The organism is Acinetobacter endophylla, from assembly GCF_053543775.1.
Window position 1 is genome coordinate 1 of the sequence record NZ_JBLVOM010000314.1, and the last position, 43,379, is coordinate 43,379.

General features: G+C 39.6%; 43 protein-coding genes. 14 read left to right on the forward strand and 29 right to left on the reverse strand.

The window, feature by feature from the left end:
- Positions 1-237: IS1 family transposase (locus ACNPNW_RS17245; protein ID WP_448766626.1), on the forward strand; the 237-nt coding region annotated here is incomplete at its 5' end.
- Positions 238-387: 150 nt separating this feature from the next.
- The gene (locus ACNPNW_RS17250; protein ID WP_448767232.1) at positions 388-1,266 is read left to right on the forward strand and encodes an EamA family transporter; all 879 of its coding nucleotides are present in this window, start codon (positions 388-390) and stop codon (positions 1,264-1,266) included.
- Positions 1,267-1,677: 411 nt separating this feature from the next.
- Here the strand turns inward: ACNPNW_RS17250 and ACNPNW_RS17255 are convergent, their stop codons facing one another.
- From ACNPNW_RS17255 to truB, 3 genes are all read right to left on the reverse strand, one after another.
- Positions 1,678-2,145: a hemerythrin domain-containing protein gene (locus tag ACNPNW_RS17255; RefSeq protein ID WP_448767233.1), complete on the reverse strand. Its 468-nt coding sequence runs from the start codon at positions 2,143-2,145 to the stop codon at positions 1,678-1,680.
- Positions 2,146-2,279: 134 nt separating this feature from the next.
- Complete coding sequence (locus ACNPNW_RS17260) at positions 2,280-3,044, reverse strand: sulfite exporter TauE/SafE family protein (RefSeq protein WP_448767234.1); 765 nt, start codon at positions 3,042-3,044, stop codon at positions 2,280-2,282.
- Positions 3,045-3,056: 12 nt separating this feature from the next.
- A complete protein-coding gene (gene truB, locus ACNPNW_RS17265; protein ID WP_448767235.1) occupies positions 3,057-3,962 on the reverse strand; it encodes a tRNA pseudouridine(55) synthase TruB in 906 nt (301 codons plus the stop codon).
- 186 nt (positions 3,963-4,148) lie between these two features.
- Between truB and ACNPNW_RS17270 the strand changes: the two genes are divergently transcribed.
- The 4 genes from ACNPNW_RS17270 to ACNPNW_RS17285 all read left to right on the forward strand — a co-directional run bounded on the left by ACNPNW_RS17270 (position 4,149) and on the right by ACNPNW_RS17285 (position 8,736).
- Positions 4,149-5,177 carry a lipase secretion chaperone gene (locus ACNPNW_RS17270; protein ID WP_448767236.1) on the forward strand — a complete coding sequence of 343 codons (1,029 nt, stop codon included), beginning with the start codon at positions 4,149-4,151 and terminating at the stop codon, positions 5,175-5,177.
- Positions 5,178-5,567: 390 nt separating this feature from the next.
- A complete protein-coding gene (locus ACNPNW_RS17275; RefSeq protein ID WP_005248304.1) occupies positions 5,568-6,578 on the forward strand; it encodes an esterase/lipase family protein in 1,011 nt (336 codons plus the stop codon).
- A gap of 83 nt (positions 6,579-6,661) precedes the next feature.
- Complete coding sequence (locus ACNPNW_RS17280) at positions 6,662-7,633, forward strand: esterase/lipase family protein (RefSeq protein WP_448767237.1); 972 nt, start codon at positions 6,662-6,664, stop codon at positions 7,631-7,633.
- A 134-nt stretch (positions 7,634-7,767) separates the two neighbouring features.
- Complete coding sequence (locus tag ACNPNW_RS17285; RefSeq protein ID WP_448767238.1) at positions 7,768-8,736, forward strand: esterase/lipase family protein; 969 nt, start codon at positions 7,768-7,770, stop codon at positions 8,734-8,736.
- 522 nt (positions 8,737-9,258) lie between these two features.
- Here the strand turns inward: ACNPNW_RS17285 and rplS are convergent.
- The 12 genes from rplS to ispH form a co-directional block, all read right to left on the reverse strand.
- Positions 9,259-9,633: a 50S ribosomal protein L19 gene (gene rplS, locus ACNPNW_RS17290; protein WP_005101283.1), complete on the reverse strand. Its 375-nt coding sequence runs from the start codon at positions 9,631-9,633 to the stop codon at positions 9,259-9,261.
- A 185-nt stretch (positions 9,634-9,818) separates the two neighbouring features.
- On the reverse strand, positions 9,819-10,553 hold the full coding sequence (gene trmD / locus ACNPNW_RS17295; protein ID WP_448767239.1) for a tRNA (guanosine(37)-N1)-methyltransferase TrmD: 735 nt from the start codon (positions 10,551-10,553) through the stop codon (positions 9,819-9,821).
- A gap of 28 nt (positions 10,554-10,581) precedes the next feature.
- Positions 10,582-11,130 carry a ribosome maturation factor RimM gene (gene rimM, locus ACNPNW_RS17300; protein WP_004281200.1) on the reverse strand — a complete coding sequence of 183 codons (549 nt, stop codon included), beginning with the start codon at positions 11,128-11,130 and terminating at the stop codon, positions 10,582-10,584.
- Between the two features lie 30 nt (positions 11,131-11,160).
- Complete coding sequence (gene rpsP / locus ACNPNW_RS17305) at positions 11,161-11,418, reverse strand: 30S ribosomal protein S16 (protein WP_004281198.1); 258 nt, start codon at positions 11,416-11,418, stop codon at positions 11,161-11,163.
- A 142-nt stretch (positions 11,419-11,560) separates the two neighbouring features.
- Positions 11,561-12,022 carry a type IV pilin protein gene (locus tag ACNPNW_RS17310; protein WP_448767240.1) on the reverse strand — a complete coding sequence of 154 codons (462 nt, stop codon included), beginning with the start codon at positions 12,020-12,022 and terminating at the stop codon, positions 11,561-11,563.
- Entirely contained in the window at positions 12,016-12,468 is a 453-nt protein-coding gene (locus ACNPNW_RS17315) for a type IV pilin protein (RefSeq protein WP_179997171.1), read from the reverse strand. The genes ACNPNW_RS17310 and ACNPNW_RS17315 overlap by 7 nt, the downstream gene beginning before the upstream one ends.
- Positions 12,469-12,479: 11 nt before the next feature.
- Complete coding sequence (locus ACNPNW_RS17320) at positions 12,480-16,709, reverse strand: pilus assembly protein (RefSeq protein WP_448767241.1); 4,230 nt, start codon at positions 16,707-16,709, stop codon at positions 12,480-12,482.
- 15 nt (positions 16,710-16,724) lie between these two features.
- Positions 16,725-17,495, reverse strand: coding sequence for a pilus assembly PilX family protein (locus ACNPNW_RS17325; RefSeq protein ID WP_448767286.1), 771 nt, complete (start codon positions 17,493-17,495; stop codon positions 16,725-16,727).
- Positions 17,495-18,694, reverse strand: a complete 1,200-nt coding sequence (locus tag ACNPNW_RS17330) for a PilW family protein (RefSeq protein WP_044109079.1) — start codon at positions 18,692-18,694, stop codon at positions 17,495-17,497. The genes ACNPNW_RS17325 and ACNPNW_RS17330 overlap by 1 nt, the downstream gene beginning before the upstream one ends.
- Before the next feature lie 44 nt (positions 18,695-18,738).
- A complete protein-coding gene (gene pilV / locus ACNPNW_RS17335; RefSeq protein WP_044109061.1) occupies positions 18,739-19,242 on the reverse strand; it encodes a type IV pilus modification protein PilV in 504 nt (167 codons plus the stop codon).
- Positions 19,242-19,682, reverse strand: a complete 441-nt coding sequence (locus tag ACNPNW_RS17340) for a GspH/FimT family pseudopilin (RefSeq protein ID WP_448767242.1) — start codon at positions 19,680-19,682, stop codon at positions 19,242-19,244. Before ACNPNW_RS17340 ends, pilV begins: the two co-directional genes overlap by 1 nt.
- 162 nt (positions 19,683-19,844) lie before the next feature.
- The gene (gene ispH / locus ACNPNW_RS17345) at positions 19,845-20,795 is read right to left on the reverse strand and encodes a 4-hydroxy-3-methylbut-2-enyl diphosphate reductase (RefSeq protein WP_448767243.1); all 951 of its coding nucleotides are present in this window, start codon (positions 20,793-20,795) and stop codon (positions 19,845-19,847) included.
- A gap of 133 nt (positions 20,796-20,928) precedes the next feature.
- Here ispH and gmk point away from each other — a divergent pair, with 133 nt between their 5' ends.
- The 5 genes from gmk to ACNPNW_RS17370 all read left to right on the forward strand — a co-directional run bounded on the left by gmk (position 20,929) and on the right by ACNPNW_RS17370 (position 25,102).
- Entirely contained in the window at positions 20,929-21,552 is a 624-nt protein-coding gene (gene gmk / locus ACNPNW_RS17350; RefSeq protein WP_253172633.1) for a guanylate kinase, read from the forward strand.
- Positions 21,553-21,628: 76 nt separating this feature from the next.
- Positions 21,629-21,910: a DNA-directed RNA polymerase subunit omega gene (gene rpoZ, locus ACNPNW_RS17355; protein ID WP_004281186.1), complete on the forward strand. Its 282-nt coding sequence runs from the start codon at positions 21,629-21,631 to the stop codon at positions 21,908-21,910.
- 214 nt (positions 21,911-22,124) lie between these two features.
- Positions 22,125-24,230: a RelA/SpoT family protein gene (locus ACNPNW_RS17360; protein WP_005101314.1), complete on the forward strand. Its 2,106-nt coding sequence runs from the start codon at positions 22,125-22,127 to the stop codon at positions 24,228-24,230.
- Positions 24,231-24,305: 75 nt separating this feature from the next.
- A complete protein-coding gene (gene ridA / locus ACNPNW_RS17365) occupies positions 24,306-24,689 on the forward strand; it encodes a deaminase RidA (protein ID WP_004281184.1) in 384 nt (127 codons plus the stop codon).
- Between the two features lie 218 nt (positions 24,690-24,907).
- Positions 24,908-25,102 carry a bacterioferritin-associated ferredoxin gene (locus ACNPNW_RS17370; protein ID WP_004644972.1) on the forward strand — a complete coding sequence of 65 codons (195 nt, stop codon included), beginning with the start codon at positions 24,908-24,910 and terminating at the stop codon, positions 25,100-25,102.
- A gap of 160 nt (positions 25,103-25,262) precedes the next feature.
- Here the strand turns inward: ACNPNW_RS17370 and ACNPNW_RS17375 are convergent, their stop codons facing one another.
- A complete protein-coding gene (locus ACNPNW_RS17375; RefSeq protein WP_004281181.1) occupies positions 25,263-26,324 on the reverse strand; it encodes an RNA-guided endonuclease InsQ/TnpB family protein in 1,062 nt (353 codons plus the stop codon).
- A gap of 231 nt (positions 26,325-26,555) precedes the next feature.
- Here ACNPNW_RS17375 and bfr point away from each other — a divergent pair, with 231 nt between their 5' ends.
- Complete coding sequence (gene bfr, locus ACNPNW_RS17380; protein ID WP_005263858.1) at positions 26,556-27,020, forward strand: heteropolymeric bacterioferritin subunit Bfr; 465 nt, start codon at positions 26,556-26,558, stop codon at positions 27,018-27,020.
- A 398-nt stretch (positions 27,021-27,418) separates the two neighbouring features.
- Here the strand turns inward: bfr and ACNPNW_RS17385 are convergent, their stop codons facing one another.
- On the reverse strand, positions 27,419-29,053 hold the full coding sequence (locus tag ACNPNW_RS17385) for a PglL family O-oligosaccharyltransferase (RefSeq protein WP_448767244.1): 1,635 nt from the start codon (positions 29,051-29,053) through the stop codon (positions 27,419-27,421).
- A gap of 124 nt (positions 29,054-29,177) precedes the next feature.
- Between ACNPNW_RS17385 and ACNPNW_RS17390 the strand changes: the two genes are divergently transcribed.
- Complete coding sequence (locus tag ACNPNW_RS17390) at positions 29,178-30,311, forward strand: glycosyltransferase family 4 protein (protein WP_448767245.1); 1,134 nt, start codon at positions 29,178-29,180, stop codon at positions 30,309-30,311.
- Positions 30,312-30,319: 8 nt separating this feature from the next.
- Positions 30,320-31,378 carry a glycosyltransferase gene (locus ACNPNW_RS17395; RefSeq protein ID WP_448767246.1) on the forward strand — a complete coding sequence of 353 codons (1,059 nt, stop codon included), beginning with the start codon at positions 30,320-30,322 and terminating at the stop codon, positions 31,376-31,378.
- Here ACNPNW_RS17395 and ACNPNW_RS17400 read toward each other — a convergent pair.
- The 12 genes from ACNPNW_RS17400 to ACNPNW_RS17455 all read right to left on the reverse strand — a co-directional run.
- Positions 31,367-32,272: a glycosyltransferase family 32 protein gene (locus tag ACNPNW_RS17400; RefSeq protein WP_448767247.1), complete on the reverse strand. Its 906-nt coding sequence runs from the start codon at positions 32,270-32,272 to the stop codon at positions 31,367-31,369. The genes ACNPNW_RS17395 and ACNPNW_RS17400 overlap by 12 nt on opposite strands.
- A gap of 16 nt (positions 32,273-32,288) precedes the next feature.
- Positions 32,289-33,563 carry a glycosyltransferase family 4 protein gene (locus ACNPNW_RS17405; protein WP_448767248.1) on the reverse strand — a complete coding sequence of 425 codons (1,275 nt, stop codon included), beginning with the start codon at positions 33,561-33,563 and terminating at the stop codon, positions 32,289-32,291.
- 28 nt (positions 33,564-33,591) lie between these two features.
- The gene (locus tag ACNPNW_RS17410; RefSeq protein ID WP_448767249.1) at positions 33,592-34,242 is read right to left on the reverse strand and encodes a LicD family protein; all 651 of its coding nucleotides are present in this window, start codon (positions 34,240-34,242) and stop codon (positions 33,592-33,594) included.
- Positions 34,232-34,885, reverse strand: a complete 654-nt coding sequence (locus tag ACNPNW_RS17415) for a class I SAM-dependent methyltransferase (RefSeq protein ID WP_448767250.1) — start codon at positions 34,883-34,885, stop codon at positions 34,232-34,234. Before ACNPNW_RS17415 ends, ACNPNW_RS17410 begins: the two co-directional genes overlap by 11 nt.
- A 29-nt stretch (positions 34,886-34,914) precedes the next feature.
- Positions 34,915-36,624 (reverse strand): ABC transporter ATP-binding protein, encoded by a 1,710-nt coding sequence (locus ACNPNW_RS17420; RefSeq protein ID WP_448767251.1) that lies wholly within the window; start codon positions 36,622-36,624, stop codon positions 34,915-34,917.
- Positions 36,625-36,632: 8 nt separating this feature from the next.
- Positions 36,633-37,481 (reverse strand): glycosyltransferase family 2 protein, encoded by an 849-nt coding sequence (locus ACNPNW_RS17425; protein ID WP_448767252.1) that lies wholly within the window; start codon positions 37,479-37,481, stop codon positions 36,633-36,635.
- Positions 37,482-37,491: 10 nt separating this feature from the next.
- Positions 37,492-39,441: a tetratricopeptide repeat protein gene (locus ACNPNW_RS17430; RefSeq protein WP_448767253.1), complete on the reverse strand. Its 1,950-nt coding sequence runs from the start codon at positions 39,439-39,441 to the stop codon at positions 37,492-37,494.
- A 36-nt stretch (positions 39,442-39,477) separates the two neighbouring features.
- The gene (locus tag ACNPNW_RS17435) at positions 39,478-39,903 is read right to left on the reverse strand and encodes a pilin (protein WP_448767254.1); all 426 of its coding nucleotides are present in this window, start codon (positions 39,901-39,903) and stop codon (positions 39,478-39,480) included.
- Between the two features lie 210 nt (positions 39,904-40,113).
- Complete coding sequence (locus ACNPNW_RS17440) at positions 40,114-40,674, reverse strand: TPM domain-containing protein (RefSeq protein WP_448767255.1); 561 nt, start codon at positions 40,672-40,674, stop codon at positions 40,114-40,116.
- Positions 40,668-41,711, reverse strand: a complete 1,044-nt coding sequence (locus tag ACNPNW_RS17445; protein ID WP_448767256.1) for a TPM domain-containing protein — start codon at positions 41,709-41,711, stop codon at positions 40,668-40,670. The genes ACNPNW_RS17440 and ACNPNW_RS17445 overlap by 7 nt, the downstream gene beginning before the upstream one ends.
- Positions 41,712-41,740: 29 nt before the next feature.
- Positions 41,741-42,331, reverse strand: coding sequence for a LemA family protein (locus tag ACNPNW_RS17450; RefSeq protein WP_448767257.1), 591 nt, complete (start codon positions 42,329-42,331; stop codon positions 41,741-41,743).
- 181 nt (positions 42,332-42,512) lie between these two features.
- The coding region (locus ACNPNW_RS17455; RefSeq protein WP_448767258.1) for an FAD-dependent oxidoreductase at positions 42,513-43,379 on the reverse strand (867 nt) is incomplete at its 5' end.

The following is a 43,379-nucleotide window of genomic DNA, read 5'->3' on the forward strand; positions in this document are numbered from 1 at the left end:
GGTATTCACTACACCCGAATTGCAAGTGATCATTGGGACAGTTTCATCACTGCTTTTAAAAACTGCAAGCAAAGTATTGGTAAGTTTTTTACTGTAGGAATTGAAGGTAATAATTGCAAAATAAGGCATCGAATAAGGCGTGGTTTTAGAAGAAGTTGTAATTTCTCCAAAAAGCTTGAAAACCATTTTAAAGCCTTCGACTTAACCTTCTTTTACATCAATAATGGCTTCATTTAATGTCAGCATACTTTTTAAAACACCACCCAAAATTTAAGTTCGCCTCGGCAAAATATTTCCTTGCCCTACTCATTAAAAATTAACCAGTTTGCTATAATTTCACTTTCCCCTATTTCTCATTTTCACCCATTCTGGGTAGAAGCTGCTTCCATGCCAAACGCCCAACTCCTTGCCGTATTGTTCATGGTCTTATCCATGACCTCCTACCAGATCAGTGCATCTTTTGCCAAACAGCTGTTTAGTGTGCTGGATCCGGTCACTGTGACCATTTTAAGGCTGTGCTTTGCAGCAATGATTGTTGGGGTAATGTTTCGTTCCTGGAAAATCATTCAGCGGTTGCCTTTTTTGAAATGGCGGGATTTACTCTGCTATAGCGCCGCTTTAGGGGTCATGAATATTTTATTCTATCTGTCTCTGGGAAGATTACCGCAGGGAATTGCAGTCGGTCTGGAGTTTATTGGTCCTTTGGGTCTGGCCCTGCTCTCGATCAAACATCGTAGTGATTATATTTGGGTATTGATGGCCATTTTAGGCATTGCGTTAATGGTGCCATGGGGACAGGCCAATAGTAGTAATTTCGACCTTCTGGGCGCCGCCTGTGCTTTAGGTGCGGGTTTATGTTGGGCACTGTATATTTTCTTCGGGCAACGTGTAGTGCAGCAAAATATCGGCATGCATGCACTGACTATTGCGATCAGTATTTCAGCCTTATGCCTGTTACCAATCGGACTGTATAACAATGCTCCTGCCTTGATAGACACCCAGTATTGGGGCAAGGCAATTACTATTGCTGTACTGGCAACAGCCATTCCTTATGCTCTGGATTTAAAGGCACTTCAGCATTTGAATAAAACCAGCTATGGCACCCTGTCCAGCCTGTCTCCGGCTTTGGCTGCACTGGCCGGTTTTGTACTATTAGGCGAAAAAATTACGCTTCTTCAGGCCGTGGCACTGATCTGTATCATGCTAGCATCAGTCGGCGTGACTGTACGTGCCGCCCGTCAAGGATCGGGAGAAAAGAATACCTAAAAGGCTTATTGGAATTTGAACAACTAAATATATCTCATCATTAATCTCTTCACTTTATCCCTTTGATATAACTAAAAAAAATAGATGAATGGATAAAAATCCCATATCTCCAGATAAAAAGATGATCAGATGCCCTAGTTGCAATAAAGAGATTTTTGATACGCGAGTGTGGCAAGGATGCCACATGTTACCCATCACGACAGGACGTCGTGTATGGGTAACAAAAGACTTTTGCCTACTTTGGGTCTTTCCAAAGTAGGGAGATTGCCTACACAAAAGCATTTAAATTTTTAAGAAATGAGGCTGTACAATCATCTTCTTAAGCTAAACATGCATAACGATTAACTCAAACATCTAATTTGAGTTATAAGTTATGGAAAAGTAGCTAATCAAATGTCATCTTTTCGATGTTTAGTTTTGTACCAGCATATCTTTTTTCATGTCTTTATAACGCTGGTATTCATTCTTGTACTGCACTGCTAAAGCGCTCTTCTGCTTTTCATCCAGAATTTTACCGGCTTGCTGGAAGAAACCATGTTCCTCTTCTTTTAAGTGATGATGCACCTTTTCGGAAAGTTTTTTGGCCATGGCAATCCAGCCCGGATTACTCAATTCAGTTGCAGTTAATTCCTCGATCATTTCATCCATTTCATGATGTTCGGCCAAGGCATGACGTGTAATATTCAGACCCGAATCGGTCATCATCAAGGGGATATAAAAATAACGGTCTTCCGCAGCCTCATGCGCAAATAATTCATTTTTGAGTTGCTTGAACAGCTCGCGGCGTTCTGGTGTATCCCCGGAAGTCTGTAATAGTTTTTCTGCAAGATCACGCTGAATCTCATGACTCTCTCTTAATGCTTCAAAAATAGTCGTCATTCCGATATTTCTCCGATTGTTTTATTTTTCATATCATTGATTCTAGGAGATTTTCAGAACAGGTTCAGACGCAGTTTATACAGTGATTTGTTAAGAAATTTTAATATCGAGAATGATTTACATCGGGTTTATATCTATATAAACATCTGGTAGGCCATCCGGCAAATCAGCAGACTGACCAGAATCAGAAATAAAATCCGGATAAGGCCACTGCCATATTTAAATGCCAAACGGACCCCGACCAAGGAACCACAAATATTGGCCACCGCCATCATTGCCCCGACCATAAACAGCACATTGCCACTGGGAATAAAAAAGCTTAAGGCGGCCAGGTTGGTGGTGAAATTGGCAATTTTCGATAAGGCCGATGCATGCAGGAAGTCGACGCTTAAATAGCGAATAAAAAAGAAAATAAAAAAACTGCCGGTGCCCGGACCAAAGATACCATCATAAAAGCCTATCGCCAGACTGCCCAAAGTGGCCAGAATCAGCATTTTCCGATTCAGTTTTTGTTCGGTATGCACCTGGCCAAACTGTTTTTTCATTAAGGTATAGATTGTGATCACGATCAACATGACCAGCACAAAAGGCTTAAGGATCTCGACTGGAATTAGCGTAACACTGGCTGCACCCATAAAAGAACTGACAAAACTGCACAGTGCAATCACGCCCAAGAGCAGCCACGGCAGTTTTACCTGACGCAGATAGGAAAATGCCGCAGAAGCGGTGCCACAAATGGACGCGAGTTTATTGGTGCCAAAGACCGTAGCAGGCTGTAAATGCGGTAAACTCCCCATAATTGCCGGGATCTGGATCAGACCACCACCGCCTACGGCAGCATCAATCGCCCCTGCAAAAAATGCAAAGACAACCAGACTGATGATGATCTCAATTTCCATATATTGACTCGATTAGAGGTTCAGAACGCGTTTGGGTACCAGACGTTTTTTGTCAGTAATTTCAGCCAGACCCAGACATTTTTCACCATCAAAAACCAGCACCTGTTCAGCTGCTTCATGTTCGATATTGCTTTCCATGCCACGGCTAAAATATTCTGCACGACCTTCGGGTACCTGCACTTTTGGAAAATGATCAACCGGTGCATAGGCCGGCAACAACAGTGCATCACGCTCTGCTTCGCTCAGGCTTTCCAGATATTCAATGGTATAACTCGGGATCAAATCGAAATGACCGGTTTTGATGCGGTGCAGATAAGTTAGATGGCCATAAGTTCCCAGTGCTTTGGCAATATCTTCCCCCAAAACCCGGATATAAGTTCCTTTAGAACAGGTAATATCCAGCGTGATACTGTTCTCCGTAAAGGATAAAAGCTCAATCGCTAAAATTGTAATTGGACGTGCTTCACGTTCAATCTCGATACTTTTGCGCGCCAGTTCGTATAAAGGACGGCCTTCTTTTTTCAAGGCAGAATACATCGGCGGCACTTGCTGGATATCCCCGATAAACTGTGCCAATGTGTCCTGAATCAAGGCTTCCGAGAGTTCAGGAACTGCTTTTTCCAGAAGCACCTCGCCTTCCACATCACCCGTGGTGGTGCTATGTCCCAAAAATACGGTCGTCTGATAACGCTTGACCGAATCTAATAAATAATGCGAAAACTTGGTCGCCTCCCCCAAACACACGGGCAATAAACCGGATGCCAGCGGATCCAGCGCACCAGTATGGCCGGCTTTTTGTGCACGGTACAACCAGCGGACTCTTTGCAATGCAGCATTGGAACTGATGCCCAAAGGCTTATTGAGCAGGAAGACACCACTGAGATGACGACGCTGAATTTTAGGAGATGATGCTTTCATGGCAAAAAATCAGACATTTTATAAATTGGCGCCATGGTAAAACCCTGCGAGAGGATTTACAACTTTTCTATAGTCTCTAATGATTTTTATGGCATATTGAGCCGGCTTGAACATCTAAAAGCTTTAATATCTAAAAGCTTGAATATCTAAAAATAATGAAATAACGAGAAAATAGGTGCATAGGATATGCAGAAATATAAAATATGGATCATTCTGGCGTTGCTGGTGCTATGTATCCTCACACTGATCTTATGGCTGTCCCCAAAAGAAAATACCCAGGCAGATACCGGGACAAAAATGCCTTTAACTGAAACTCAGGCAGAGCAAACCGCATTCTTGGTCAATGGCCCTGCCAATGCAGCTTTCCCCAGTGCCAGCCAGCAAGATACCGAAATTAATTGTCAAATGCAGTTAGATACCAGCAACCGTCTGCTCGTGAATGAACAGACCCGCAACTGTTTTGAATATTTTATTACCCAGTTTGGTGAAAAAAATCTGCAGCAGATCCAGCAGGATTTTAAAGCCTATATTCGCCAGAATCATAAAGAACCGGCACTCTCGCAAATTCTGGATTTATGGGATCGTTATATCCAGTACCGTCAGAGTTTGGGCCAGCTCACTGCACCGGCCGGGCTGAATCAGGAAGATCCTGCCTATTATCGCAGTATCTATAACAGTACCCAGAATTTGCGCCAGCAATACTTTTCCAAGTATGAAATTGAGGGCTTGTTCGGCACAGAAGATGCCTATCATGAATATACCCTGGACCGGATGAGCATACTGGCAGACAAAAGCTTAACGGAAACTGAAAAAGCCCAAAAGCTCAAAGCACTGTTTCAGCAACTCCCGCAGGACTGGCAGGAAAATCTGGAACAACTGAATAAACTGGAAGACCTGCGCAAACTCACCGCTGATATTAAAGCCCGTGGCGGTTCCAGCGATGAAATCCGGCAAATGCGGATTAATCTGGTCGGTGCTGAAGCGACACAGCGTCTGGAACAACTGGATGTGCAACGCAGCGACTGGAAAAACCGGGTGACTGGCTATTTAGATGAACGGGATCAGATTACCCAGTCCGGCATGTCCGATACTGCAAAGCAGCAAGCGATTGCCCAGCTTCGCAGCAAACATTTTAATACACCGCAAGAACAGCTGCGGGTAGAAACCTTTGAACAGGTTCATGATCAGGGAGCCAAGCTGCCCTTTGCTGACTAAGCCTAAAAGCCATCACCTGTTGATGGCTTTTTTATAAATGCCCTTTTGATAACTTTATATTTTTTCTCAAAATGATCTTTTATAGTTGTTTCCAAATATTTCGTATTTACACAAAATAACTTAGAAAAATTATAATGATTTCAAAGACTTTTTATTTAAATACATCTGCAAATAAAACGCATACTTACAATGTAAATTCCTCCTGTCCTGCATGTCCCCAAATGACATGGTTTTAGACCTCTGAAATGAAAAAATACCGCTTCTTCAAAAGAAAAATTGCTCAGCCACTGAAGGCCTAAACTGTATTTTCATAGTCTGATTTGTGGCTTGCGACACTATACAAAAAGCAATGATTGCTTGAATAACGATAAAATTTAAAAAGGGACAGCTATGTATACTTTCAGCAAGACAGCCCAGTTACTGACTGTGGCTTTAGCGACTACTCTGGGATTCAGTTTTTCTGCACAGACTCAGGCTGCAGCGAGTGCAACACAAGTCATCGAAAAGAGCCGGTCTGACTATGCCAAGACCAAATATCCGATCCTGATGGTACATGGCTGGCTAGGCTGGTCACGCATTGGCACCGATAGTATCGGGCTGGATTACTGGTATCAGATTCTGCCGGATATGGCACGTAATGGTTCAACCGTGTTTGCTGCACAATTATCGCCGGCAAATACAACGATGCATCGCGGAGAACAACTAATCCATCAGGTTGAAGAGGTTCTGGCAATTACCGGAAAGCAAAAACTGAACTTGATTGGCCATTCCCATGGTGGACCAACAGTGCTGTATGTTGCAGCGACCCAGCCGCAGTATATCGCCTCTATTACCGGCGTTGCAGGAACCTACCATGGCTCCAAAGTGGCAGATGATATTCAGAACAATAGCCTGACGCGTACCGCCTTTAACATTTTAGGTGATTATATTATTGGTCCATTGATTGCACTGGGTCAGTTTAAGCCTGAACTGGAAATTGATTTTGATGCTTCCATGAAATCCCTGAGCCAGACCGGTTCAAATACTTTTAATGCCACAGTGGCACAGCAGGTGGTCAAAGATGGCGTATTGGCTTCTACAGAAAACTGCAATAAAAATTTAAAACAGAAAGATAGTAAAGGCATTCATTATTATTCATGGACGGGTGTGGCCCAAGCCACCAATGCCCTGGATATTGATACGATCCTGATGCAGCTCGGCCCTTTATCTTATGGCAGTAAAGACAATGATGGCATGGTTTCACGTTGTAGTGCGTTCATGGGCAAGGTGATTCATGACCAGTACAAACTCAATCATACGGACCTGGCCAATATGATGTTTGGTCTGAAAGGCGTGTTTGCACCAGATCCGGTCGCCCTCTACCGCCAGCATGCCAACCGACTCAAATTAGAAGGTTTATAACCCAGAGTGCCTATATTTCAGTTGAGATATAGGCTTTTTTTCTGGTTCTTTTTATTTAACCTATCATTGTTCTGGAAGCTGCAATGAAAAAAATAATCTATCACTTGAACCTTTTACTGTTAGTTTCCATATGGACTGGCCCTGTGCAAGCCGCGGCATTACAGCAATACAAAAGCAATTTTGTCCTCTCGAATTATGCCAGGACAAAATACCCGATGGTCTTTGTGCATGGTTTTGGTCTGGGTTTTAACCGGATTGGAACGGAGAGCATCGGTCTGGATTACTGGTATCAGATTCCCCAAGACCTGAGCCGGCATGGTGCATGGGTATTTTCTGCCGAATTGTCTGCTGTTGCATCCAATGAACTGCGTGGCGAACAGCTCTTGATGCAAATTGATGAAGTACTGGCACTGACAGGTCATAAGAAAGTCAATCTGATTGGGCATAGCCAAGGTGGCCCAACGATTCAATATATTGAGGGCATTACGCCGCATAAAGCTGCCTCTTTAACCGCCATTGCAGGCGCTATGCAAGGCACACCGGTTTTTGTCAATGCCGGCCAGACACCCCTCCTTGAGCCCTTTATTCAGGCCATCGGTACGATTCTGGGCCACAGCATGAATCTGGTCACGGGTAACCAGTATCCGGTCAGTATGATCGAGGCACTGGAAGCTATGAACCCAGAGGCGATTCAGGCTTTCAATATGAAATATGGCTCCTCTGCCATTCCCCAAAACTGTCAGACCCAAGGCAGCAAACTTACATCCAATGGAATTTACCACTATTCCTGGATGGGCAACCGGCAGGCAACCAATTCCTTGGATGCGATAGAGTCTACAGTCGTGACTTTAGGTAGCAGTTTCCTGAAAGGAGAAGCCAATGATGGTGCTCTACCGCTGTATAGCGGACGCTATGGCCAAATCATCCGTCAGGACTATGCCCATAACCACTTTGATGAAGTAAACCAGTTTTTTGGCATTTTGGGTCCTTTCGCGCAGGATCCGGTCGCACTCTATCGCCAACATGCCAACCGGCTCAAACTACAAGGCTTATAAATCGCTCATCTTTATAAATAGATCATCTTTATTAATTAAAAAAACTTAGGAAACTGAGTCCCTGCTACAGAGCGGAACTTTAGGCAACCGGATGAGGATCATCCTGTTAAAACAATAAAAGTGAGGAAAATATAATGAAATTCGGAGCATTAATCACCGGCCTACTGCTGGCGGGTACATGCCTCAGCACCCAGGCATCCACCCAAGCCAGTCAGATCACAGCAAAAGCCAGTTCACAATATGCTAAGACCCAATATCCGATTGTGTTCGCACATGGTATGGCGGGTTTCATCCGGGTCGGTACCGACCAGTTTGGACTGGATTACTGGTATCAGATTTTACCGGATCTGGCACGTAATGGCGGCAATGTCTGGGCAACACGTGTCTCACCTTTTAACTCATCGGAAATTCGGGGTGAACAGCTTTTAGAGCAAGTCAATGAAATTCTGGCGATTACCGGCACATCTAAAGTCAATCTGATTGGTCATTCGCATGGTGGCCCGACCATTCGTTATGTCGCAGGTGCGAGACCTGACCTGGTTGCTTCCCTGACTTCAGTCGGTGCTCCGCATAAAGGCTCTCCGATGGCAGACCTGATCCTTCAGGCAGAAGGCACACCGATACAAGGGCCTTTAGTCGGTGGCATCAACCTGGTGTCCAAGGCCATCACCTGGGCACAAGGGCTGGATCCGAACAGTTTCCCGCATGATTCTCTAGCCGGTGGTCGCAGCCTGACCTTGGCAGGATCCGCTCAATTCAACCAGAAATATCCGCTCGGTATGCCAACCACCGCCTGCGGTGAAGGTAAGGAAAAAGAAGGTGATATTCGTCATTATTCATTCACTGGTGTAGGTCAAGTCACCAACCCGCTCGATCCTGATTCAGCATTGAAAGTTACAGCTTTACTCATTGATGGTGGCAAGGAAAATGATGGTCTGGTCTCCCGCTGTAGTGCCAAATTCGGTAAAACAATTCGGGATAACTACAACTGGAACCATCTGGATGAAGTGAACCAGTTACTCGGGTTAAAAAATATCTTTGCTCCAGACCCAGTCGATGTTTATCGCCAGCATGCCAACCGCTTAAAACTGCAAGGTTTATAGAGCTACACAAGCCTCTATTCATCCAGAGGCTTTTTCTATCTTATTTTTCTCCAAATTTTTTCTTGAAATTTACTTGTTAATCATGATTAAACTGCATATAAAATATTCATCAAATATAAAAAGAACTGTGAAATAAAATAAATGCAGATACCTTCTATAGAAATCAAAAACAGATTTAAAAGAACCTGCCCCTGTTGCAAACGAAAAGTGATTAATCCTTTTCAATTTAAAAAATATGAGCCTTATTATTGTCCCTCTTGTCATCGACATATTATCGCAAATGTATGGATCAGTATTTTACTGGCTATCACACAATGTTTTATTTGCATTCAACTTTTTAATGCAGGATTCCAGTCTTGGGGATATTTTGTATTATTCCTGATGTTTATTCATAAAATTTTCTTGGATATTTTGGATGCCATGATCTTGCCTTTGCAGGAACATTTCGAATAAATCCAAATAAAAATCAGGCATAAAAAATGCGCCCAAAGGCGCATTTTTTCACTCGTATAAAACTTAAAATTAAGCTTTAGTTTTACGAGCTGGTAATTTTTCACGAATACGTGCAGCTTTACCAGACAATTCACGTAGGTAGTAAAGTTTAGCACGACGAACGTCACCACGACGTTTCACTTCGATACCAGCAACGATTGGAGAGTGAGTTTGGAATACACGCTCAACACCAACACCGCTAGAAATTTTACGTACTGTGAACGCAGAGTTCAAACCACGGTTTTTCTTAGCAATTACAACGCCTTCGAACGCCTGTAAACGCTCACGCTCGCCTTCTTTTACTTTAACTTGAACAATAACTGTATCACCTGGTGCAAAAGCAGGGATGTCTTGTTTCAATTGTGCGTTTTCAATTACTTGAACTAAAGGATGCTTACCGCTCATGGGGTATCTCCAATATGTGCGAGTCAGAAGAGGTCTGATCATCGCTGGGTATAGAGGCTAAAGCGCATACACCCGATTATCTTTCCCTTTATGGTTGACCATCTCAACCATAAAGAGCCTATTAAAGAATACTTAAATGATTTTAAGTACTTGCTTGAAGATAGAAATGATTACTCATTAATATCTTACAAATCTTTTAGCCATTTTTTCTGCTGCTTGGTCAGCTCGACTCTTTCCACCAACTCTGGGCGGCGTTCAAGTGTACGCTGATATCGCTGCAAAAACCGCCATTTTTCAATATTGGCATGATGCCCGGACTTTAACACCTCAGGCACATCCAAACCTTCAAAATGATCTGGCTTGGTATATTGTGGGCAATCTAGAAGACCATCCACAAATGAGTCTTGCACGTGTGACTGTTCATCAGACATGGCACCTGGAAGTCTCCGGATAATACTGTCCAATAAAACCATCGCAGGAAGCTCACCACCCGATAAGACATAATCTCCAATTGACCATTCCTGATCAACATATTGCTGGATCAAACGTTCATCGACGCCTTCATAACGTCCGCACAGTACGATGATTCCGTCATATTTGACAAAATCCTGTACCGCAGTTTCGTTTAAGGTCTTTCCTTGCGGTGACATATACACCACAGGAACCTGAACTGCACCTGCTTGCGTTGCAAGCTCTTTGGCATGCTGGATTGCTTTTGCCAAAGGCTCAGCCATCATCACCATACCCGGACCACCGCCGAATGGACGTTCATCCACCCGTTTATAGTTGCCCGTCGCATAATCGCGAGGATTGATGCAATGAATTTGCATCAACTCACGTTTTGCTGCGCGCCCGCTAATCCCATAGGCTGTAATCGCTTCAAACATTTCAGGAAAAAGCGTAATGACTGCAAAAAACATCGCAGACTCCCGTATTTCCGAAAAATTCTTAGTAGTCTACGCCCCAATTGACGTAGATACGACCAGCTTCAAGATCAACGCGTTGCACCACATCTTTATGCCATGGGATCATTCGCTCTTCGCCATCGATGCTGTCGGCAGTTGCGCGAACCACCATCACATCGTTAGCACCTGTCTCAAACAGCTCAAAAATTTGACCGAGATTGACTTCTTGCTCTTCATCGTCCAGACCTAACACAGTTAGACCTTTTAAATCAGACCAATAGTACTCATCTACGCCTGCTTGAGGCAGTTGCGATTTAGAGATCCAGACATTGGAGCCAACCAGTTCGTCTGCACCAGTGCGATCACTCACACCTTTCAGCGAAACAACCAGGCCTTTACCATGTGGTTTCCAACGTTTTACATCGACAATTTGCCAACCTGCTTTGGTCTCAATGTACCAAGGCAGATAGTCAAATATGTTGCTCATAGGTTCTGTATTGGAATAGACCCAGAGCCACCCATTTAATCCATATGCTGAACGCAACTGTCCAATCTGAATACGATCTTCGGGAACATTCTGTGTTGGTGTCATGGGCAAGCTACTACCTAATTTATATAAAAATTATGCAGCAACTGCAGCTTTTTTAGCTTGAGCAGCTAAAGAAGCAACACGATCAGAAGGTTGAGCACCTTGAGAAACCCAGTGAGCAAAACGGTCAGCATCTAAACGAAGTTTTTCTGCTTTACCTTGAGCTGTAGGGTTGAAGAAACCGATACGTTCGATGAAACGACCATCACGTGCATTACGGCTATCAGTCACAATGATTTGATAGAACGGACGTTTTTTAGCACCACCGCGTGCAAGACGAATAACAACCATGATAGAACCTTATAGTTTTTACGGATTATTCATGTACCGACCACCGGAACACTTCAAACCCCTTTCATAGAGGGCAGTATTTTACGTGAATTTTGCCCTGAATGAAAGATCAAAACGTATTTATCCGCAGGTTTGAATTTATTTATTTGCCGTCCCAGTTGGAAGTTGCGGATGGAACACAAGCCGTACCGCTATTGTTATCAGAACCTTTAGTCCAACAACGCTGCCCACGATGATTTAATACCAAATGACCATCCGTACTTTGTGATCCTGTTGGTGTTGCAGTTAAAGTCCAACTACCAAGCCCCTGATCTGATAATGCAATCGTATATAAAGGCGTTCCTGATGAAGGTATTTGGTTCGTCACACCAACATCTGCTAACGTAACAAAACTGCCATCTGCTTTTTCAAAGCTAAAACGAGCAATTTTATACTTCTGCAACCTACTCGCAATATCCATCATTGTACTTTGCGCATCTATTCTTTTCGCTCTCCGCACTGAGTCTTGGTATGATGGATAGGCTATTGCGGCCAAAATAGCGATAACTGCCACTACAATCATCAATTCGATGAGCGTAAATCCAGAGAAGTGTTTTTTCACCATGTCTCACTCCCTGTCGCCTCTGTTCCACAACCTGTGAATGTCACATTGCTGCTGGTTTTATTTTTACAACGAATTCCATTACTACTCATTAAGAATGTAAAGTTTCGACCATCATTGTGCACAGCACGTATTACCCAACTCGTTCCACTTGCTGCTGCAACCGTAAGAGCTGGATTTCCCGTAGCACCATCTCTAACCACAAAAGTATAGTTTTGAACAGTATTTGGAGTAAGATTAAAACCTAAATAATTAAAATTACGCGATTTCCAACGTTCAAGCTCACTTGCTAAACGCTGCACTTCCTGCTGTGCTTGTGCTGCGTTAGCTCTACGTGCATATTCCTGATAACTTGGAATAGCGATTGCTGCAATAATTGCAACAATCACCACCACAACCATCAGCTCAATTAAGGTAAAACCTTTTTGGATAGATAATGTGTTGTTCATATACCTCTCCTTTACCTAATTAAACTATTTTTTTCATACCAACGTTGAGGAATTAAACACATTTGAGTCTCTTGACCAACACCTCCAGCACCAGTGGTTGTGACTAGAATTCGTCCACCCGTATTAGCACAGTAATTTGAACTACTTGCAACTCTAGATTTCTGTGCATCTTCGGTACTGCCACCACCACCGCCTTGGTCATCACAATCCTCACCTACACATACCTTATCATTGCCTGTAGTGATATTTTGAATACCAATTCCAATCGGCTCACCACGACCGCCGCCATCTGCTGGATCTTTAGACTTACACTGACCAAACGGCATACAGAAGGTGGACATAAAGCTTTCACCTTTTACACCAGCACCACAATTACCCGAGATACCAGGCTTACTACTATCAAAAGTAGAAACATAGAGACGGTAATTCATTGCTAAAGGTGTGCCAAAGACTTTTTCACTTTGTAATTTATAATCGTTACAACCCTCTCGAGTCCCATCACTTCCCGCAACGCAGTTATTAAATTGATAATACCAACCATTAGTTGAATAAGGTGCAACTGGTGTGGTGTTACTATAACGATTATCTTCGGTTAACAACGCCAAACTTTTAATGTTTTGGGTGTTTAACTTACTTGCAGTATAGAGATCTTTACGTGCAACATCCTTGTCATAAATATTATAGATCGCATCATTGACTATACCAGTTGTGCCCTCAGTATAACTTTGCAATGGCTGACTACGGTTACCACTACCGACAGAAATCACAGCAAATACATCGCCTTTTTCGTTATAAATCGAGAAGCTTGGCATATCATAAAAACGTGGACTTTTTTCAGCATTGTTTAAATCTAGCAATCGCACAGGTGTTCTTGCAAACCCTCCCAGCTTGGTTGCTTTATTATTTAAATCCACACGAAAAACCTGACCGCCTAAATCACCAAAATATAAGTGGTCGACCAAATCATCTCCATCACGATCTACAGTACGAATTTCACTGACCACACTATATTTCAAGTTAGCATCTTTTAAACCAATTGTACCGCTATTGGTGCTTGCATCACTGGTCGTTGCATTGGCATTTGCCCACCAGAGTAAGTCTCCTGCTTTCCCTGTTCCTGTCCCCGTTTCGTTCTCGGCCCTAAACATAAATATGCCTGCACCTTTTTTGCTGTCGGTCTGGTCATAAGTATCAGCTTCGTAACCTCTATCATACCCCCCCCCCACAAACATCACTAGCGTACGTTTACCACCCCAATTTACATAAGCAACACTTGGTTTAGACCAACTTTCTCCCATACAACCAAGTGGATTACTATTACTACATGTTCCTGTCGGGTTTATATGAAAATTCAACTTAGGAGCATCTATATTTTGTAAATCCAGAGAGTAATAACTGCGCCCCCCCATACGTAGACCACCAAATGCAAGTTGCTTGCCTTTTTGATTTGTGCCTTTACCTGAACCTACAGTTAAATTACTAGAACTATCAATCACATATTCGGTATGCACAGTCCAAGGCCCATCTATACCATAATAAAGATGATTAACTCCCCCACTAGTTAATGTGTAATCTGTAAAACCTTTATATTGATTATCAACCATTTCATTTGGCACAAATGCAAACTTTTCTTGTCCAGTCTTGGCATCCACAACATGTAACAAACCTTGCGTGGTACCAAAAAGTACATAATCGTCACGGTTGGTTGAGCCAATTGTTTTAGTGGTTAAGTTGTAAGTTACTTTACCTTTATTGGTTACAAGCACAGGAAGGGAGTGCATCACAGCACCTACTTGGCGAAGCTCTGGCCTTAATATAGCTGTATTTAATTCAGGATCACCAGCATCAATCCGATACCCTAACAAACTCATTACATAGTCACGTTTTGGGTCATCTTTATAAGTAGTATCGGTCAAATAATTAACATCGACTGTTCGCAATGTTGTATTACTGCTTGTAAAACTTGCTGATGTACCAGTGCCACTACCTACCCGATTCGTTAACAATTTACGTTGCACAACTCCTTCTGCTGTACTACGCAATTTAAGTTGTGACCATGCCCCACCTTTAGCAGCAAACTTTCGACTACCAAGTGTATTTTCATCAGCATCTGCAGTCGTTGTATTGTCACTAATGTTATAAGACCAAAAATCATATACTGCTGACAATAACTTACCGTTATCATCATAAGCAGGCTCTATTAAGCGACCACGATTATCATGTACATTTCTATTGCTTTTACCTTGGAGCTTGCCACCAACACCTACTGTATATTTTTTTAAGTTTCCAACCCAAAGACCATAGTCTTTATCTGGTGTAGGTTGGAATTGTTGATAATAAGCATCATCTTGCAAAACTGCAGGATTAAGTGCATCTTTTGGAATAGTTGGTGAACCTGTGGTTACAGAAGGGATCTCAGCTCCCAAATCCCCTAAGAATGAATTCACACTATTTACAATATCTTCTGAGCTATTACCTGAATACCATCCTCCTTCTCCAATTACCCCCCAATATGCTGCCGCTTCTTGGTCTGACAAGTTCGTTCTTAACAGCACATTACCATTACTATCCCTTTTAATATTACCGTTACTATCCAGTTGTAAAAATGGTTCTAAATTTTCTTCTTGAGATAAAGTCTTATTAAAAGATTCTATCGAGTTAAAATCAGAGCCAAAACCAACGACTGCTGTTTTGATTTTTAAACCCAATGGATTTTTAGTTGAGTCTAGTAGATTTTTAGTAAAGTTATGCATACAGTCCCAACCTGTACTAGAGTTTGTACAACTTAAGGTTGAACTTTTCTCCCCTAGTGCAGCTTGCATCAACCCTTTCGCATTTCCGTTATTATTAGGCACACCATCGGTTAGTACATAAATACCTTGTCCACTACATTGTTTAATCTCATTACTCTGAATCAAAGACGCTGGAGAAACATATAAAGTCCCGGCAGTATTTTTAGTCGCGGGATAAGAATACACGAAACCACTATCCGTAGTTTCGGCAGGAATGCTTTTATTTTCAAAAGCACAAGAACCACTTATTCCATCTTCTGTACATGATTTATCATAATTTAAGGTAGTAGGATTTACAGTACTAGCCTCCCCCCACTCATTACAACCACCCGCATTATATTCGGTACAGGTCTTATAATTTGGCGTCGTTGATTGAACTGAAGCCTCCTTGAAATAATAGGTAGTTTTGTTTACTTTTTCTTTTTTCAGTGCTGTGGCGACCTTTTTTTTCACCGTAGCAGAACTACCTGTACAGCTTGAAGTGGTTGTTACACCTGTATCACCATTACATTTGTAATATTTATCCCCACTTTTACGATACATATACGTTTTTACTAATGAAGTGCTAGGATAATACCTAAAATACATAGGGATACTGACAGTTGTTGCTCCTGTTGTTCTGGTTCCAAACAAATATGCAGCTGTTTCAGCATAAGCATTTGCTGTCGGTGTTCCACCCCTTGCCCCTAATACAGCAATTTCATTCAATAAAATCTGGCGCTGAGTCACTCCATTGACTTTTTCACCTAACGGTCGTGCGGGAATCCGGACCTGGCCACTGACATTATCTGCAGTGAGTGGCTGTCCATCCTTAAAACTTGTAGGACGTGAATAGGTGGATAATCCGATCACTTTAGTATCGTCTAATTTAACAATACCTTTTGAAGTGTTTCCATGTAAAAGATCGAATAAACCGTCTTTTAAACGTGTGATACGGTCATAATATTTTGCTGTACTTTTCGGTTTATAGTAATAAACAGTATCAGTCCCTGATTGGGTCATTTGGCTTGCATCTTTAGGCAAAACTGGGAGTGATTCCGTACAATCATCCTGATCCGTTGAGCCACTTGGTCCACAACTAAAATACTGATAGTTACCACTCGAGCCTGTGCGTTTATAAAAATAAGCATCGTGTTTGACTTTACAATAATAACGTTTATAGACTGGGCTCCCATTAGTAGAGTTTTCATTACTATTGCTATCGACACTCGTACCATCAGGAATATCACAAGAACTTTTGTTACCTAGTTGCTGAGGAGCACCCATACTCCCTGAAATATCCAACATAAACATAAGTGAAATATCACCAGATCTCGCTTCTTGATAAATATCAATATCGCTGGCCTGAGTGATACCACTTGCTATAATGCTGGTACAAACTGCTGCAATACCGGTCACAAGCAATTTATGGCGATAGGATTTTTCTACATTATTTAGAATCTGTTTCATCTTCCTTACTCCCAATTATACAAAGTCTTGCGCAATCAAATATTCAGTAACTTGTGAGGTAAACGGTATATTTAAATCTGCCAAGCAATCAGTAACACTCTGTCGGAAATCAGAATCTGTTGCCACAGTAGTTGCAGATGGAATCGTGACTTCACTCATGCGTGAGTTTAAGCAGGCATCAATCTCCCCTGCTGTTGCAGTGGTCAATGTTGGCATAATAGATACCGCAAATACTTTTACAGGTTTATTTTTCTCAAACTTTACACCTTTTTCATCGGTGCCATATTGCATCCCGTAGAAAGGATCATTGTCGGACTGACTTGAAAATTTCACTGCAACCTGTGTCATAACAGCACGACGCCCACTGGTAAAAAAGTTACCTGTCGTCGCTGAAACACTACAATATCCGTCTGTGCCTAAAGTATTGTTCGTTGGTGCAGAATCTCCCACTCCCCATGCCATCAAACTGGCTCGACCAATATCAAAAAAAGCATCTTCTTCCCCTAAAAAGCAAAAGACCAATTCTTTATCTTTATTGATAGCACCATTGATATAGCCAAACATACCACTAGCACTCAAACTTTGAATCAAATTCTCTTCACGCTCAATATTAAAAAACGCAGCGTCTGAGTTTTGTGTCAACAGCTGTTGCGCTTGGCTATTTGTTGCTACATTTAGCGAAACCAAACCTTGTCTTACTGCTAAAGTTCCAATAACAGTGATTGCTAACAACATAATCATGACAACAATTAATGTTGCACCACGTTGTGATGTATAAATTTTCATCATCTTTCTCCAAACGTGTTACGCAATGCGACTGTTTGAGAAATAACTTCTCGTACGTATTTGGGTGCATTCGCCGCAGGAGTCTTTAGCTTGACATGCTGATCTAACACCTGAAAAGTTTGATCATCCGAAACCATTGCATCCCCCCCTACAGCCTGATTAGAACGCACCAAAGCACCAAGTTGTAAAGATAAAATACGCGGACGAGAACCTGCTGCAAGCCCCATATAATCATTGATAGACATATAGCGATAACTATTATTATTTTGAACACCTAGTTGAACCCTAAAATGATCCACGCGCTTCATAATAATTTGTCCTGTACTTTCACCAAAAGTTGCTGTGTTCAACACCTGAGATGGTGCTCCACCCTGGACACGTGTTACACCTGTTTCCGTCAAGGCATAAAAACCCGCTTCACATGCGAGCGCCAATGGTTGATTAGGCTCATTACCTGCATTATTATCAGTTCTTAAGAAATAGCGTTGCACGATCATTTGCCGCCCGAAAGGCATATTTCCACCAGGATTTTCCACTCTAAACCTTAACTCCTGCCCTTCACAATCAAACCCTCCAACCCACTCATCATCATTTGTAGCATCTGTGCCTTTATCATCTAAAACATATTGTGGTGTGAATTGAATCGTAAGCTGATCACTGAGTATATCTGTACCCGTAGGATTACCTTCCGCATCTTCACCAATTTGTTGTACGTTTGACGCCCCTGTCCATGCTGGAGCTGCTCCTGCCGACATCCCCTGACTTCTAGATAATAAATTAACTCCTGCACTATCACCTTCAATCGTTTTATAAAGATTACTTAAAGGAATTGCATCAACTGCTGGTGAGGTCGGTGTTGCTGGAACAGCTGGTATTTGAGTTGCATTTACTGAAGAGGTTAAAACTATTCCGCCATATTTAGTTTCATCATTCACTCGTGCTGTTGTTGTATTCAAATTGGCTAATCGAATATCTTTGGCAATATAATTCAAACCAAAGTTAGCATTATCTTGCAAGTCAGACATACCTGTTTGCAGAACATAACTTTTTTGTCCTGTGAGAAACAACATTGTCGCAGCTGCAGCAATAACTAACCCTAACGCAAGTGCAATCATGAGTTCTAGCAAAGTAAAACCTGAAGCATATCCCCATGACTTATGCTCTAATTTAACCTCAATATTTCCCAGCAAAGCATTCATACAATTACTCGCAGGCGGGTTATTTGATGAATTAAGTATAGTCATTAATACAACTCCATAATCAAACAAGTTGAAACTGGGTTATAAGCTGTACTATTGGTGCAATCTCCATCGCCTGTACCATCTGTCGCAGATGTATCATTCCAAGCTACATAGACACAATTTCGCCCATCATTATTACCTTGACACTCAATGACATTCATTGTCATGCCAACCGATCTTGCGCGTGTTGTTACTTGCGACACATCAAAATCTGCAAGCTCTGCTGGTGAGCAATTAGTCGTAAAACAATTTACTGTTGAAGTTGTCTGATTATCAGGATCGCCCATTTCTTGCATATAAGTTGCTACAACCCCACGATTCACCCTCACTCGCTCCGCTAAATCTCTTGCAATATTAATGGCCTGAACCCGATAGCTACTTTCAGAAGTTGCTTCAACAGCACGGTACTGCAATGCCACAAAGCCTAATACACCGATAGCTAAAACCAACATCGCAACTAATACTTCAACCAAACCCACACCATGTTGATAGTTGTTTATTTTCATTAGCACGTCCCTTCCGTTACTTGTATGGTGCCCATCAAAGAGAGACTGATATTTTTAGATTTATTACCACCACTTTCATTACAAATAATAAATGGCTGCCCACTAATATCGGCTGCAAAGTCCTGAATTCCTCCACTTAATTGAAAAGTAATTGTAGTGGGAGAGCCTGTTTTTAACACCGCTCGGCCTCTAGGTGACCAATTTAATCGGTTTGGTGTATCTGCATCTAAAGAGTTCAACCTAACTGTAACTTCTCTACGCTCTAACACAGCTTTAGAACGTGCACTATTCAATTGACCAATCAGTTCCTGCGTACTTCTATTCAAATTTTGCTTTTCCAATAAATTAGAAAAAGAAGGCGCAGCGATCGTTGCAATAATCCCTAGTACTGCAACCGTCACCATGAGCTCAATTAACGTAAAACCTTTATTTTTTTGCACACTCTTCCCCAGCTCCAAAACTTTCCCCTATTAAAAATAATATCTATAAATTTTACAAAACCTACACAGAGTAGATAAAAGGCATAAAAAAACAGATAACTGTCATTTCACGGTTATCTGTCTATTTTTAAATAAAAAACATAATGTTAAGCAGTTAACAGTCTAGGCTTGGATTACAGGAATACGTAACTCTTTCGGTAGGCTGAATGTAATATTCTCTTCTCGCCCATCCAGCTCATGTGGTGCTTGGGCACCCCAGTCCTGTAGCCGCTGAATCACCTGTTTAATTAGAATCTCTGGTGCGGAAGCTCCAGCAGTTACACCAATTTGAGATTTACCTGCAAACCATTCCTGCTTTAGCTCATCTGCATTATCCACTAAATATGCCGCTTTACCCATACGTTCAGCCAGCTCACGTAGGCGGTTTGAATTTGAAGAGTTTGGTGAACCGACAACAAGTACGACATCACAGCGTTCAGCCAAGTCACGCACCGCATCCTGACGGTTCTGTGTGGCGTAGCAAATATCATCTTTACGTGGACCCTGAATCAGCGGAAATTTCTGGCGAAGAGCATCAATCACTTTCGCTGTATCATCAATTGATAAAGTGGTTTGCGTGACAAAAGCGACTTTTTCAGGATTGCGTACAGTTAAAGCGGCGACATCTTCTTCATCTTCAACCAGATAAATCTCACCACCATTTTTTTTGTCATATTGCCCCATGGTACCTTCGACTTCAGGGTGACCTTCATGACCAATTAAGATAGCCTCTACACCTTCACGGGCATATTTGGTGACTTCAATATGTACCTTAGTCACTAAGGGACAAGTCGCATCAAAAACCTTCAGACCACGACGTTCGGCTTCTTGTTGTACCGCTTTCGAAACACCATGTGCGCTAAAAATCACGATATTATCGTCAGGAACTTCGTCGAGTTCATCGACAAAAATTGCACCACGCTGACGCAAGTCATCGACGACAAATTTGTTATGCACCACTTCATGCCGCACATAAATCGGTGGGTTAAAGCATTCTAGGGCACGGTTCACGATCGCAATGGCACGATCTACACCAGCACAAAAACCACGCGGATTGGCTAAAACAATTTCCATAGAATCCTCAATACTCACACCATTTTTAGCGGTTCAATTGAAATAAATGTAAACAATCGACTGACAACTATTTAGTTTAAAGCCGCTCTACTCTAAAATAGAGAAGATATTTTATCATATCAGGAAAAATATCATGTCGGGTCTCTTGTTTGTCGTTTCTGCAGCGTCTGGAACAGGCAAAACATCCCTTGTTAAAGCCCTACTTGAGCGTGTCAACAATCTTCACGTTTCTGTGTCACACACTACACGCGGTCAACGACCTGGCGAACTCGATGGCGTGCATTATCACTTCTCCACCAAAGAAGATTTTTTAAATCTGGTCAATGAAGGTGGTTTTATCGAATACGCTGAAGTATTTGGTAACTACTACGGTACTGCGCAAGCCACAGTCAAAGAGCAACTGGCCAAAGGTCATGATGTGCTACTGGAAATTGACTGGCAAGGTGCGCAACAAGTTCGTCGACTTTTTCCTGAATCTAAACAAATTTTTATCTTGCCACCAAGCCAGTTTGATTTGCGTGAACGCCTGTCTAACCGTGGTACTGACGCAGTTGATGTGATTGAGCATCGTCTGAGCTGCGCGGTAGAAGATATGCAACAATATAGCAACTTTGACTATATCATCATTAATGATGACTTTAATAAGGCGCTGCATGACCTGGAAGCGGTGATTATCGCCAATCGTCTGGTCTTGTCTCAGCAAGCCAACCGTCATGAAAAACTAATTCAGAAACTGATTACGCCGACTGAGCAGTGATTAAAACTTGAGTCTATAGACAAAGCCTTTTATACTGTGCAGTCTGTTAAAATTTATTATTCAAACGAGAATTCTTATGGCACGCGTCACCGTTGAAGATTGTTTAGACCATGTAGACAACCGCTTTGAGCTTGTACTAGTGGCAAGCAAGCGCGCGCGTCAATTGGCACGTCAAGGTATTGAACCAACTGTAGAATGGGACAATGACAAACCGACTGTTGTTGCTTTACGTGAAATCGCTTCAGGTCATGTATCAAAAGACATTTTGAAACAACGTGATCAAGACTATCAAACATCAAGCTTGGATCTTGCACTTTCTGCAAATAATCTAAACTTAGACGGTTTTTCTTTCCAATAAGAGATCGTCACTCAAAAAGCCTAGTTCTAAACTAGGCTTTTTTTGTTATGTGACTTTTATATTTATGCCAGAACGGTTATAACATAAGGGTTAGCTATCAAGTTTGTATTGGTTTTCTGCTCTGTAGCAGCAAAAAACGATCAAGCCAAGAAATTCACATTTCTAGAATGCTTTCAGGTTTTATTTGTAAAAAATTCAGTTGAAAAGGTGTTTTATGCCAGGCCCACAGGTCAGTCAAGCCAAGCAGCAGTTAGAGATCATTATCGATGCGTATTTAAGTGAAAGCGATGTCGAACGTGTGCTTGCGGCCTGTGATTATGCAGATATGGCGCATGACGGGATTGTGCGTAAAAGTGGTGAACCCTATATTCTGCATCCGATTGCGGTCAGCTGTATCTTGGCGCATATGCGTTTGGACACTGAAACTTTAATGGCTGCCCTGCTGCATGATGTGATTGAAGATACTGAGTTCAACAAAGACGATATTAGCAAGATTTTTGGTTTTACCGTCGCTGAACTGGTCGATGGTGTCACCAAACTGAGTCATTCGAGCGATAAAGAATATAATAAAGCGGCTTCTTTCCGGAAAATTCTGCAAGCGACTTTACAAGATCCACGTGTCATTATTGTGAAACTGGCCGACCGTTATCACAACATGACCACTTTGGATGCACTGCGTCCCGACAAACGGGCACGTATTGCCCGCGAAACCTTTGAAATCTTTGTTCCGATGGCACGCATTGTCGGCATGAATGAAATGGCCGATAACCTGGAACATCTTTGTTATCAGAATCTAGATCTAGACATGTATAACAATGTACAGGCCGCTCTACTGGAAACCAAGCCAAAACGCTGTGAATATCAGGCCAAATGGGAAAAAAACCTGACCGAACTGCTGCAACAGAATGCCATTCAGGGTCGGATTAAGAAGAAGAATAATAATATTGAGCTACTGCGCCACTTTGTTAAAAATGACATCGATCTGCAAGAATTAACTCATAGCCATGCTTTTGAGATTATTTTACAGAGCATCGCGGACTGTGACCGACTGGCAGAAATTCTGACCCAAAGCTTTAAAATCCAGAGTTATGAAGATCATATCCGCCGTCCATTACCGGGAGGCAACCAGTCCTTGATGATGCGCTTGAAAGGCGAAGAGACGACCCTGTCGCTCACCATTCAAACCGAACTGATGCGTAAAGCAGCACGTTTTGGCGTCGTACTCGGTGAAAGTGCCCCGCAAGCCTGCCGCTCTGCGATTCAGGCATCAATGCAGAATCTGAATGTACTGGTGGATGGTGAATGTGCCAAAACCACTTTTAGTGAATTGCTCGATTATCTACACCAAGAAAAAATCTGGGTCTATACCCCGCATGGTCATTTACATGAATTGCCGCAAGGCGCCACGGCCGTCGACTTTGCTTATGCCGCGAGTTTATTCCTAGGCAACCATGCGGTCGGTGCAAAAATTAACAATGAAACCAAACCCCTTTCAACGCCTCTAGTCAGTGGTCAGGTGGTCGAAATCATTACTGATGTCCTCGCCACCCCGAATCCGGATTGGCTCAGTTTCATCAATACCCAAAAAGCCCGTCGTGCTATTCAGAATATTCTGCGCGATCAGGATCCAGACGAACAGCGTCTGGTCGGACAACAGGCACTCAATCGCGCACTGAAACTGTTTCATCGTTCTATTCGCGATCTGACTGAAGCCGACTGGAAAAACCTCTTGGAGTGGCGCCATGTTTCCAGCAAGGAACAGCTGTTTGAACAAATTGCTGTCGGTGATTTATTACCGCAACTGGTGGCCAACCATTTATTTGCCCAAGATCAGCATCAGAATATTGCCAGTTCAGACCGTCTGATTCAGGGAACAGAAGGTGTCGATGTCAAATATGCACATTGCTGTAATCCTGTGCTGGGTGATCCGATTCAGGGTCATTTGACCCGTCGCGGTTTAATTGTGCATCGTGCACGCTGTCACAACCTGCTGCATGAACAGCATCAGCATCCAGAAAATATCATGTTGTTGCAATGGACCTCTGATGATCTGGAAGATATCAGCTTTACTGCCTATCTCAGCATTGACCTGGACATGAATGACGAGCAGATTTCCGACCTAATCTATCAATGCCGTAAAGCGCATTCCGGGGTGGAAATGGTGCGCACTCAGGATGACAAAACTTACGTCAATATCGTGGTGCATAACCGTAAACAGATTGCACAGATTATCCGGGATTTACGCATGTATTTCGGTTTCCCGCGAATTATCCGTCTGGCACAGCCCGTCGTTTTCAGTGAAGCCTCTAAAGCGAGTTAATCATTTAAAACGATAGTGCTTTGATCGGCCGAATTGATCGAATATGATGTATGTCGATGATAAAAGGAGAAATTAATGTCCCGCCAAGTAATCCATACTGAAAATGCCCCTGCTGCGATTGGTACTTATTCGCAAGCCATTTTAGTGGGTGATACCTTATATCTATCAGGTCAAATTGGCCTAGATCCTTATAGTATGGAATTGGTTGAAGGCATTGAAGCTCAAATTCGCCGGGTGTTTGATAATTTAAAAGCAGTCTGTGAAGCCGCTGGTGGTTCTTTGGCAGATATCGCCAAACTAAATATTTTCCTGACCGATTTATCGCACTTTCAACTGGTCAATCAGATTATGGGCGAGTATTTTGCCCAGCCCTATCCAGCACGTGCTGCTTTAGGTGTCGCAAGCCTACCTAAAGGTGCACTGGTTGAGATGGATGGTATTGTCATCATTAATCAATAAGTTATAAAAGACTCAAATATTCATATTTCATTATTTAGCGCTAAATAATGAATTATTCTTGAGCGGAAATCTGAGTAGCACTTGGATTTCCGCTCATTTTTTATTTTTTATCTAAATCCCCGATCAAAATAAAAGCTTTTTCAAATGATTTTTATTGACAAACGATAACAATTATCAATAATATTACTTATCTTATTTAATCACTGTGGTTGTGTCCTATGTACGTTTGTTTATGCCGTGGCATTACAGATCAAGACATTAAAGATGCTATTGCAAATGGCGCTGAAAGTTATCGTGATGTCCGCGATATGTTGGACTTGGGAACTTGCTGTGGCCGCTGCGCACCAGAAGCTCGCATGATCATCAGTGATGAGGTTTCACAAATTGCAGCTCGACTGGCTGTTGCAGCATAAATTTAGAAAGATTTCTCTCTATAAGCATAATGAAAAACAATGATCTTTGATCATTACTCCTCCCCGCCTTTGACTCTGGCGGGTTTTTATTGCCATTCATCTGAGTCTGAATCGATTCGATGTCGATTTTCATTTGCTGTTCCTTGACATCCTCACCTCTCTAAATAGAGCTGATTCCTCCTGCGAGACGCTTATGCCCAAGCGCAAGTATGTTCTTAGCACTATTCAAGTCCCGATCCAGAACACTTGAACAGTTTTCACATTCCCATACTCTTATTCGCAAATCTGCTCTACCTTTCGGACTACTTGCAGTGACCTCACCACAGCATGAACACATTTGGGTTGTGAAACTTTCACTAACTTCTTCAAACCATACTCCTGCGTTCTCGCATTTATACTTGAGCATGGTCTTGAATGCTGAAAATCCGGTATCCAGAACAGACTTCGCCATCTTGGTTTTCACCAGTTTTTTCGCACTCAGATCGCCTACAACAATTAGTGCATTTTTCTTTATAAGCATCGTACTTGCTTTGTGCAAATGGTCTTTACGACAGTTTGCAATCTTGGCGTGTAATGCACGGACCCGTTTTCTATTTTTCGCTCGTTGAGCAATCCCTAATTTCTGTTCATATTGACGGTAGAACTTGGGATTTGAAATTATCGTACCATCCGAACAAGTGGCTATATCCTTTAAGCCCAGATCAATCCCAATCAAATTAGTCGCAGTCGATTTCTCAATTTTAGGGCTATTCACAACTAAGCAGACATACCAGCGGCCACGCGCATCCTCGACAAACGAACCAGTCTTGATACTGTAATTTGACAGTCCATAGCTATCCCATATTTTAAACTGATGCTTGCCATACTGGATATGGCCATCAGCATACTTGATTGCTACTTTCTTAAAGGGTATCCAACCTAGTGATCTTCTGGCTGATTTCTTATGACTGACCCGCCATTTTAGTTTAGTCTTCTTGAATTGCTTTCTGCGTATGACTAATTCTTCGGTAACAGCCTGAATGGTTTGACTATGTAACCCACAAAGCCTAGATGTACCTTTCGTATATTCAGCAATATCGTAAGCACTGAGAAATTCACCTTTTCTTTTAAGGTGTTTAAAGCTTAAATCATTGACATAATTCCAGACGAAATTCACTTCAGATGCTAATTGCTCTAATATCTTGGAATGTTTATCTTTAATACGTAATTTAAGTGTTTTCATGCGATTATTTTATCAATGAAAATAACCAATAGAATATCCAAAGTTAAAAATGTTAATTTGAAACGACATTTCATGTCGTATGGCTTAGGTCACTCATTTATATCCCTGCCTTGAAAACGAGGTTTTACGTTTGATTTGATAAATTACTCGCCATTTGCCCCTGACTTGCTTTACTATCAGGATTAGAGCGCTTTCTTAGAAAGATAAAACAGGTCCAAATGGAGTGATGCGATGAAAGGCAATCGTGATGTGATTAATCAGCTCAATCAGGTGTTGTATCACCACTTAACTGCCATTAACCAGTATTTCCTGCATTCGCGCATGTTTAATGACTGGGGCATTGAGAAACTGGGCTCGGCAGAATATAAAGAATCCATTGTTCAGATGAAACATGCCGATAAAATTATTGAACGTATTTTATTTTTGGAAGGTCTGCCGAATTTACAAAATCTGGGCAAACTGTATATCGGTCAGCATACTCAAGAAGTGCTGCATTGTGATGTACGCAAAGTCAAAGAGAATATTGAAGCCATCCAGAAAGCAGTGGCATTGGCTGAAACCCAAATGGATTATGTGACGCGTGATCTGGTTCAGGAAATTCTAGAGAAAGAAGAAAATTATCTGGATTGGACCACAACACAAATCGATCTGATCGAGAATATTGGTATCGAAAACTATATTCAAAGTCAGCTCTAATATTCGATTCAAAATAAAAAAGCCAGTATCTGCTGTAATTCTGATTAGTTAAAGAATTTAGAAATAGACTCTTTAACTTTTTAGTAGCTCACGACGGAGTCTTAACGGTTTAAATCAAATATTTGCAAATCATTTGTTACTTTGGTTTCGCCCAAATGAGAAGCGAAGCTTCGCAAGGAAGGCATCTTGCGGAGCAACACTCCTCACCGCAAAACTCGTCAGCCACCATCCATTAGTAAATTTGTCGCAGAAACAATCATTTTTTAATGCAGTCCTGCCTCAAACAGTTGCGGATGACTTTTCCATCTATCAAATATAATCCTGAATTTAAAAAAGAAAATGCCAGTCAATTGCTTAAGTGAATAGCATTACAGCATTTGCTGGCTTTTTTATTATGCTTAATGTGGCATATCCTGAATCACATCTTCATAGCTCAATTCAGTTTTCTGAATCGTATTGAGACGCTCAAGTTGATAATGTGCTTCATCTATATAGCCATTGTAAGCCAATAAACGAATATATTTTAAAAAGTTGTATGTGGTTGGGTAACTCACCACCAATTTCTCATATTGATAAATTTCCTCTTCAGTCATCTTGCTATAAGGATTGACCCGGATCCAGGCAATACGATGATTAAACTCGGTCAGCAGATAAATTGGTTTTTCATTGGTGATTTTTTCCGGCTGTTTTTCATAACGAATACTTTGTCCAAGTTTTGGCACAGCAACATCATAATCGCGATAAATCAAAATTAATAAAAGTAACCCAACAACAAAAATGAATTTCATGCCGATTGATGGCATAACTATTATTTTAATTTTTAGATTTTGCGCCAAAACTGTACCCAGAATAAAACCGACTGGCAGCAGGAAATAGGCATAATGCTGTGGAAACTCAAACATGGCATGCGTGACAAATGCCCCGATCATCAAAATTCCAATGACAGACTCAGGCGTATTCACCCATCGTTGTAACTGATAGCCCAAATAACCAAAGTATGCCAGAAATGGCAGACCAATAATTAAGCCGTTCCAGAGCAAAAAATCTAGAATAAAATTATGCGCACTTCGGATCCACACCGGGCCTTGTACGGTATCGCTGATTGAAACGAACGCTGCGCTAGTTTGATACCAACCATAGCCAAACCAAGGTTGTGCCTGAATCGCGGCAATCATTTGCTGCCAGATCGCAATACGCGACATATCTCCGGTAGCACGAGATACCACATCCCTGCTTTGTACGACGTCCGTATCCATTACTTGTGCAGCGAGCTGACTGAGTAATGGAAAAGCCACAATACAGGAAATAAAGAAAATGAACCAAGCTGTGCTGTAATACCATTTCAGGCGAATAATACCTTTATATTGATAGAACGCCAGATACAGTATGATCGCGATGGCAGCCACCCAAGCAGTACGCGACTGACTTAAAGCCACTCCCATAACAATCACTGCAGCGCAGGCAAATAGCCACTTGGTCTGAATTTTTTTCTTTTCATATAGGTAGAGGCAGCTCATAAAGGCCATGACCAAAAAAGTCGCCATATTGTTTGGTTGGGCAAAATTGGCATAGGGACGTTGAGTACCACTGATATTCACCATACCCGGCAGTACAGAATCCAGATTAGACCACTGACACAGCGCAATTAAACCCGTAATCGTCCCTGAAGCCAAAAATACATAACTCAAGTTGGTAAAGGTTTCTTCCCGATTATTGTTTCCTATACACAAGTTATAGCCCAAGACACTCGCTAGCCAGAAACTAAATACATAAATCGCTGCCATCATGGCAGTACTGAAGAAAAATACCTGTCCCATAAGAAATTGAATCAGCGGGACACAGGCGAGTAGCAATAAAGGTAAACTAATAGCGGGGATTTTTATTTTTTCTTTTAAGCCAATTCCAGCTAATGCAAATAGCGCAAAAAAGGCATACAGTTCACCGGTATAGGTGACCCATGGACGGTAATGCACGGGCATGAGCCATGCCAGGGAGATCAGGATTGCTGCGATCAGGCCAAGCGTGAATTTCATTGAAATAGTAGGCAGTGAAGATTTGGCACATGATAAACAAAAAGCAGATGGATGGGTAATCTGCATTGTAAGATCAAAATAATGTAATATATAAATCGGGGGAAATCTGATTGATTTAAATAGTATGAAACAAAAAAAAATTCTGATCGTGACTAGAAATCTTCCACCTCTAATTGGTGGAATGGAACGGTTAAATTGGCATATTGCAGATGAACTGAGGCATGAGCATAAGATATTGCTTCTAAGTCATTCTCAGGCAAAACAACAAGCACCCTCAAAATGCATTTTTTTTGGGGTAAAGTTAAATCCACTACCTATATTTTTATTGCTGGCTTTCTTTAAAACACTCTTCATTTGCTTACAGCATAAACCTGACATTATTTTTGCTGGTAGTGGTTTAACAGCACCAATTGTAGTCTTTTGGGCAAAGTTTTTTAGAAAAAAAAGTATCGTCTATATTCATGGGTTAGATATTGCTACGAATCATTGGGTTTATAATCTTGTTTGGATTCCAATGATTCGTGGTGCCAATAAAATTATTGCTAATAGCACCCCCACCCATGATATCTGCATAAAAAAAGGTGTTTCCAAAGAGAAACTATCGATTATTTATCCAGGTGTAACTTACCCACCTTTACCAAGAAATGAGCATTTAATCGAGTCAATTAAAGAAAAATATCAATTAAATAATAAAAAAATATTAATTTCTGTTGGCCGATTAACACAGCGCAAGGGGTTAAATGAGTTTGTTGACTTAGCTTTGCCTCAGATTGTAGCCAAACACCCTAATACAATTTTAGTTATCATTGGAGATACACCAAACCAATCATTAAATAAGAACCTGCAAAGTAAAGAACTCATCTTAAATACGGCTGAAAGGCATAAAATAGCAAATAATATTTTGTTTGTTGGAAACGTTAGTGATGACCGAATTTTATCTTCTTGGTACTATCTCGCAGATCTACATATTTTCCCTGTAAAACATATTCCCGATGATCCCGAGGGCTTTGGTATGGTTGCGATTGAAGCAGCCGCGCACGGCATTCCGACTGTGGCTTTTGCTACTGGTGGTATTGTAAATGCAGTTAAGCATCAAAAAACAGGTTTACTTATACCTGTTGATAGATACGACCTTTTAAGTCAAGCTATTATTTCAGCTTTGGAATTTCCCCTAAAATTTAATAAGAAAGATTGTGAAGGCTTTGCAGAAAATTTCTCTTGGCCACATTTAAAATTCAAATTTAATATTCATATCTAGAGTACGACATGAGCATTCTTTTTATAGGCAAACGTTTTTACACAAATAGAGATGCTTATACTGAAAAGTTTGGTAGGATCTATCAATTGCCTTATCATTGGTCAAAAGAAATACCAACTAAATTATGGTTAATTGATTATCATAATAAAGATAAAATATCAGATACTGATGAAGATTTAGAAATAGTTTCAACTCCCATCTTCAGCTTTTTATTTATCATGATATTTTTGAAAACGATAATCATCCATCGACCAAAAATGATAGTGGTGAGTGGAGATTGTTATATAGGATTATTAGGATATATTGCATCTAAACTTTGTTCATCCAAATTCATTTTTGATGTTTATGATAAATATGACACATTCTCAGGCTATAAAAATTTAGGTTTTAAAAATCTATATAAATTTTTATTACAAAAAGCGGATGTTTGTTTTTTTGCGAGTAAAAAATTAAAAGAAAATAGTGAAAAAATATGCAAGAAAACAATGTTGGTTCTTAATGGCGTAGACACTAATCATTTCTACCCCAGAGATATAAATCACTCAAGAGAATATTTTGATTTAGATAAACTTCATATATATATAGGATATTTTGGTAGCATGGAGTTAGAACGTGGTATTGATGATCTTATTTCTGCTGTCGAACTACTTCATCGAGAAAACAAAAATATTCATATCTTACTGGCTGGAAAAAAACGTGATGACTTAAACCTAAATCATTCATTTATACATTATCTCGGCAACCTCCCTTTTAATACAGTTCCTATCGCAATGGCTTGTTGCAACCTACTGGCCTTGCCCTACAGAAATTCACAATTTTTAGATCATGCATCGTCATGTAAAATTGGCGAGTATATTGCAATGGATATTCCTATTTTAATGACTAATGCAAATAGTCTAATCCATAATATACATTTAGATTCAATTCATAAAAATGATTTAGCTAAGCATAGCGACCATATTGCATTAGCAAAAAGCATTCAACTAATTATCAATAGTAACTATGAAAAACCAAAACTTAGCTATGAAAACTGGAAGAAAATATCCAAGGAATGTTTACCTATTTAAAAAATTAGAAAAAGTGTTTTTTCGAAGATTAGCGATTAACTTTTCATATTCAATGGAAATAAGAGAAAAATAATTAGACCTATTGAAGACCAAATTTAAAATTAATGTATTAACAAAAAAACGAAAAACTATAAAAGTTTTATATAAAAAAATGTTATAGGCATTTTTTGGGTAAACAATTGGCTCAATTGATAAACTGTAATGATTCTTCATCATCCCAATATGATCATTATTCCCCTTAAGTAAACTATATTTTAAGGAGAAATCGGTATGTGACCTAGAATATCGATGAACATATTGATCTCGAAGAGGATGAATCGCTAAAGTATAGGGAATTGGTCCTGTAACCTTTAATACCCCGCGCTTTGCAACACTATGCTTCCAAGGATTATAATTTTTAATGTTATGGACAACCCGATCAATAACCGCTTTAAGAAAGGGTGATTTAGGTTTAGCAATAATATACCATTGCTGATACTCACCATGCGGTATATGACGCAACTCTATCTTAAGACCTGAACCTTTAAACTCACCATCATCGTTAGGCCAATTTGAGAGCAAAAACTCATCATCATCTTTTAATAATTGTGACAACGGTATTGTACAAGTACTTTTAATATCAAAATATGCCCCCCCATCCTTATACAACACCAGATACCTAAAAAAATCTGCCTTAGCCGCACCATAAGAACTGTTGATTGAATCATAAAGGTCTAAAAAATCCTGACCATAATGTCTAAAAATATATTCAGAACATTGATCATTATCATAAAACCTATATTCCCAATCCGGATTATTATTCTTAAGTTGCTCAGTGATTTCTGAAATATCACGAGGTATATTTTTAGAATAATAAGTCTGGTGTATGATTTGAGGAATAAGATTATTATTCACGCTTCAAACACCCATATTAAATTGATCTAATAATACAATCTAAATTATTTGAAAATTTTTCAAAAGAAAATCTTTTTATATTATCAAATCCTTTATTCACTAGATAAGTACAGTACTCATCGTCCTCCCACAATTTTTGAATCCCTTCAACCAATTCCTCAACATCTTCCGCATTATTTACAACCAAAGCAGAATTTTCAGCTACCTCAGACAATGCAGAGTTATTTGCTGTCAACACTGGGACTCCTAAAGTTTGTGCTTCAATCACAGGAATACCAAAACCTTCAAGTAAACTTGGAAAAAGAAATGCACGACAATTTTGCATTAAACATACCTTTTCAACGTCTGTTATTTCACCAATAAATTTGATCTGTACTTCATTCAAATTTAATTTATATTTCAATAAATCATATTTATTCAAATAGCTTTTATCATCTGCACGACCGGCAATAACGAATTTTAATTCCTGATTTTTCAACGTTGCTACTTCGAAAGCCTTAATTAAATTATGAATATTTTTTCTAAACTCAATAGCCCCTACAAAAAACATATATTTATTTTTATTTAAATTAAACTTATGCATTATTAGCTTATTAAGCAAAGGATCTTCACATACTTTCATTAAATCTTCATGGATAGCAATTGCTTGATAAACCACTTCAACCCTTTCCTCTAAATGAGGATAAAAACTTAAAAGACTATGACGGGCATATTCAGAAATTGCCATAATTTTATCCGCCTTAGTCACACTAAAAAGTTTTTTACTAAAAGTTGGTTGATAATAATCTTTATTCTGTAGCGGAAAAACGTCATGAACAGTTTGTATGATTTTCTGTTTTTTTGAATAAATACAAATTGGGCTTGAAGTAAAAACTATATCATTTTTATCCAAGCTTTTAAAATCTAAGCATTTTAAATTCTTACCAGGAAATCTTAAATATTGGTTTAAAAAAAAATAAAATAAAGGTTTGTTTATAAAAAAATCAATATCATCTAAATACGAATTATTAGAAATACTATTTTCAACATAAAAACCATTAAAATTATTTTTAAAAAAATATTTAAAATAATAGATCCATCTCTCGTATAAATCATGCTCGTTATAAAAAAAACCTCTAGGATTTTCTAAAGATTTATAAATATTAGCAATATCATCTTTAAAGGAGTTGGTTAAAACACCAACGGAATGATTTACACCTATAGCTCTTATCAAAGCCTGTGTAAAATAATAAATACCACGGTTATAACCACAACCCAATTCAAATGATGAAACTAATACTTTTTTATTCATAAGTAACACTCAATCAATATCTGCCAACCTATTTAATCGGTTTGATAAATCTATATATTTTCTTAACAATAAGAAAGACACGATATGGAAAAACTTTCTTCAAAATACTAATTAATTTTATATATCGTGTATCTATATCAGCATGATATCCTTTAATAGGTTTATTCCATGAAGAACCGTATATATATTTCAACAATCTCTTTGGCTTTTGAGGAATATTAAATGTTTGACCTATAAAATTAATTTGCTCAGTTTTTTTAAAAAATTTATTTGGAATAGAATAAAGATTACATTTCCTATTACAAAAATCACCTTTTTTAAAAAAATAAATATCAATATATTCATCACCCCTTAATAAACTCAAAATATCTCCATCATATCTAATGACACTAAAACCTCTATCTATAAATACATTTAAATTTTTTATAAAATCTTCTCTAACCTCATTTAAAATATAAATATCTACATCAGTATCATAATTAATAAAACTTTTATCTCTTACAGCACCTAGTAGCGTTCCATATATTAATCCAAAATCAATCGATTTATCATCAAGAATTTCTTTTAAAATTAATAAATTTTCTGCACAAATTTCAATATTTATTTTTTTATTACGATTTATGAAATCAAAATTTTTCAGATTATAAAAATTCTCACCAATTAATATTTTACTGGACATAATTCACCCCTATTTTCTTTAATACTAATCTTGCTACATATGCATCATCATTTAAAAAATTAGCATAACCATGCCCCTCATAATACTTTTTAATTTCATAACCTTTACTTAATGCTTTCTTTTTAAAATCAGATACATTAATATATCTACGATAGTGATCCTTTGTATTTTTCTCACCAAATTTATCATTTTCTGTTCTAAATTCTAAGTAAACCTTTCCATCTATTGGTAAAATATCGTCTATTAATTTAAAAAAACTATTTTGCTTATTTTCATCAATAGCATGTAAAAAAAATCTTGAATACACTATTATCTCTTTCTTCAAATCCTGCTTAATTCTCTTTACTTGATCTATTAAGTCTAAATCATCGATTGAACTATTAATAAACATTGCATTTTTCATATTATAGTTTTTACATATATTAATTGCCTCCTCAGAAGCATCAATTCCAATTGTAAATATTCCATTTTTAGCAAAAAAAATGGAATCACGACCATTACCACACCCTATATCTAATACTATATTTTGATAATAATTAATATCACTTAAAAAAAATATAGAAAATTGTGAAGGTATGTTAATACGACTATTATCTAAAATAGAACTGTAGAAGTCATTCCAATAATCATTTAAAAATTCCATAACATTTAATCTCAAAATAAATTTAAATTTTAAAAATACCTAACAAAATCAAAATCATTTAAATTACCTTCATCATGTGTAACTGAAACAATTGTTACATACTTTTTCAACATGATTATTTCTTTATTGATTAGCTTTTTGGTTTGACTATCTAAAGCACTCGTTGCTTCATCCATAAATAAAACTTGTGGATCTTTATATAATGCTCGTGCAATTCCTATACGTTGACGCTGTCCGCCAGAGAGCATTACACCTCTTTCACCAACAATCTCATTATAACCACCTTTCAAATTATTCATTATTAAATCATCAATTTGAGCAAGTTTAGCCACTTTCTTAACCTGTTCAAAATCAATCTGAGATTTAGGTACACCAAAAGCGATATTTTCAGCAATAGATTTATCTGCTAAATAAATAAATTGTGGTACATAGCCGACTATATTACGCCATCCAGTGATATTTTCTGCTGTTAATTCAACATCATCAATATAGATTTTACCTTCCTGTGGCTTGAGTAAACCAAGTAAAATATCCATCAACGTACTCTTACCACAACCACTTTTCCCCATAATCCCTAGACTCGAATTTTTCTTTATCTCTAAATTAAATCCTTCTAATACAGGATTTTCACTACGATTAGGGTATGCAAATTTAATATTTTCTAGACGTATTGAATTTTCAAATTTAAGAAGCTTAACCTCTAACTGTTTTTCAATGCTATTTTTCTCTAATAAAAATTCAGGTTGAAGTACAGCGAGTACCTGCTCAGAAAACTTAATCTGTGAAATAGAACGATACATATTCTGCGCAGCTGGCAACATACGATAAGCAGCAAAACCATATAGACCAAGTACAGGTAAAATATGAGAAACTTCTTTTCCTGAAACAACCAATATCATTGCCAATCCAATTAAACAGCTATAACCTACGGTTTCAATAATATTCAGAGGTACTTGACCTAAAGTATCGCGTGTTGCAATATGCCTTGCAAATACACGTGAAGATTGCTCAAATTGATCAATATAACCCTGCTTTGCATTATTAATCATCACGTCTTTAATGCCTGCAACCGCCTCTTGACAGGTTTGATAGCGCTCTTTATTTGCTTGAGTAAACTCTTGGCCAATCTGAGTCAGTTTTTTTCGCACCAACATATAAATCGCCACATAAAATAGTCCTAATACCAATGCTGTTGCTATGGCCATCAGTGGGTCATACAGTAAGAGAATCCCCACCATTGAAAATAAGACAACTCCATAAGACATAAGCGTTAAAGCTGGTAATATCATTGTCCAAATGAGTTGATCCACTTCAGATAAAATATTTTTAACTAAATTGGTACTATTTCTTTGGATAAAGAATTCATAATTTTGTTGTAAATATATTTTGAGCAAGCGTGTAGAAAAATAATGGCGTTGTAAACTTGCAAAGCGATTCACTGCATATTGTGTCAATATTTTAAGTACAGTTGAACAAATCACTATAAATAATGAAATAAAGCCAAGATAGATAATAAAATTTTGTTTATTGGTTGCACCAGTAAAATCATATAATAGATGTAAATAGTGATTTGATTCTGTCATATTTGGATTAGACAGAACTGCTAAAAATGGCATAATTGAAACAACACCCACAGATTCAATAAATGCCATCCCCATAACGAGAATGAATACATAAATGACTTTTCGCTTATCTAAAGACGAAAGAATCTGCCAAAGCTGCTTTAAACTGTTCAACACGGTTGTCTTCACTTCTCTTTATACATGAGCGCTGTAATCTGCTCAGAGATTAAACCCATCAAAAATATCATCACACTCCCCGTATAAAGCAAAGCACTCATATTGGTAAAGCGATGAAATTCATACAAAGTATAACCATACCAACCTGTTGCCATTAGAAATAATATAACTGCAATCGGTAAAAACATCTTCAATGGTGAAAACAGCGTGGCAATTTTAAAAATAATTAAAAAAAAGCGCACGCCATCTTTGATCGGCTGGATATGACTTTTCCCTATACGCTTAGCCGTATGAATGGGCACATAAGTAACCGAATAACCAGCTCTAAAAAATGCCATTGTACTTGTCGTTGGATATGAAAATCCGTTGGGGAGCAAGTATAAGAACTCTCTAAACTTTTCGGCTCTTACAGCTCTAAAGCCTGAAGTGAGGTCTTCAACTGCATGCTCTGTCATATAAGATGCAAGTGAATTATATAGACCATTGGCAATACCACGCCCTAGATTTGCTTGAGAACCTTTTTGTCGAGCACCCACAACCAAATCAAATCCTTCTTCTATTTTCGCTAATAATCTAGGAATATCATTTGGATCATGTTGCCCATCCGCATCCATAAAGACAATTACATCGCCAGTTGCATGGCGCGCACCAGTTTTAATGGCTGCACCATTACCTTTTGAGTAGGGGTGGGAGACGACTTTTGCTCCAGCAGATTCTGCAACTTGTTTCGTTTGGTCTGTAGAACCATCATTCACCACAATAATTTCGTGAGCAAGCTGTAATTGTTGAATCTGTGCAAGGGTTTGACCAATTGCAGCAGATTCATTTTTGGCGGGAAGGACGATGCTGATCTTCAAATTTTCCCCCTTAAAGCTTAGTTTGAATTTTATCTATGAAGATTTTTTGTAATCTTGATATTTCCATATCATACTCGGTCTTACTACGCTTTAACTTAGATGTATCTTGGTGCTGATATACCTCATCAACTTTAATGAGTAAATTTAAAGCATTTTGTGCTGAGCCATAGGTACCAAGTTCTGCGACCATCATTAATCCAGCTTCAACATCATTATATCTCTGAAGTGCTTCTTGATAATATGCTATAGCTGCCTTCTCTTGATGCATAGCTAAATATATTTTTGCTTTAAGATACGGTGATAAACGCTGGTAAACAGAAATTTTGTTATAGCCTGCATGTTGGTCTAAATGTTGAATTAAGCTTAAAGTGGGCTGACAATAACGAATACATTGCTGTTCATTTGCAATAACACCTTCTGTAAGTACACGTAAGCCTTGTATTGCTTGGGCATCAAAAGGTTGTTTTTTTAGTTTTTGGGTGGTGAATTCAAAATCTTGCTCAGTTGCTATAGCATAGGAAACTTTTTGTAAAAGTAGTTGTATATTAAGCAAAGCACTTTGCGGCATTCTTTCTAGAGAGCTTTCTAAATGTTGATTAGATTCAAATAGATAACCTTGCTCTGTTAGTTTTCTTGCAATAGTGCTTTGAGCACGTGGAGAGTTAGGGGTGTTTTTTGCCCAGTACAGTAAAAGAGCGTTAGTATTTCCCCAAAGCTTTGCTCGTTCATAAGTAAAAAAACTTAAAATTGAAAGAATAACAGCAATAATTAAATAAACTAGTTTAGGATTTATTTTTTCTTTTAAAAAATACAAGGCAGCAGCGATAGGTAAAAATAAGAATAATGCGGCTAAATAATTACGATGCTCAAAATATAGCTCTAAGCCAAGTACTGTTGACTCCATCATATGTGCTGCAAAAAAGAATAGGATTGCAACTGATAATAGAGGATATTTATTCTTATATAAGAAAGCAGAGAATAATAACCCTGTTAAAAAGACAATCGAAGATAAGGTTGTTATGGGGTGTAGTAAGGATTTAGATATTAAATATCCGTCTTGATAAAGTCCACGCCCTTCTATTTGGGGAATAAGTAAGTGATATAAATATTCACTTACAATCCGAGCCTCACTGTATAGACGTTCTACTTGATTAAAATTTCGATTCGGCCAGAGATTTTCAGAAAAATTGAGCTCTTTAAATATGAGGTAAAGTACTGCCAAGGAAGGGAGCCATAAGCATAAGGCTCTCCATTGCCATATAGGTTTGTCGCGTTTATTTGGATTACAAAACTCTAAGACTAAAATTAGTAAAGTAAGTAATGCTCCATTTTCTTTGCTATAGGTTGCTAATATTGTACATATACCTATAGAGATAGCCATATAAAAGTACGCTTGTAATGGTTTATATGGTAAAAGCAAGCGTGCTTTTAAGTAGCCAACAATACCAATTAAAGTAAATAATGTTGCGAGTTGTGCCATACGCTGCACAACGTAGAGCGTGGTTGATACAAAATACGGATGCAATAACCAAATACCTGATGCAATTAGTGCAATCCAAATTGCTTGTTGTTCTTTATAATTATAGTTTCTTAATAAAAGTAAAATTGCCCAACAAAGTAATACCCCATTGAGTAAATGGATCATAATATTGGTATATTTAAAGGAATAAGCAAGAGACGGCCATGTATTATCATTAATGAGAAAGCTGGCAAGAGAGATGGGGCGACCTGTTGGGCCTGCAAAACCGCTATTAATAAAATTTTTACCTTTATCCCAACTATCAATGGTGCCATATGTGCCTAAAGGTTCTAGGTTGGGATAGTCATCAAAAAGAAAGTCACCAGAAAGTCCGAATGAATATATAAAAAAACAAAAGAATAAAAGAATGTAAAGGTTTAAGTTTGATAAGTATTTTTTCATCATTATTTTAAAACCTTTCAATAAAATAACGCCTATCATAATGATAGGCGTTATCAATACTACCTGTACTCTAAATTAACGACAGTTAGTTGGAATTAAAGTAGGGTCAATTGTACCAGGTTTACACTTCCATTCTACGCCACCAGAAGCAGTTGTAGGACTCAATTCTAAAGTTACTGTTCCACCTTTTGGTGCAACTTTATCATTATAAGTAATAACGATTTTACCGCCTGCTGCATCTACTGAAGTAACAGCATTACCTGTAATCTGATTGGCAGCTGCTAAACCTGCAGCTGTATTGCTAGCAGGCCAGTCATTTTGAGATGATGCATACTCAGTAACAGCAGCTTTTGCACCACCAGCTAGGCTTAAGCCTTCAGAAACATGGGCACGCTTCGTGTAGCTTTGATAAGCAGGAATTGCAATTGCGGCAAGAATACCAATAATAGCGACAACAATCATAAGTTCGATGAGCGTGAAGCCCTTCTGCATTGTATTCATAACATTCTCCACAAATGTCTTTTGTTTATTTATAAGCCTAAAGAAAAAGCTCATTTAGCTTATTTTATATTTAGCACTAAGTGTGCCAAGTTTTATTATAATAAAATTGAGAGAAAAAACAGCACTTTAAAAAAATATTTTTATTTTTGTAACTCTCATGTTTTATTTTGTGCAACTAACTGACAAAAATTGTCAGTTAGTTGACTAAAATCACCCCAAAATAATCGGTTTATTCCCTAATTCATTTTCTAAATCTATTATTTTTCGATCATAGTATTGATCCAATACTTCTCCAATCTGCTTCACACCTTCAATGACGCCCTCTTTAAACCTCTGCTGAGCCAGATTTTGAATGATGTTTTGACAGATTTCATCCCAGACCTGCTGGGTTGTCGCATTCTTAATTCCCCGATCAATCACAATTTCAACCTTGTGCTCGCACAGATTCAAATAGAGTAATACCCCACTATTATATTCAGTATCCCAAACTCCAATTTCAGCAAATAACTGTCGGGCGCGACAGAGTGTGTCTTGATAATAGGCAGATCGTGCAGATAAACATCCTTCGATTACGACCTGTATTTCCCCCACATGCCCATGCTCGGCTTCTTCCACCGCAAGTGCAATCGCATGCTGATCCTGCTTGGAAAAAAAACGCTTGGTTGCCGGCATATAAAAGAAATGTTTTAACCAACGCTTAAAACTTGGCTGCGCATGTTCTTCCAGTTTCGGCCGCGTGACAATTTCTGTCGTATCTGTCGTTGTTACCATGAGCCTGATGCTCCTCCCCCACCAAAACCACCGCCGCCTCCACCGAAGCCACCGCCTCCAAAACCACCACGACCACTACTACCGCCTCGGCCAGCGCCCGATGCAAAAGCATGTAAAATCAGTTGCGCCAGTGAAGTGATTAAAACAAAAAATACACCCAGACCGATCAATAAGCTTGCGACCAATCCTAAACCATTGACCAGTCCAGCAGCAGTTCCAGCTACTGCAGCCGTTGCAGCACTGAGCTTTTTACCAAAAATCATCGAAGCAACCACACCGGCGATGATAATAAAAATCACAGCACCAAAAGTGGCTTGAGAAGCCTGTTGCGCTTTATAGGCCTGTTCGTGCCGTTCTTTCAGTTCATCTGCAGCCTGTGCGGCAATTTCAGGATCTAAATTGAGAATTCGTTCAATTTCAGCCAGTCCGGAATCAATACCTTGCGCATATTGGCCTTGTTTAAAATACGGCGTGATTTTGTCATGAATAATTCGACCTGCCACAATATCGGGTAGCACTCCTTCCAGCCCATAACCGGTCAAAATCTGAATACGACGATCATTAATGGCAATGGTCATCAATAAACCATTGTCGCGTTTGGCCGAACCGAGCTGCCAGGCGTCAGCAACGCGCATGGAATAATCAAAAATGTCTTCCTGCCCCGTGGTCGGAACAATCACGACACCAATTTGACCTTTACCTTCATTATAAAGTTTTAGAATACGCTGACTGAGTTGCTGTTTTTCAGCGGGACTAAGTATATTGGCCTGATCAATGACCGGTTCATTCAGACTGGGTAAATCGCGCTGAAACTGCCTTTCCGCCATGTCATTGGCAATTTGCGGCTGTGATGCTGCTGCAGTTTCTGTATTTTGGGCTGGAGTATTTTGATTATTTTTAGGCTGTAAGATTTCACGGGCTACGATGACTTCTTCAGTATCTGTAGCCGTCGCCGTTTCTGCTGAAACAAGTGTTGTCATTCCCATGCCCAACATAAGAATCAAACTAGCACAGTATTTCAGCAGTATTTCAGGCATCTGATCTCTCACTTATCTACAGATATTACTTATTCAAAGGAAACCGTTGGTGCTTTCTGTGCACTTTGCTCGGCGCTAAAGTTCGGTTTGGTGTCCATACCAATCACTTTGGCGGTCATGACTTGCGGGAACTGGCGCGCATAAGAGTTGAAGTCCTGTACTGTCGTAATATAACGGTTACGTGCCACTGCAATCCGGTTTTCAGTTCCTTCTAGCTGCACCTGTAAATCACGGAACTGCTGGTTCGCTTTCAAATCTGGATAATTCTCAGTGACGGCTAAAAGACGAGACAAGGCACTGGTCATCTGGGCCTGTGCTTCCTGATAGCGTTGGAATAGTTCAGGATCTTCTAGTACTTCACGATCTACTTTCAGGCCGGCAACATTGGCACGTGCTTGGGTCACTTCTGTTAAGACCTGCTCTTCATGCGCGGCATAGCCTTTGACCACATTGACCAGATTAGGCACCAAATCGGCACGGCGCTGATACTGGTTCTGGACTTCCGACCAGGCTGCCGTTACGGCTTCATCTTTGACTTGTAAGGTGTTATAGCCGCAACCACTCAGGGTCAAGGTACTGGCTAGCATTAAGGCGATAAGAGATTGTTTGAATACACGCATGATATCTTGTCCTCAATTCTTTATTAATATTTATATAATTAATTTGATTTTAAACAGTATTTTCTAAAGTTTTGTTACTTTTTATAATCTTTTTAATTATCCATATTTGAATTACAGACAATTAAAATTAAAAAACCCGCCGTAGCGGGTTGTTTGAATGGCTTCAGTGAATTTTCAACTGTTAAACATCCAGATAATCCAGGATACCTTCAGCTGCCTGACGGCCTTCCCAGATTGCGGTTACAACGAGATCTGAACCGCGCACCATATCACCACCAGCGAAGATTTTCGGATTTGAGGTCTGGAATTTGTATTGCTGCTGTTCAGCAGCAAGCACACGACCTGAACCATCCAGATTGATTTCCACATCGGTGAACCAGTCTGCTGGGCTGGTACGGAAACCGAAAGCAAGCAGGACTGCATCCGCTGGAAGAATTTCTTCTGAACCCGGAATCGGCTCTGGACTACGGCGACCACGACTGTCCGGCTCACCCAGCTGAGTAGTAATAAATTTTACACCGGTTACTTTACCATTTTCACCAACAACTTCGATCGGCTGACGGTTAAACTGGAAGTTCACCCCTTCTTCACGCGCATTTTGCACTTCACGGCGTGAACCTGGCATATTTTCTTCATCACGACGATAAGCACAGACGACTGACTCGGCACCTTGACGGATCGAAGTACGGTTACAGTCCATGGCAGTATCACCACCGCCTAAAACAATGACTTTCTTGCCTTCCACGCTGATGTATTCAGCTGGGTCTTTTTCCCAGCCCTGACAACGATTGACATTCGCAATCAGGAAATCTAGTGCATCATACACACCATCCAGATCTTCACCGGCAAAACCACCTTTCATATAAGTATAGGTGCCCATACCCATGAATACCGCATCATAATCTGCGAGCAACTGGTCGATGGTCACATCTGTACCAATCTCAGTATTCAGACGGAATTCAACCCCCATACCCGTGAAAATTTCACGGCGGCGTTTCATTACGTCTTTTTCCATTTTGAATTCTGGAATACCGAAGGTGAGCAGACC

What these genes read in the sequence shown, in the direction of transcription:
- ACNPNW_RS17250 (WP_448767232.1), top strand. Translation starts at nt 388, where the DNA reads ATGCCAAACGCCCAACTCCTTGCCGTATTGTTCATGGTCTTATCCATG.
- ACNPNW_RS17255 (WP_448767233.1), bottom strand. Translation starts at nt 2,145, where the DNA reads ATGACGACTATTTTTGAAGCATTAAGAGAGAGTCATGAGATTCAGCGT.
- ACNPNW_RS17260 (WP_448767234.1), bottom strand. Translation starts at nt 3,044, where the DNA reads ATGGAAATTGAGATCATCATCAGTCTGGTTGTCTTTGCATTTTTTGCA.
- truB (WP_448767235.1), bottom strand. Translation starts at nt 3,962, where the DNA reads ATGAAAGCATCATCTCCTAAAATTCAGCGTCGTCATCTCAGTGGTGTC.
- ACNPNW_RS17270 (WP_448767236.1), top strand. Translation starts at nt 4,149, where the DNA reads ATGCAGAAATATAAAATATGGATCATTCTGGCGTTGCTGGTGCTATGT.
- ACNPNW_RS17275 (WP_005248304.1), top strand. Translation starts at nt 5,568, where the DNA reads ATGTATACTTTCAGCAAGACAGCCCAGTTACTGACTGTGGCTTTAGCG.
- ACNPNW_RS17280 (WP_448767237.1), top strand. Translation starts at nt 6,662, where the DNA reads ATGAAAAAAATAATCTATCACTTGAACCTTTTACTGTTAGTTTCCATA.
- ACNPNW_RS17285 (WP_448767238.1), top strand. Translation starts at nt 7,768, where the DNA reads ATGAAATTCGGAGCATTAATCACCGGCCTACTGCTGGCGGGTACATGC.
- rplS (WP_005101283.1), bottom strand. Translation starts at nt 9,633, where the DNA reads ATGAGCGGTAAGCATCCTTTAGTTCAAGTAATTGAAAACGCACAATTG.
- trmD (WP_448767239.1), bottom strand. Translation starts at nt 10,553, where the DNA reads ATGTTTTTTGCAGTCATTACGCTTTTTCCTGAAATGTTTGAAGCGATT.
- rimM (WP_004281200.1), bottom strand. Translation starts at nt 11,130, where the DNA reads ATGACACCAACACAGAATGTTCCCGAAGATCGTATTCAGATTGGACAG.
- rpsP (WP_004281198.1), bottom strand. Translation starts at nt 11,418, where the DNA reads ATGGTTGTTATTCGTCTTGCACGCGGTGGTGCTAAAAAACGTCCGTTC.
- ACNPNW_RS17310 (WP_448767240.1), bottom strand. Translation starts at nt 12,022, where the DNA reads ATGGTGAAAAAACACTTCTCTGGATTTACGCTCATCGAATTGATGATT.
- ACNPNW_RS17315 (WP_179997171.1), bottom strand. Translation starts at nt 12,468, where the DNA reads ATGAACAACACATTATCTATCCAAAAAGGTTTTACCTTAATTGAGCTG.
- ACNPNW_RS17320 (WP_448767241.1), bottom strand. Translation starts at nt 16,709, where the DNA reads ATGAAACAGATTCTAAATAATGTAGAAAAATCCTATCGCCATAAATTG.
- ACNPNW_RS17325 (WP_448767286.1), bottom strand. Translation starts at nt 17,495, where the DNA reads ATGAAAATTTATACATCACAACGTGGTGCAACATTAATTGTTGTCATG.
- ACNPNW_RS17330 (WP_044109079.1), bottom strand. Translation starts at nt 18,694, where the DNA reads ATGAATGCTTTGCTGGGAAATATTGAGGTTAAATTAGAGCATAAGTCA.
- pilV (WP_044109061.1), bottom strand. Translation starts at nt 19,242, where the DNA reads ATGAAAATAAACAACTATCAACATGGTGTGGGTTTGGTTGAAGTATTA.
- ispH (WP_448767243.1), bottom strand. Translation starts at nt 20,795, where the DNA reads ATGGAAATTGTTTTAGCCAATCCGCGTGGTTTTTGTGCTGGTGTAGAT.
- gmk (WP_253172633.1), top strand. Translation starts at nt 20,929, where the DNA reads ATGTCGGGTCTCTTGTTTGTCGTTTCTGCAGCGTCTGGAACAGGCAAA.
- rpoZ (WP_004281186.1), top strand. Translation starts at nt 21,629, where the DNA reads ATGGCACGCGTCACCGTTGAAGATTGTTTAGACCATGTAGACAACCGC.
- ACNPNW_RS17360 (WP_005101314.1), top strand. Translation starts at nt 22,125, where the DNA reads ATGCCAGGCCCACAGGTCAGTCAAGCCAAGCAGCAGTTAGAGATCATT.
- ridA (WP_004281184.1), top strand. Translation starts at nt 24,306, where the DNA reads ATGTCCCGCCAAGTAATCCATACTGAAAATGCCCCTGCTGCGATTGGT.
- ACNPNW_RS17370 (WP_004644972.1), top strand. Translation starts at nt 24,908, where the DNA reads ATGTACGTTTGTTTATGCCGTGGCATTACAGATCAAGACATTAAAGAT.
- ACNPNW_RS17375 (WP_004281181.1), bottom strand. Translation starts at nt 26,324, where the DNA reads ATGAAAACACTTAAATTACGTATTAAAGATAAACATTCCAAGATATTA.
- bfr (WP_005263858.1), top strand. Translation starts at nt 26,556, where the DNA reads ATGAAAGGCAATCGTGATGTGATTAATCAGCTCAATCAGGTGTTGTAT.
- ACNPNW_RS17385 (WP_448767244.1), bottom strand. Translation starts at nt 29,053, where the DNA reads ATGAAATTCACGCTTGGCCTGATCGCAGCAATCCTGATCTCCCTGGCA.
- ACNPNW_RS17390 (WP_448767245.1), top strand. Translation starts at nt 29,178, where the DNA reads ATGAAACAAAAAAAAATTCTGATCGTGACTAGAAATCTTCCACCTCTA.
- ACNPNW_RS17395 (WP_448767246.1), top strand. Translation starts at nt 30,320, where the DNA reads ATGAGCATTCTTTTTATAGGCAAACGTTTTTACACAAATAGAGATGCT.
- ACNPNW_RS17405 (WP_448767248.1), bottom strand. Translation starts at nt 33,563, where the DNA reads ATGAATAAAAAAGTATTAGTTTCATCATTTGAATTGGGTTGTGGTTAT.
- ACNPNW_RS17410 (WP_448767249.1), bottom strand. Translation starts at nt 34,242, where the DNA reads ATGTCCAGTAAAATATTAATTGGTGAGAATTTTTATAATCTGAAAAAT.
- ACNPNW_RS17415 (WP_448767250.1), bottom strand. Translation starts at nt 34,885, where the DNA reads ATGGAATTTTTAAATGATTATTGGAATGACTTCTACAGTTCTATTTTA.
- ACNPNW_RS17430 (WP_448767253.1), bottom strand. Translation starts at nt 39,441, where the DNA reads ATGATAGGCGTTATTTTATTGAAAGGTTTTAAAATAATGATGAAAAAA.
- ACNPNW_RS17435 (WP_448767254.1), bottom strand. Translation starts at nt 39,903, where the DNA reads ATGAATACAATGCAGAAGGGCTTCACGCTCATCGAACTTATGATTGTT.
- ACNPNW_RS17440 (WP_448767255.1), bottom strand. Translation starts at nt 40,674, where the DNA reads ATGGTAACAACGACAGATACGACAGAAATTGTCACGCGGCCGAAACTG.
- ACNPNW_RS17445 (WP_448767256.1), bottom strand. Translation starts at nt 41,711, where the DNA reads ATGCCTGAAATACTGCTGAAATACTGTGCTAGTTTGATTCTTATGTTG.
- ACNPNW_RS17450 (WP_448767257.1), bottom strand. Translation starts at nt 42,331, where the DNA reads ATGCGTGTATTCAAACAATCTCTTATCGCCTTAATGCTAGCCAGTACC.